44 protein-coding genes and 1 pseudogene are annotated in these 57,671 nt (G+C 42.7%); 26 read left to right on the top strand and 19 right to left on the bottom strand.

Annotated features, from left to right (window positions below):
• Nucleotides 1-415: 415 nt before the first annotated feature.
• Entirely contained in the window at nucleotides 416-1,222 is an 807-nt protein-coding gene (locus JOC27_RS09110; RefSeq protein WP_205006983.1) for a DUF3298 and DUF4163 domain-containing protein, read from the top strand.
• Between the two features lie 252 nt (nucleotides 1,223-1,474).
• On the opposite strand, the gene JOC27_RS13610 is transcribed toward JOC27_RS09110, so the two are convergent.
• Nucleotides 1,475-3,208 (bottom strand): GH25 family lysozyme, encoded by a 1,734-nt coding sequence (locus JOC27_RS13610; RefSeq protein WP_205006982.1) that lies wholly within the window; start codon nucleotides 3,206-3,208, stop codon nucleotides 1,475-1,477.
• Nucleotides 3,209-3,533: 325 nt separating this feature from the next.
• Between JOC27_RS13610 and JOC27_RS09100 the strand changes: the two genes are divergently transcribed.
• Nucleotides 3,534-4,685: a cation:proton antiporter gene (locus JOC27_RS09100; protein WP_205006981.1), complete on the top strand. Its 1,152-nt coding sequence runs from the start codon at nucleotides 3,534-3,536 to the stop codon at nucleotides 4,683-4,685.
• A gap of 26 nt (nucleotides 4,686-4,711) precedes the next feature.
• Nucleotides 4,712-5,995, top strand: a complete 1,284-nt coding sequence (locus JOC27_RS09095; RefSeq protein WP_205006980.1) for an SLC13 family permease — start codon at nucleotides 4,712-4,714, stop codon at nucleotides 5,993-5,995.
• A 60-nt stretch (nucleotides 5,996-6,055) separates the two neighbouring features.
• On the opposite strand, the gene JOC27_RS09090 is transcribed toward JOC27_RS09095, so the two are convergent.
• Nucleotides 6,056-7,519, bottom strand: a complete 1,464-nt coding sequence (locus tag JOC27_RS09090) for a glycoside hydrolase family 25 protein (RefSeq protein ID WP_338062795.1) — start codon at nucleotides 7,517-7,519, stop codon at nucleotides 6,056-6,058.
• A 370-nt stretch (nucleotides 7,520-7,889) separates the two neighbouring features.
• Between JOC27_RS09090 and guaA the strand changes: the two genes are divergently transcribed.
• From guaA to JOC27_RS09065, 5 genes are all read left to right on the top strand, one after another.
• Entirely contained in the window at nucleotides 7,890-9,431 is a 1,542-nt protein-coding gene (gene guaA / locus JOC27_RS09085) for a glutamine-hydrolyzing GMP synthase (protein WP_205006979.1), read from the top strand.
• A gap of 1,033 nt (nucleotides 9,432-10,464) precedes the next feature.
• Nucleotides 10,465-10,839 carry a DUF6414 family protein gene (locus JOC27_RS09080; protein WP_205006978.1) on the top strand — a complete coding sequence of 125 codons (375 nt, stop codon included), beginning with the start codon at nucleotides 10,465-10,467 and terminating at the stop codon, nucleotides 10,837-10,839.
• Nucleotides 10,839-11,144, top strand: coding sequence for a hypothetical protein (locus JOC27_RS09075; protein WP_205006977.1), 306 nt, complete (start codon nucleotides 10,839-10,841; stop codon nucleotides 11,142-11,144). Before JOC27_RS09080 ends, JOC27_RS09075 begins: the two co-directional genes overlap by 1 nt.
• Nucleotides 11,145-11,149: 5 nt before the next feature.
• Nucleotides 11,150-11,959: an AAA family ATPase gene (locus tag JOC27_RS09070; RefSeq protein ID WP_205006976.1), complete on the top strand. Its 810-nt coding sequence runs from the start codon at nucleotides 11,150-11,152 to the stop codon at nucleotides 11,957-11,959.
• Nucleotides 11,960-12,731: 772 nt separating this feature from the next.
• On the top strand, nucleotides 12,732-14,093 hold the full coding sequence (locus tag JOC27_RS09065) for a DNA cytosine methyltransferase (protein WP_205006975.1): 1,362 nt from the start codon (nucleotides 12,732-12,734) through the stop codon (nucleotides 14,091-14,093).
• Nucleotides 14,094-14,160: 67 nt separating this feature from the next.
• Here JOC27_RS09065 and JOC27_RS09060 read toward each other — a convergent pair whose 3' ends face one another.
• Entirely contained in the window at nucleotides 14,161-14,886 is a 726-nt protein-coding gene (locus JOC27_RS09060; protein WP_205006974.1) for a PmeII family type II restriction endonuclease, read from the bottom strand.
• Nucleotides 14,887-15,693: 807 nt separating this feature from the next.
• On the opposite strand from JOC27_RS09060, the gene JOC27_RS09055 reads away from it, so the two are divergent.
• Complete coding sequence (locus JOC27_RS09055) at nucleotides 15,694-16,875, top strand: spr1629 family repressor/antitoxin (RefSeq protein WP_205006973.1); 1,182 nt, start codon at nucleotides 15,694-15,696, stop codon at nucleotides 16,873-16,875.
• Nucleotides 16,876-17,197: 322 nt separating this feature from the next.
• Nucleotides 17,198-17,740 (top strand): hypothetical protein, encoded by a 543-nt coding sequence (locus JOC27_RS09050; RefSeq protein ID WP_205006972.1) that lies wholly within the window; start codon nucleotides 17,198-17,200, stop codon nucleotides 17,738-17,740.
• 412 nt (nucleotides 17,741-18,152) lie between these two features.
• On the opposite strand, the gene tlp is transcribed toward JOC27_RS09050, so the two are convergent.
• Nucleotides 18,153-18,380, bottom strand: coding sequence for a small acid-soluble spore protein Tlp (tlp, locus tag JOC27_RS09045; protein WP_205006971.1), 228 nt, complete (start codon nucleotides 18,378-18,380; stop codon nucleotides 18,153-18,155).
• A gap of 86 nt (nucleotides 18,381-18,466) precedes the next feature.
• Entirely contained in the window at nucleotides 18,467-18,910 is a 444-nt protein-coding gene (gene cynS, locus JOC27_RS09040; RefSeq protein ID WP_205006970.1) for a cyanase, read from the bottom strand.
• A gap of 741 nt (nucleotides 18,911-19,651) precedes the next feature.
• Between cynS and JOC27_RS09035 the strand changes: the two genes are divergently transcribed.
• Nucleotides 19,652-20,626, top strand: a complete 975-nt coding sequence (locus tag JOC27_RS09035; RefSeq protein ID WP_205006969.1) for an NAD(P)H-dependent flavin oxidoreductase — start codon at nucleotides 19,652-19,654, stop codon at nucleotides 20,624-20,626.
• A 204-nt stretch (nucleotides 20,627-20,830) separates the two neighbouring features.
• Here JOC27_RS09035 and JOC27_RS09030 read toward each other — a convergent pair whose 3' ends face one another.
• The gene (locus JOC27_RS09030; protein WP_205006968.1) at nucleotides 20,831-21,061 is read right to left on the bottom strand and encodes a hypothetical protein; all 231 of its coding nucleotides are present in this window, start codon (nucleotides 21,059-21,061) and stop codon (nucleotides 20,831-20,833) included.
• A 527-nt stretch (nucleotides 21,062-21,588) separates the two neighbouring features.
• On the opposite strand from JOC27_RS09030, the gene JOC27_RS09025 reads away from it, so the two are divergent.
• Together JOC27_RS09025 and JOC27_RS09020 are read left to right on the top strand one after the other, a co-directional pair.
• Nucleotides 21,589-22,464, top strand: a complete 876-nt coding sequence (locus JOC27_RS09025; protein WP_205006967.1) for a helix-turn-helix domain-containing protein — start codon at nucleotides 21,589-21,591, stop codon at nucleotides 22,462-22,464.
• A gap of 329 nt (nucleotides 22,465-22,793) precedes the next feature.
• Nucleotides 22,794-23,009: pseudogene (locus tag JOC27_RS09020) on the top strand (glutaredoxin family protein); the annotation flags it as partial.
• A 98-nt stretch (nucleotides 23,010-23,107) separates the two neighbouring features.
• Here the strand turns inward: JOC27_RS09020 and JOC27_RS09015 are convergent.
• Entirely contained in the window at nucleotides 23,108-23,959 is an 852-nt protein-coding gene (locus JOC27_RS09015; RefSeq protein WP_205006965.1) for a COG4705 family protein, read from the bottom strand.
• A 239-nt stretch (nucleotides 23,960-24,198) separates the two neighbouring features.
• Nucleotides 24,199-25,395, bottom strand: a complete 1,197-nt coding sequence (locus JOC27_RS09010) for a helix-turn-helix domain-containing protein (protein WP_205006964.1) — start codon at nucleotides 25,393-25,395, stop codon at nucleotides 24,199-24,201.
• 181 nt (nucleotides 25,396-25,576) lie between these two features.
• Between JOC27_RS09010 and JOC27_RS09005 the strand changes: the two genes are divergently transcribed.
• The 7 genes from JOC27_RS09005 (at nucleotide 25,577) to JOC27_RS08975 (ending at nucleotide 35,586) form a co-directional block, all read left to right on the top strand.
• Entirely contained in the window at nucleotides 25,577-28,033 is a 2,457-nt protein-coding gene (locus JOC27_RS09005; RefSeq protein WP_205006963.1) for a glycoside hydrolase family 3 N-terminal domain-containing protein, read from the top strand.
• A 6-nt stretch (nucleotides 28,034-28,039) separates the two neighbouring features.
• Nucleotides 28,040-29,557, top strand: coding sequence for an NAD-dependent epimerase/dehydratase family protein (locus JOC27_RS09000; RefSeq protein WP_239530215.1), 1,518 nt, complete (start codon nucleotides 28,040-28,042; stop codon nucleotides 29,555-29,557).
• 51 nt (nucleotides 29,558-29,608) lie between these two features.
• Nucleotides 29,609-31,054 (top strand): MFS transporter, encoded by a 1,446-nt coding sequence (locus tag JOC27_RS08995; RefSeq protein ID WP_205006961.1) that lies wholly within the window; start codon nucleotides 29,609-29,611, stop codon nucleotides 31,052-31,054.
• A 6-nt stretch (nucleotides 31,055-31,060) separates the two neighbouring features.
• On the top strand, nucleotides 31,061-32,443 hold the full coding sequence (locus JOC27_RS13440) for a family 78 glycoside hydrolase catalytic domain (RefSeq protein WP_338062794.1): 1,383 nt from the start codon (nucleotides 31,061-31,063) through the stop codon (nucleotides 32,441-32,443).
• Complete coding sequence (locus JOC27_RS08985; RefSeq protein WP_338062796.1) at nucleotides 32,344-33,609, top strand: alpha-L-rhamnosidase-related protein; 1,266 nt, start codon at nucleotides 32,344-32,346, stop codon at nucleotides 33,607-33,609. The genes JOC27_RS13440 and JOC27_RS08985 overlap by 100 nt, the downstream gene beginning before the upstream one ends.
• A 74-nt stretch (nucleotides 33,610-33,683) precedes the next feature.
• The gene (locus tag JOC27_RS08980) at nucleotides 33,684-34,697 is read left to right on the top strand and encodes an NAD-dependent epimerase/dehydratase family protein (RefSeq protein WP_205006959.1); all 1,014 of its coding nucleotides are present in this window, start codon (nucleotides 33,684-33,686) and stop codon (nucleotides 34,695-34,697) included.
• A 424-nt stretch (nucleotides 34,698-35,121) separates the two neighbouring features.
• Nucleotides 35,122-35,586 carry a phage tail protein gene (locus JOC27_RS08975; protein ID WP_205006991.1) on the top strand — a complete coding sequence of 155 codons (465 nt, stop codon included), beginning with the start codon at nucleotides 35,122-35,124 and terminating at the stop codon, nucleotides 35,584-35,586.
• A gap of 345 nt (nucleotides 35,587-35,931) precedes the next feature.
• On the opposite strand, the gene JOC27_RS08970 is transcribed toward JOC27_RS08975, so the two are convergent.
• On the bottom strand, nucleotides 35,932-38,514 hold the full coding sequence (locus tag JOC27_RS08970) for an EAL domain-containing protein (RefSeq protein ID WP_205006958.1): 2,583 nt from the start codon (nucleotides 38,512-38,514) through the stop codon (nucleotides 35,932-35,934).
• Nucleotides 38,515-39,166: 652 nt separating this feature from the next.
• Nucleotides 39,167-40,819 carry an AMP-binding protein gene (locus JOC27_RS08965; RefSeq protein WP_205006957.1) on the bottom strand — a complete coding sequence of 551 codons (1,653 nt, stop codon included), beginning with the start codon at nucleotides 40,817-40,819 and terminating at the stop codon, nucleotides 39,167-39,169.
• Nucleotides 40,820-40,949: 130 nt separating this feature from the next.
• Between JOC27_RS08965 and JOC27_RS08960 the strand changes: the two genes are divergently transcribed.
• Entirely contained in the window at nucleotides 40,950-41,207 is a 258-nt protein-coding gene (locus JOC27_RS08960; protein ID WP_205006956.1) for a hypothetical protein, read from the top strand.
• Between the two features lie 51 nt (nucleotides 41,208-41,258).
• Here the strand turns inward: JOC27_RS08960 and JOC27_RS08955 are convergent, their stop codons facing one another.
• From JOC27_RS08955 to JOC27_RS08920, 8 genes are all read right to left on the bottom strand, one after another.
• Nucleotides 41,259-42,254, bottom strand: coding sequence for a D-2-hydroxyacid dehydrogenase (locus JOC27_RS08955; RefSeq protein ID WP_205006955.1), 996 nt, complete (start codon nucleotides 42,252-42,254; stop codon nucleotides 41,259-41,261).
• Between the two features lie 338 nt (nucleotides 42,255-42,592).
• A complete protein-coding gene (gene adhE / locus JOC27_RS08950) occupies nucleotides 42,593-45,199 on the bottom strand; it encodes a bifunctional acetaldehyde-CoA/alcohol dehydrogenase (RefSeq protein WP_205006954.1) in 2,607 nt (868 codons plus the stop codon).
• A 397-nt stretch (nucleotides 45,200-45,596) separates the two neighbouring features.
• Nucleotides 45,597-46,784 (bottom strand): D-alanyl-lipoteichoic acid biosynthesis protein DltD, encoded by a 1,188-nt coding sequence (dltD, locus tag JOC27_RS08945; RefSeq protein ID WP_205006953.1) that lies wholly within the window; start codon nucleotides 46,782-46,784, stop codon nucleotides 45,597-45,599.
• On the bottom strand, nucleotides 46,781-47,032 hold the full coding sequence (dltC, locus tag JOC27_RS08940; protein ID WP_205006952.1) for a D-alanine--poly(phosphoribitol) ligase subunit DltC: 252 nt from the start codon (nucleotides 47,030-47,032) through the stop codon (nucleotides 46,781-46,783). The genes dltD and dltC overlap by 4 nt, the downstream gene beginning before the upstream one ends.
• A 116-nt stretch (nucleotides 47,033-47,148) precedes the next feature.
• On the bottom strand, nucleotides 47,149-48,318 hold the full coding sequence (gene dltB / locus JOC27_RS08935) for a D-alanyl-lipoteichoic acid biosynthesis protein DltB (RefSeq protein ID WP_205006951.1): 1,170 nt from the start codon (nucleotides 48,316-48,318) through the stop codon (nucleotides 47,149-47,151).
• Nucleotides 48,315-49,829: a D-alanine--poly(phosphoribitol) ligase subunit DltA gene (dltA, locus tag JOC27_RS08930; RefSeq protein ID WP_205006950.1), complete on the bottom strand. Its 1,515-nt coding sequence runs from the start codon at nucleotides 49,827-49,829 to the stop codon at nucleotides 48,315-48,317. The genes dltB and dltA overlap by 4 nt, the downstream gene beginning before the upstream one ends.
• A gap of 13 nt (nucleotides 49,830-49,842) precedes the next feature.
• The gene (locus tag JOC27_RS08925; RefSeq protein ID WP_205006949.1) at nucleotides 49,843-49,989 is read right to left on the bottom strand and encodes a teichoic acid D-Ala incorporation-associated protein DltX; all 147 of its coding nucleotides are present in this window, start codon (nucleotides 49,987-49,989) and stop codon (nucleotides 49,843-49,845) included.
• A 115-nt stretch (nucleotides 49,990-50,104) separates the two neighbouring features.
• The gene (locus JOC27_RS08920) at nucleotides 50,105-51,310 is read right to left on the bottom strand and encodes a serine hydrolase domain-containing protein (RefSeq protein ID WP_205006948.1); all 1,206 of its coding nucleotides are present in this window, start codon (nucleotides 51,308-51,310) and stop codon (nucleotides 50,105-50,107) included.
• Between the two features lie 306 nt (nucleotides 51,311-51,616).
• On the opposite strand from JOC27_RS08920, the gene JOC27_RS08915 reads away from it, so the two are divergent.
• From JOC27_RS08915 to JOC27_RS08895, 5 genes are all read left to right on the top strand, one after another.
• The gene (locus JOC27_RS08915; protein WP_205006947.1) at nucleotides 51,617-52,843 is read left to right on the top strand and encodes a hypothetical protein; all 1,227 of its coding nucleotides are present in this window, start codon (nucleotides 51,617-51,619) and stop codon (nucleotides 52,841-52,843) included.
• 43 nt (nucleotides 52,844-52,886) lie between these two features.
• Complete coding sequence (locus JOC27_RS08910; protein ID WP_205006946.1) at nucleotides 52,887-53,591, top strand: winged helix-turn-helix domain-containing protein; 705 nt, start codon at nucleotides 52,887-52,889, stop codon at nucleotides 53,589-53,591.
• Nucleotides 53,588-54,964, top strand: coding sequence for a sensor histidine kinase (locus JOC27_RS08905; RefSeq protein WP_205006945.1), 1,377 nt, complete (start codon nucleotides 53,588-53,590; stop codon nucleotides 54,962-54,964). The genes JOC27_RS08910 and JOC27_RS08905 overlap by 4 nt, the downstream gene beginning before the upstream one ends.
• 320 nt (nucleotides 54,965-55,284) lie before the next feature.
• Nucleotides 55,285-55,455, top strand: coding sequence for a hypothetical protein (locus tag JOC27_RS08900; RefSeq protein ID WP_205006944.1), 171 nt, complete (start codon nucleotides 55,285-55,287; stop codon nucleotides 55,453-55,455).
• Nucleotides 55,456-56,018: 563 nt separating this feature from the next.
• Nucleotides 56,019-57,320: an NCS2 family permease gene (locus tag JOC27_RS08895; protein WP_205006990.1), complete on the top strand. Its 1,302-nt coding sequence runs from the start codon at nucleotides 56,019-56,021 to the stop codon at nucleotides 57,318-57,320.
• A gap of 154 nt (nucleotides 57,321-57,474) precedes the next feature.
• Here the strand turns inward: JOC27_RS08895 and JOC27_RS08890 are convergent.
• Nucleotides 57,475-57,671, bottom strand: a 197-nt coding sequence (locus JOC27_RS08890) for a hypothetical protein (RefSeq protein WP_205006943.1), incomplete at its 5' end; no start/stop codon positions are given.

Raw genomic sequence — 57,671 nt, 5'->3', positions numbered from 1 at the left:
AACGCTATCCTTGATGCCTATGCCATAAGGCAATCCCCCCAATCGAGCGGTGTCTGAATGTCGAGCTATCGGCCTTGAGACACCCTTTTTATATGCGCTTGTTTCCTTCGGCAAGCAGTCGGAGCTTTCATTCAAAAATTCCTTCAGTAAAAGCAAAAAGTAGGCACCAATTCAGCAAAAATTAGCCAAAACCTAGGTTTTTCTTGAAGATAAGAAATAAGGTTTCATCGTTCAAAGAACTCGTCAAAGTCAAGTTTTCTAATGCGTTCACAATGGACAAGAATTCAGAGGAACTAAGTATAAGAAGAACTAAGGTTTTGCCATCGTTCAGAGAACGCATCAAAACCAAGTTTTTCTAATAATTCCTGCGCAAAAGGGGACACTAAGGGCAAATTGAAAAAAAGGGGTTTTGGCGATGCAACACGCAGGCAACCGATTATCCAAACTGGCCGTTTCTTTGCTGATGGTATTGTCTGTATTCTTTACCAGCACAGCGGCATTGGCTCAGCATCCGACTGAGCATTCATGTACGATGCCGGCGAAAATCAAAATCGTTAAATTAGCGGATCATATTTTTTATCCGGTGATTACCGGCGGTGTGGAGCAACCAAAGATTCAGGGGCAGATCAATCAGACCTTTTTGGATCACGCGAGAAAAGTACAGGAACTGGATAAGAAGTACAAGAAACAATACGAACGCGACCGTTTTATTAGCGCTGCAGGTCCTTATTACGCACAGACGCAGCCCACGATTCGTTATAATCAGCGCTGTCGGCTGAGTGTCTCCTTTGTGGATGAATCGTATACCGGCGGCGCGCACGGCATGCACCTGGAGACTGTGTATAATTACAATTTGCACAGCGGGAAACGCTTGAGCCTCAGCAACATTATCAAAAACAAGAAAGAGCGAGACAAGGTTAACAGCTACTTGAAAAAACAGATGACCCAACTGAAGCAGCAGGGACGCTACGATTTCTTTCTTGATTCTTTTAAAGGTGTAGACGTGAAAAATGGGCAGTTCTATTTTTATGATGAAGGAATTGTGATTGTTTTTCAGGAATACGAGGTTGCGCCTTATTCAAATGGGATCATTCATCTGAAAGTCCCATTCCGCGAATTCAAGACGCCGCATGCGCATCATCACCATGCAGGTTGCCATGAACCTGGATCAGGAGGCTGTGGTTCATCCACTGTGCCGCAGCACTCTCAACCCCGGGAATAAGGTATAACAGGATAAAAAAGATAAATGTAGAAAATCTGGCGTTATTAATCTTTTGTTAATAATTCTCGGCTATTCTATTCATATGGAAGCAGGAAGTAACTTCCCCCCTTTATGATTTAATCTTTGGCCCTTAAAAAGGGCTATTTTTTTTGCTTTTTCTGGCTTGCCTATTCGAAAAGGGCAATAGTCTGCGAAAGACTTCTATTGAAAAAGAGTAAAAAAAAACCTCCACGAGGGAGGAAAAAAAGTAGATCAAAAATTATTTGGATCAATATATGAAGCATCTTTGTCGGTTGCACCAGAGACGCCAGCAACAATTCCATTGCTAGTATACTGCCAGATATCAATATCATTATTATTTAATGATCCAGGTCCTTCATAGGAATCTTTTCCTCTATACCAAGATAACCATACAAGTATTTTTGAAAGTTCTACATTCTTATTTTTTGCGTAATCTTGAACATTTGTCTTTATAGTGCTCAAATTTAAATTATTTTTAAAATAACTTGGTCTAGAGTAAATGCCCAGTTTTGTATACCCATTATCAATCATTTGCTGAAGAAAATCGGTAACGTATGTAGCTATTTTACTATTACCACCATTTTCCTCAACATCTATGAAAACATAATTGGATTTACTGAATCCAGCATCGTTAAGATTTTTAGTAAACCAATTAGCTTCAGATCGCGCAGTTGATTCGTCAGTGGCCCAAAAATAGTGATAGGCTCCAACTTTTAAGGGATGTGGTGTTGCATTTAATGCACCTTGCAAGTTCGATTGTAAGAATTTGTCGCGAACAGTGGTACCTTCAGATGCTTTAATAATTACAAAACTGTAGTTTGCAGCTGAAATTGTATTGAAGGTACTTGAGTTAATTGCCCCTGATTCATTTTGATGATGTGAAATATCAAGCCCGTAACCTAAAATATTGGAGGTTGGTATATTGAATTTATTAATATCCGTTTCGAGATTATAAGACTGTATATAGCCCTCATCGCCATTTGATAGACGCACTCTAGACCAATTAACAGTACCGTTATTCATTTGAACAGCTTTTGTACCAATCACGGTCACTAAAGTTTTTTCACGTAAGGTTGCTTTAACAGACGAATTCGTATCGGCTGATGCATAAATATATCGATTATCGTATCCAATATAAGCAGGAAAATTCGATACTGGTGTATAATCAAGTACTTTCGCAGCCGTATATGCTGGTGCAGATGTTTTCACAGGCGCTGGCGCAGCTGCTTTCACCGGTGCTGGCGCAGCTGCGGCTTTTGGTGGTGTTCCATTTTTGAAGTAGCCGCCCCATGCATAACCCTTCGTGCCGTTGTAGTTGACTTTTAGATAGCCACTGCTTGATCCCGTTACGGTGACCGTGTTGTTCTTGTATAGATACTTGTGTAATGAACTCGGATGGCCGTATTTCTTTCCGGGACCCTTCCATAGATTAATAGATTTTTGGACAACGTACGCGCCGTATGATTTGACCGTGCTTTTCAGCCATTTGGCTTGCACGTAACCTTTGCGGCTACCGTATTGCACGTATCTGTAGCTACCTTTTGCGCCGATGACGGTCACCTTATAGTTCATATACAAGCTGCGGATCTTTCGATAATGGCTGCTTGCTTTGCTGCGCATAACGAGTGAGTAGGATTTCACATAGTTTGTGTATGAGCGGAAGCTGTAACTAGGCGTACTCTTCTTGATGTATTTGGCGTATATGTAACGAGTTTTCCCACCGTAGCTGATCTTTTTCCAGCTTCCCCGAGTTCCGATGACTGTGACTGTAGCGTTCCGATGTAATTTTGCAACGGTGTGAGCGCGTCCACTGGGGCTCGTATGTACTTTTGCTGTACTTACGGTGACACGCGCATGATAGCTAGATGCCGCCTGTGCGGCAGGCTGCCAAGGTCCGACAAGCATTCCTGTGATTAAGGTGAAAAATAACAGAAATACTGCCGAACGTTTTCCAAATCGTTTCACGATTTCTTCCCTCCAGTGATTAATTTTAAAAAATGCCTCCTTTCGCCACCATTTTCCATGTCAAAACGGATCTTTTGTCGCATGGAAGCGATTTTTGTCTCTATTTCTATTAATTATCGGGATTTATCCGCGAGATTTCAAGATTACTAGGTATGAAAAATAGAAAAATTTACAAAGTTTCTTGCAATTTTACAAATGCCTCAACTGCGAAAAAATTGACGGGCGGTGCAAACTCATTTAGTATAAAAGTTAGATGAATAAAGCGGATCAATTTGGAGGAGCCTGTCACCGACGGGCTCTTTTTGCATTTTTTAGGGGGGATTTAATGACGTTTATCCTGCAGCTCGCTCTAATCATAGCGGCCAGTAAGGTTGCTGGACAAATCAGTGTTTGGCTGAAGCAGCCAGCTGTACTTGGCGAATTGCTTGTTGGTGTAGTGCTCGGGCCTGCACTCCTTGGTTGGGTTTCCGATACAGAATTGATTCACATTTTCAGTGAAATTGGCGTTCTTTTACTCATGTTTCTGGCAGGCAACGAAACCCAATTGAAAGTATTGAAAGACAATAGCCGATCGGCCACCGCAGTCGCAGCGGGCGGGATTCTCTTCCCACTCATGTTTGGCGCACTTGCTGGCCTTGCAGCAGGATTGACGTGGAATACATCCTTATTTATTGGCATTGTTCTATCGGCCACATCAGTCAGCATTACGGTTCAGACACTGAAAGAAATGAATCAGCTTCAAGCGCGGGAGAGTACAGCGATTCTTGGTGCGGCTGTCCTTGACGATGTGCTCGTCGTTATCCTGCTGGCATTTGTCTTGAGTTTGTTCGGGCAAGCCTCACAAAGTATCTGGCTCGTTATGGGCGAAAAATTATTGTTCTTTTCTACAGCTATCATGCTTGCCTGGAAAGTCATCCCAACTATTCTTCGCTGGGCGGAACGTTTGCAGGTCACACAGCCGGTTGTCAGCATCGCGGTTGCTTTGGGGCTGCTATTCGCCTGGTATGCGGATTTTCTTGGCGTCGCGGGCATCATTGGCGCCTTTATTGCTGGTCTTTCGATCGGACAAAGCGAATTTCGCGACCGGATTGAACGGACAGTGGAGCCAATTGCCTACAGTATATTTGTTCCGGTATTCTTTACGGGCATCGGCTTAAAGGTTTCGTTTGACGGCCTTCAGGCCTATGGCGTGTTCATCGTTTTATTTACCGTTCTAGCGGTGCTGACCAAATGGTTCGGATCGGCATTTGGTGCCCGCGTGACCGGTTTCAATTGGCTTTCTTCATTTTGCATTGGCGCGGGAATGATTTCACGCGGCGAGGTGGCGTTAATTCTTGCGGCAACGGGCAGTCAGGCAAAATGGCTCACCGACGAGTTATACACAGCCTTGATTCTGATTATTATTTTGTCGACTTTGGCGGCACCGCCTGTGTTGAAATTGATGTTCCGGCACAAGGATAAAATGCCGGTCGGTTAAGGGGATTTAAAAAGGAGTAATGGATAGTGTCTAATCAAGCATGGATCGCAATTATTATATTTTTTATTAGTTATGGTTTCATCATCTCGGAAAAAATCCATCGCACAATTATTGCGATGCTTGGCGCCGCGGCGCTGCTGTTTTTGGGGGTTCTAGATCAAAAAACAGCGATACATTTTATTGACTTCAATACAATTGGGCTGTTAATTGGCATGATGATTCTCGTGTCGCTGCTGTCAAAAACCGGTGTCTTCCAGTTTCTGGCGATTTGGTCCGCGCAGAAAGTGAAAGGACGCCCGCTCGCGCTTCTAATCGCCTTGTCGCTGTTGACCGCGATCGGCTCCGCGTTTCTGGATAACGTCACGACCGTGCTTCTGATCGTTCCGATGACGTTCAGCATCGCGAAAAGGCTTGGCATTTTACCGACACCTTTTCTGATTTCCGAAGTTTTCATGTCGAATATTGGCGGCACCGCGACAATGATTGGCGATCCGCCGAACATTATGATCGGCAGCGCGGTACCAACACTCAGTTTCCTCGATTTTATCACCAATTTGGCGCCAGTGATTGGCATCGTTGCTGCAGCCACGCTGCTGTTTCTTAGCTTGATCTTCCGCCATGCACTGCACGCCACTGAGGAAGCGCGCGAGAAGTTGCAGCAACTTCATGCGGCGGATGAATTACGTGATAAAAAACTGATGATTCAATCGTTGGCTGTTTTAGGGCTGACGATAACGGCTTTCTTCTTTCATGGTACCCTACATGTGGAAACTGCCACGATTGCGCTGACGGGTGCTTTCTTTTTGCTGCTGCTGACTGGCGAGCAGCATTTGGCGCAAGCATTGGCGGCTGTTGAATGGCCAACACTGTTCTTTTTTATTGGCTTGTTCCTTCTTGTCGGCGGACTTGTTCAGACAGGTGTGATCCGCATGCTGGCGGCTGAGGCGGTCAGCTGGACAGGCGGACGTCCGCTACCGACGGCGTTGCTCGTGCTATGGTTCAGTGCCTTTGCCTCTGCCTTTGTCGACAATATTCCTTATGTGGCAACGATGATTCCACTTATCCAGGATATGGGTAAAATGGGCTTGGAAAACATGGAACCAATTTGGTGGAGTTTGTCTCTTGGCGCCTGTCTTGGCGGTAATGGTTTGCTGATCGGTGCCAGCGCGAATTTGGTCGTTGCGGGTCTTGCCGCGCAAAAGGGTCACCGGATAACTTTTTTCAGTTTTATGAAGATTGGCATGCCAGTGATGCTACTGTCGATCGTCATTTCTAGCATTTATATTGTACTGCGCTACTTTCTGCTCTAGTGAACGTGCGGTGCCCTTGCATAAAAAAAACGCCATAATCGGCGTTAAGAATGGCTAGAATTAAATAGAATAACCAATGTCTATGTCTAGGCTTCCAGAAGTGTCAAATCCGTCGATTGTTCCAGTACTTGTATATTGCCAGATATCGGCGTTGGTTCCAAGGGTCTCGTTGTATCGCGCCAGCCAAATTTTCGTTGCAGTTGGCCAGGTCGACGTGTGATTTTGCAAATAGCTTGTCCAGGACGAATAGTTGGAATAAACGCCTATTTTAGCTTGACCTGAGCTTGTTAATTCATTTAGAAAATAACTAATGGATGAAACAGCATTATTTTCCCACCAAGCGGTTGTAATGCCATTGCTTTTTGTAGCCTCCACGTCTTCAAAGGCATACCCATCAAAAGTATAACCGGTCTCTGCTTTTGTCTGGCTGAGAACAGAGGCGAAATGCGCAGCTTCTGCACGAGGAGTGGCGGAAGAAGTCGACGAATTGCCAATTACGTGATAGGCATGGACAGAAAGCCCGGCGTTTTTCGCGTATTTATAGTAAGTATAGAAGGTGGGATCTGTATAGGTTGTTCCTTCACTTGCTTTTAAAATAACAAAACTATAACCAGCGGATCGAAGACTGTTAAAGCTAGTTTGTGTCAAGGATTGATAATGGCTGACATCAACCCCCTTCGTTGTCGTCACCAGATCTTTGGATACAGTCGTTGGGGTACAGGAAGACGTCACAATCCATCCATTACGCGATGTGCCAATAACATGTACGTGATAGCGATTATTCGCAGTTTCCTTGACGTAAACCTTCTTAGTAACAGCTAATGTAGTCAGGGGTGTCGTGCCAGTTGCTGTACTAAAAAGCGGTGTGCTCGTATAAATCGTTTTCTTAATTAAGGTAGAGACGAGGTTATAATTCTTAATATAGCCGTATGTACCATCGACTTTAACGAGCGTGCGTTGATTGGAAGAACCAAATGCTTGGACTGACGTGCCGCTGTTCAGCGTCATTCTATGCGTGGATCCTGTTGAAGATGTATAAAGATACGATCCTGTCCATGTATACTTCGTTGACGGTGCCGTGAAATGATTGGCGGCGACGTAACCGGAATAGCTTGTGCCGATATAATGGACGAGGTACATGCCGTTTATCCGGCTAGAACTTTTCAGATAGACAGACTTACCGGCACGTAGTGAGGCAATATAGGCGCCTATCTTGGCCTGTTTATACACTTTCGAACCGAAAAAATCGGTCTTTTTGATCTTCGCAGTGGCTAGATTGTAGGCTTTGATATAACCTGTTTTCGTGCCCACCTTGACGTGATACCTGCTGTGCGATTTTCCGTAATTGATGACCTGAACGCCGCTATAAACCGTTGTGGAATAACTTGTACCCGTGGCAGTTTTGTAAAGCCTTGAAGGCATCCATGTGTATAATGAGGATGCCGCATGGGCCGGCTGAACCGTTCCATAGAAAGTGAAAAACATAAATCCGAGAATGATTGATGCAAGCAACTTCTTTTTCACTGCAGACCGTAAGCCTCCTTTTCAATGTTTAATAGATTCCAATTTTTTCTACCCTCCTTTCTTATAAAAAAATATTATAAAGATCGATTGTTAAAATTTGCTATAAAAATAATGACAGACGCATTAAAATTGGATGTCTTTTACAAGTGGTACGAAATAATCCAGCGGGTTCTTTGTGTAGCGATGATCCTTTTTTTGACTTGCCCTTGTGCGGGTGGATTGATAAAATGAAAACATAGTGCCTGTTTTCTTTTGTCGAAAACAAAGATGATTTGTCGTCCGATGTTTCAAAAGGGCGGCATCTCGAAGAATTTGCTGAAACAGTTAAATGATCTGAGTGATATTAAATAGAACGGGGTGCTTCAAAGGAATGGGACAGCCGAATAATTTGATTATCGTGATGGACTTTGGCGGTCAGTACAATCAGCTGATTGCTCGCCGAATCCGCGACTTGGGCGTCTACAGTGAACTGATGCCGAATACACTGACGGCGGCGCAGATTAAGGAGAAACAGCCAAAGGGTATTATTTTTTCCGGCGGACCGAATAGTGTCTATGGCGAGGGTGCGCCAAAATGCGACCCGGATATCTTTGAACTGGGTATTCCGGTTCTCGGCATTTGCTACGGCATGCAATTGATGAGCGTTCATTTCGGTGCGGATGTGGCACGCGCGTCGCATCGCGAGTACGGTAAAGCGGATATTTCCGCTGACACCACAAGCACGCTTTTCGCCGGCCTGCCGGCGGAACAGAACGTATGGATGAGCCATGGCGATTTGGTCAAGACACCGCCAGCCGGTTTCAAGGTTGAAGCGCGCAGTGAATCCTGCCCGGTCGCAGCGATGAGTGATGCTGCCAAGAAATTATACGGCGTTCAGTTCCATCCAGAAGTGCGTCATACGAAATACGGCATTGAATTATTAAGCAATTTTATTTTCAAAATCTGCGGCGCTGAAAAGAGCTGGTCGATGGAACACTTCATCGACGAACAGGTCGAGAAAATCCGCGCTCAAGTCGGCAACGGCCAAGTGCTCTGCGCGCTAAGCGGCGGCGTTGATTCTTCCGTAGCGGCTGCGCTCGTGCATAAAGCGATCGGCGATCAGCTGACTTGCGTGTTCGTCAATCACGGGCTGCTGCGCAAAGGCGAAGCCGAAGGCGTTGTTGAAACGTTCAAGAACCGCTTCCATATGAACTTCGTTTACGTCGATGCGTCGAAACGCTTCCTCGATAAACTGGAAGGCATCAGTGATCCAGAACGCAAACGCAAAATTATTGGCAATGAATTTATCTATCTTTTCGAAGAAGAAGCACAGAAATTAAGCGATATCGATTGGCTCGTTCAAGGCACGCTTTATACGGACGTGGTCGAAAGCGGCGCCGGCGGTTCCTCGCAGACGATTAAATCGCACCATAACGTCGGCGGCCTGCCAGAAGACATGACCTTCAAACTGATCGAACCGCTCAACACGCTGTTCAAAGACGAAGTCCGCAAGCTCGGCAGCGAACTTGGTTTGGCTGACGACATCGTTTGGCGCCAGCCGTTCCCAGGTCCGGGTCTCGGTATCCGCGTGCTCGGCGCGATCGACGAAGAAAAACTTGCAATCGTCCGCGAATCCGACGCGATTCTCCGTGAAGAAGTCAAAAACGCCGGACTCGAACGCGACATCTGGCAATACTTCACCGTGCTGCCGAATATCCAGAGCGTCGGCGTCATGGGCGACGGCCGAACATACGATCACTGCATCGCGATCCGCGCCGTCACCTCAATCGACGGCATGACCTCCGATTGGGCGCGGATTCCGTGGGATGTACTCGAAAAAATCTCGACACGCATCGTCAACGAAGTCGAACACGTCAACCGCATCGTCTATGACATCACCTCAAAGCCACCGGCAACGATTGAGTGGGAATAATGGAAAATTACACATGCAAAGTCGTTGATAATACAACGTATTAACGGTTATTGTTAATTTTCAAAGTAAAGCCCGCAACGATTAAGACTCTCTTCAATTCAAACGAATGAAGGGAGTTTTTCTTATGCAGTTGAAAGAGTTACGCAGGAATACCTGCTTGATCTTAATTAAACATTGTTTGAATGCAGTAAAGGGAGTGATTGATAGCCTGATTCTATTGCCTCCCCTCTTGCATCCAGTGCTGTAGGATACGGTTGATGTGGATTCTTTTGACCTTTTTAAAATTACGTGATTTGGAACTTCTTTTTCAGAGCATCGGAGAAACGCTAACTGTAACATCATGATTATACAGTGTCCCTTTCGAACGGCCTTTCACTACTGGGAAGACCTTCTACAACGTTGACACAAACTTATTTTGATGGTGCTATTCGATTGTGTAATAAGGATACAGAACTTATTTCTATCAAAATGGCCGATGTGAACACAACAGATATTGGATTCATGGCAAAGGCTCAAAGAACGAACAATTTACATTTGTCCCATTCTAAAGCACGAGTTACTCAAATATCAGGTCTGAAGAGCTGAACTTTCCAAACACGAAGATGATCTTGAAATTGAAGACTATCTCTACCTAAATCAGTCAGCACGCCAGTTAAGTTATTTACGTATCAATAAGATTTTGAATGAGCATGTAGCTAATTCTGGTGCCCGAAACGAGATTTTGAAACATTCCTCACACGTGCCGTCACTGCTTTGTCCAGAAGCAATTGTGCAAAAGTAATGATTTATATAGTATCTCTCGATTAATGGGGCACTGGGACACATTACTTCAGCATATTTACGAGTCTTACAAGATGATGAAACGTTCGGAAGAGTATTAAGACACATCCTCACTTATGATACTAGGTCAGTGAACTAAATAGTATGGAATCGTTATGGAACACACGTTCGATTTGTAGTATAATTTCAGTTAACTTTTACGAGGGGGAATGATCATAATTCGATTGAATATATTCAAGCTGTTTCACCATATATGGTAATGAGCGATGGAGATGTTGATGTTGGTAATAATATGAAAATAAAGTTTAATAAGATATATGACGCTTTACGGCTTGGAAAGGGATACTATGAATTGATTGGTGTGAATGAAGATGATGTAGAGGTGATATTCCGCTTTAATAATGCAGCCTTTTTGCATAACTACAGTATCGCTGATCTATTTGATATGAACTTGACCTTATATGGTATGGAATCCGGTAGGAAGAATCCAGAGCAATTGGACTTTGAGTATTACATGGACAGCTTGAGTTCTGAGCAAGTTGCCGCTTCAATTAATGAACCGTCGGAAAAGACTAAACAATTAGTTATGTTTGATATCGTACTCGCGGGAGTAGAGTCTAGAGTCTAATGGAAAAAATTAAAATTATCTTTGGTCCTTCCAGTTTCTTTACGTCTCGGATTAAGGACAACAAAATGTTGTTGGCAGAGTACGTCACCTTCTACGACCAAGTGCTTCACAATGTTGTAGAAAAGGCGGAGAAAGCTGATTTCGAGAAAAAGCTAAGAGGAAAAACGCTTGTAGGTGCAGCTAATTCTTTCTCGCAACTGACAGCTGGAGCGGTTCAGACCTTTTATGAATTAATGAGTATGCCCATTGAATCGCTAATGCCATTTACTTACAGAATCCCCCGCAGACAATTATTCAGCAGATGAAAGAAATGTACGCTGATGAAGTTGAGATAATTTCCTATTCTTATCCAGACCTGACACTGGATGTGTTGAATAAGTTTCATCGGGAATATGATCGAGAAGTATTGGGACAACATAGCGCTGAGAGAAGAATACTTGAATCTTTGTACCAGTATCATCATTCCCCTAACCATTCTAAGCCGTTAGTTTTAATGTTTTACGGACCTTCTGGTGTTGGAAAAACAGAAACAGCAAAATTCCTTAGTCGTCTTCTTGATGGCAAATTGATGCGCCAGCAGTTATCTATGTTTCAGAATCAGACCGCATATGATTATCTATTTGGTTCTTCGACCAGTCAGCGAAGTTTTGCTAGAGATATTAGTAATCGTGAAAGCAATGTTGTCCTGTTGGATGAATTTGATAAGGTTAATCCATTATTGTACAGTGCCTTCTATCAGATATTCGACGAAGGCATATACTGTGATACTAACTACGAGGTAAAGACAGAGAATATGATTATCATCTGTACCTCAAACTTTGAATCGGAATTGGAAATAAGAAGAATTATGGGGAATGCCATGTATTATAGGTTCGATTCCTTCATTAGATTCAACAAACTGTCACAAGAAGCCATGCAGAAAGTAGCATCAGGGGTTTTGAATGTAATTTGGTCGCAATTAACTAAGGCTGAAAAACATACCGTGGGTCGAAAAAGAGACCTGAAGGAGGTCTTTGTTGAGAACATCAAGCTGTACAAGAATTATCGTCATGCAGAACGACTAATGAATCAATATGTGTATTCACGCCTTGTCTCAAAACGAATCTTTCATGAAAAGTAAAATAGTTAATCTTGTTCAATGCGTGGTCGTTTCGATCGTTGAATTTATACATCAATCGTCACGCCCGTTGCCTGCAATTCGTCGAGTAGTTAAAGGGCTTCTATTGAAGTACAGCGGGGCTGGATTAAGAAGTGATTGAATCAAAGTAGGGTTTGCTAAACTAATAGATATTTTTTTAGTGAATCTATAGCTTATGCCATGGAGAATTTAAGGAAAACGAATGTATGTTCCTGAACAAATAACAAAAGTGCAGAGAAACCTGGGGCGTCTCTCAAGGTTTATCACCGTATAGATACGAATTAGGAAAAAACGGCGTTTGCTTTCTTAAATACCGGGGCATAGTGTTCTTCAACCTTCTACCAAGGAATGATTTGGGCGAGCCATACCCAACAATTGTCTTTATCCAAAATTCCACCAAAAGGAAGTAAGAAGTCTTCTGACAATGTAAGCTGATGCTCCTGATATTTATGCGATTTATTCGCCTCATGTGCAAGGCTTTTTTCAGAAAATGCCAGGAGATAGAGAGTTTCTTTTTACATATTAATTCGACAAAAGCGTTCAAAGATCATGGTGTATCACATTATTTTTATATTCAACAAGGCATAGTTAGAGGGAAAAGATATCTATTTTGAATTAGATTGTAATATTTCCCCATAAAGCCCATTGCTGGATTTATTCAGAGGGGCTTGTTAGTAAAATATCCATTGACTAAAAAAGCTAAAGTCATTTATAATTGGGTTGTTAAAAATATTTTAAACAAAAAGGTGGTTTTATGCTTATCAATAAAACTGCTGTAAAGACAGCCATGAAGAAGAAAAATATCTCTACTCAAACAGAATTAGCTGAAAGACTTAGAATGAATAAAAGTCAATTATCACAAATGCTTTCTGAAGGTTTTAGCCCTATTAAAACAAATGTATTAAAGTTAATGAAGGAATTGGATATATCATATAAAGAAATCATTATCGAAGAAACAGGTGATGGAATGCCTACTTTTTCTAACGCATTTATAGTGGCTGAACCTACAGAACAGTTGGATCTATTTGAGACAAACACTATCAATCGTTTTGATTATCGTCTAGATGAGTATGAAGATGTTAGAAATACAGTACCTCAACATACATATACTTTAGTTGAGACATTTGCAGGTGCAGGGGGATTGTCTCTAGGATTAGAACAAGCTGGATTGGATTCAATAGCTGATATTGAGCTAGATCATCAGGCTTGTGAGACTTTACGCCATAATCGCCCTACTTGGAATGTTATGGAAGAAGATATTAATGAAATTGCTAGACTGGGGATTCGTAATCATAAACAGTTTAATTTTGATGGTGAACTTGACGTATTATCGGGTGGATACCCTTGTCAAAGTTTTAGTTATGCTGGCTTGAGACACGGATTGGATGATACTAGGGGTACACTTTTTTATCCATACTCCCAATTGTTAAACCAACTGCAACCTAAGGTCTTTATTGCAGAGAATGTAAAAGGATTAGTAAACCATGATAATGGTAGAACTTTAGAAACTATGATACAAGTATTTGAAGAAGCAGGTTATCATGTTGTTTGGAATATTTTAAACGCTTGGAATTATAGTGTCGCACAAAAGAGAGAACGAATAGTAATAATAGGCATTCGAAACGATCTATATCAGAAACAAAAAAAATCTTTCAAATTTCCCAAATCGCATGTCTATAAGCCTGTCTTAAATGATATTCTACGTAATGTCCCTAAAAGTTTAGGTGCTACTTATCCTCAAAGTAAAGTTAAGATTCTTGATTTAGTACCTCCTGGTGGCTGTTGGGTTGATTTACCTGATGAAATCGCTAAAAAATATATGGGAGCTTCTTATAACTCAGGTGGGGGTCGGCGAGGAATGGCGAGAAGATTATCTTGGAATGAACCGTCACTTACACTAACTACTTCACCAGCTCAAAAGCAAACTGAACGCTGCCACCCAGAAAAAACTAGGCCCTTTACAATTAGAGAGTATGCTAGAATACAAAGTTTTCCAGATAGCTGGCAGTTTGTTGGTAGCATGGGAAATCAATATAAACAGATTGGGAACGCCGTTCCTGTGAATTTAGCAAAAGCAATTGGTCAATCAGTTATCAACTATTTAAATCAATTTTAATAAAAAATAAGTATCAATTAGATATATGCCTTTACCATTAAGGGATTTTCTACTTGATACTATTTTTTTAAGATCTTTTTATCCCATTAATTGATTTTAGTTCTTCTGCAAGATCTTTTATTGTTTTATCCAACAAATCAGTACTATCAAATTCATTGGCAATTTCACCTATTCCATCAGTTAATTCTTTATAAAAATTTTCATCTCCTGTTAGGTGATGCCAAAAATCTTTGCCAACTAAAACTGTGTAATCTTCTGCAATGGTCTTGTAGAATGCACTTAAATCACTATTTTCTCCGTAAAAAACGCCTACAACACAATCCATATTAGCTATTGGAATCCCATTAGTTCTTCCTAAATTTATTGCGCTCTTAAAGTGGTTTTGAATAGTTGTCACATCATCATAGTTTATTGTTTGCGGACCAGCTTTGATCTGACAATATTTTCTTCTACCGTCTATTTTATCAATAAATTCAATGTCCATTCCACTAGTGGTTGAACCATATCCTTCTAGTGTTGTATTAATAAATTTTTGAAGATTAGAACCAAATGATGTTGTTATTGATGTTCCTAAAACTCTTGGATAAATAAGTGCTTTTGCAATACTTTCTGGATCATCATTTCCAGTTAAGTAGTTAGCTAAATACTTATTTAAAAAGGGATTTATATTGAAATTATTAATATTTTTTAGTTTTGTCGTGTTTTTAACATGGTTTTTTGCAATTGTTTCTTTGAAAAATATTTTCGCCTTTTTGATAATATCTTCATTGCTCGTTCCAATTTCTTTTGGCACTGCATTCGCCCCGTTTTTCTTGTCGCTATATTTTTAATATACCTTTTTATTTGCCTTAAGTACAGCTCTCAAATATTTTCCATCTTCTTACGATTTCTATATATATGCTTTGGTTTATTCAAACTATATTTTTGGTTCTTGATATTATGATAAAAAACTGAGCCCGGATACATATGAAACATTTGATAAAAGTGTTCTAGACGTGATTAGGAATCCAGTTAAAAAGGAGATTGCTGAACAGCTGATTCTGAAGATACAAGAGTATACCGATAGTATTTCGGATGTCAAAAAAAATATAGAGTCAAAATTTCCTCAAATTAATGGATGATGTAAAAATTTACCTTATGAGAGATATATTAATTGTCCAAAACGTAATCGCCAAAAACTTTAGTATTTTGTTTCTCAATAGGTGGAATGTTCTTTTTCAAACGCTGATGTGTTCGGTATGCTTGTTGATGGTGATGCTCAGGTTTTGGAAGTCGTTGGTGGCCTTGAGGTAGGTAGTTTTGACCGGAGAGTGCTTTATACGTTTATTAAACGGAACAGATTGGGAGTGAAAAAGCAAACTCTAATTGGAGAGAGAATGTCTCTTTACAACGTTAATTATGATTTAAAATGAATAAAAGTTGCCAAAAATTGAATGCTTTTCTGCAAATTCCTGCTTCACTAAAACAGCTAAATATATGTGAAGAAAGAAAGTTCAGGTTTAAACCGCGTGTTAGTGAAGAGCAGTCCTTCGGTTATGAAGTGGCAAAAAAAGAGAAAGAAGACAACCACGGTGCGCAATAATAGAAGAGGTGATGAGCGATGTTTTCCTGTGAGAAACTAACAGAATTACGCGAACTAAATGGTCTCTCCCGAAAAGAACTTGCAGCTCAGCTCAACGTTTCAGAACAAGCAGTTTGGCAGTATGAAAATGAGTCAACGATTCCGAGGATCGAAGTCTTGAACAAAGTGCGAGAACTCTTCTCTGTAGACACAAAGTTCTTATTCTCAAAGACATTCCTGAATCAAACTGCATCTGAAGAAAGAGTTGCTTATCGGTCGAAGGATCGTGAATCACGGAAAAAAACAAAGCTTGAGTTAACCTATATAAGCTATATTGATTACTACATCAGCTTTTTCGAAAAATTTTTAATTACGCCTGATTCTGCGATCGCTGTACTCCGAAACAAGGCTACGGAAATGTTGCGATCCGATCCGGATCAGTCGATGGATCAAAGTATTACTCAGACGGCCAATCTGGCAAGAAAATTTCTCAAGCTCCAAAATAATAAAGATTTGATGTATACGCTTGAAATGAGTGGTATCTACATCGCTGAAAAGAATCTTGGCCCAGAAATTGATGCCTATAGTACAATCACAGACGATGGTCGCCCATTCATCATCTTAGGGAATATCAAAAAATCAGCAGTTCGCAGAAACTTTGATCTGGCACATGAGCTTGGTCACATTCTGCTTCACACTGCCATTGATATGGAAACGCTGACCAAACAAGAGCACAAGCAAATTGAGCAGCAAGCTAATCAATTTGCCTCTGTCTTTCTACTGCCTGAGGAGGACTTTAAGCGAGATTTCGCTGAATTGCCAAGACATTCTAATCCTGACTATTACATTGAGATGAAACGCAAGTATATGGTTTCGCTTGTCGCATTGGCGTACCGTGCTTATCAATTAGGCTTAATGACTTATCAGGAGAATCGCTATTTCTTTGGGCAATTGCACAAAAAGGGCTATCAAATACTTGAACCACTAGACGATCAAATGCCACCCATTCGTCCGGGCCGGGTAAAGTCCTTACTGCAGCTAATTTTCGATAAGCAAATTTGTTCTATTTCTGACTTAGAATCTAAATTTCATATCCATCCCTTGTTTCTTACGAATCTGTTTGGCTTAGACAAAGATTTCTTTGACCACTATATGCAACAGAAGAAAGAATACTTTGATTCTGCACAAGTCATTCCCATCAGGATAAATGAACGGGAATAAAAGGAAAATACAATTTGAAGAGAGAATGCCTATCTAATAACATTTGTTGTGATGTAAAATGGATAAAAAATGCTTAAAATTAAATGGTTTTATGCTAAAATCCCTGCTAGAAATGATAATCTGGCGGGGATTTTCTCTATTGATAAGCACCAATTTTATATGATCAAACACTTTTTATCATACATTGTTGTATGACCCACTTTATTTTATAAATTTCAGTTTTAAAGTCCTGTTTTGATGGAATGGACGACTACACAAGAACTTTAACCCAGAATACATATGATTAGGGTAGTTAATTAAAAGTAACGAAGGAGGGAGAAAAATGTTTCCTGGAATTGGATTACCTGGATCAGGCTTTGGCTTTTCTCCAGGTTTAGGTTTAGGTGGACCCGGATCAGGCCTTGGCTTTTCTCCAGGTTTAGGTTTAGGTGGACCCGGCTCAGGCTTTGGCTATTCTCCAGGACTAGGTTTAGGTGGACCCGGCTCAGGCTTTGGCTTCGCTCCAGGACTAGGTTTAGGTGGACACGGCTCAGGCTTTGGCTTTTCTCCAGGTCTCGGCTTAGGCGGGCCAGGATCAGGCTTTGGCTTTTCTCCAGGTCTCGGCTTAGGCGGGCCAGGCTCAGGCTTTGGCTTTTCTCCAGGTCTCGGCTTAGGCGGACCTGGATCGGGTTTTGGTTTTGCCCCCGGCCTAGGTCTAGGCGGACCTGGATCGGGTTTTGGTTTTGCCCCCGGCCTAGGTTTAGGCGGACCTGGATCAGGCTTTGGCTTTTTTCCTGGTCTCGGTTTAGGCGGACCTGGCTTTTCACATTCATGTCATCCACGTCCAAAACATCCACCGAGACCGCCTTATCCAACGCTATATTAACTCTCTAATGTTAGAAGACATCGAGTGTTGCATAAAATTCAACGCGTTTTATTTAGTGAAGTGAGCCATTCCGTGATGTAACCAATATCACCGTCCAAACTCTTTTTAACTCTGTGAAAATCTTTTGACTCATTCAAAGTTCCGCTAAATCAACGTGCTGTTCACTAGATCCGTTTGATTTGGAGATAAAAGTTGCTAAAAATTAAATGGCTTTCTCCCAAATCCCTCCCAGACTCGATGATCTTGTGGGGGTATTTTTTTTACGTCTGGTGATTGGTGATGATCTTATGTTTAAACTTAAAATATAAACTTAAATGACGCATCGTATTTTTTAGGAGAGAATATGAAACCATACAGTATGTAAGGGCAAGAAAAAAGGTGTCAATCGGCAAAGCCAGTTGACACCTTTTCATTATCTTGTTTTGCTGAAGGCAGCTTCGTCTTTGATTTCATCACGCAAACCTTCGATACTTTGCTCACGTCGCTGATTTTTTTCTTTAATCTGCTGCTTTTCTTCTTCGCTCATTTCATTACCATGTGCTTTGATAAAATCATTGGCTTCATCCATGTTTTGCAGAGTATGACCAATGTTTTTCGCAATTTTTTCCATGTTGTCTGAACGGTCATCAGGTTTTGCCATTGTGTATCCCTCCTCGTTATTCGCTTCTTATTATGCGACCAGGAGGGAGAGATATACCTTAAAAATTCGAGCACAAAAAGAGCGCATTAAAACGTTTTATATTTGAGAAATTTACCGTTTAGCGTAATGATTACACGATCGCCGTGAGGATCCTCCTTTTTACCCAAATCCATTTTAAAATCAATAGCACTCATGATTCCATCGCCAAATTTTTCATGGATCAGTGCTTTAATCGTATCGCCGTATACAAGGACGAGTTCGTAAAGGCGGTAAATAGTTGGGTCTGTCGGTGGCAAGGAAAAATTTGCACCACGGAATGGGATTGATTTCAGCTCACGTTCAACTTCCTCTGGTAATTGGAGTAATTCAGTGACCGCTTTTGCCTGATCGGGACTTAGCGTCTGCTGTCCATAAATAGCGGCTGTGCAGAATACCTCTGAACAGCCTGCCGCCTCTGCGATTTGGGAAAAAGTAAGATTTTTCTTTTCTTTTGCTTCAAGTATTAACTCTGTTGCTGAAGAATAAGCCATATTCGCAATGCCTCCCAGATCATGCTTTATAAGAGGTGTTCGAAAAGTCCGGGGAAAAGATACAAAGGACCTTCTTGCAATGTCCAGGATGGGCTAGTACAGGTGTTGCAACAGGATGTTGCATTATTAGCCTGTAAAACCTATCCTCTGTCCTCCTTTTCGAACATTCTCCATAATTAAGGGTACCACTTTGTATAAAAACTGCTGGTTTTTTGTTATAGAGTCTGACATGAAATTTCTTTATTATTAGTGTTTACAGTCTGGTCAATGCGATCGACTATCTTGATCCGTTACACGCTTTATTTTCATCATATGGAAGGCGACAAAATCGATCGGTATTAATCAATGGATGAACCCAAAAATGGAATTGATCCGCTGATGCACACATGATTATGCCGCGTGTTAAAAGATAAGCAGGTGCAGATATATAGCTACGATGAAGGCGCTGAGAGCCACCCTTAATCAATGGTTTTTTGCATAAAAATGCTATAAAATTTTGTTTGAAGAAGGCAAGGCAGCGGAAAAATTTGAAATAAAGGAACCAATGCGCAAAAATGCAGCGCAGGTGCTCTGGCGCCTTGCGGGAAAAGCGAGCTAAGTGAGCCCCCGCAGATTCTAGCCTGTCTGAGGAGGTTCACGGATCGCCTGCGGCAAGCGAGCGATCGAAGTGCATTATTACAAAAGAGACTTGACTAAGCCTAGCTTTTCTCATGAACATTGCTAAAAGGAGCAGGCGATACGATGAAAACACGCGTAACAGAGATCTTTGGAATTAAATATCCAATTGTGCAAGGGGGACTTGCTTATCTTGCTTATGCCGAGCTTGCAGCTGCAGTCTCGAATGCAGGGGGACTCGGACAAATTACGGCAGCAACGCTCGGTTCACCTGAAAAACTTCGCGAAGAAATTCGTAAAGTTCGTACGCTCACCGATAAGCCATTTGCCGTAAACTTTGCTATTGCAAGGCACGATGGGCAATATCAGGAATTGCTCGAAGTCGTTATTGAAGAAAAGGTTTCTGCAATTTCGATTACAGGCGGTAATCCCCAACCTGTTTTTGAACGGATAAAAGGAAAAAAGATTCGAACGCTTGTCCTCGTAGCTGGCACGAGACAGGCACAGAAAGCGGAACAACTCGGTGCGGACGCGGTTATGGTGGTCGGACAGGAAGGCGGCGGGCATATAGGACGCGACGATATTGGCACAATGGTTCTGACGCCGCGTGTGGTTGATTCCGTATCGATTCCAGTCTTGGCAAGTGGTGGCATTGGCGATGGACGCGGGTTATTGGCGGCCTTCGCTCTAGGCGCAGAGGGAATTGAGATGGGGACTCGCTTTATTGCGACGCAAGAGTGCATTCATGCAAACAAGAGCTATAAGCAGGCAATCCTTAATTCCAATGAGACGGATACTGTCATTATTAAGCGAACATTAGGCGCGCCAGGACGCGTCCTGAAAAGTGCATTTACTCTGGATATTATCGAACGCGAAAAGCAAGGCGCAACCTATGAAGACCTGAAAGATATAATTAGCGGAAAAGCTAATTGCAGGTATATCTATGACGGTAATGAAGCAGAAGGTTTCGGCTGGGTGGGACAGGTAATCGGTCTTATCGACACGATTCCTACGGTTCAGGAGTTATTTGATGAAATGATTTTTACAGCAGAAAAAGGATTGAGCCGAATAGATAATATTATCGGGGCGCGACCCCAGTAAAAGTTATCTGAAGTCTCTTATTAAATGCATCTTTTAATGTCCTATGGACTAATAAGTATAAACATGAGTTTACGGTTATACCCATGAGCGAAAAGCGTATTCGTATGCATCACTTCATGATTTGATAAAAAGACAAGGTGCACGCCACTATTCTGGTTAGGCGCGTGCACCTTGTCTTTAAGATGTTAGTCTGTTCAGTCAAAATCACTGGTAGCTTCTCGAACGCGTATTCCTGAGTTCCATCTCGTATTCATCTACAAGATAGGCGATGCATTCTCTTTTTTGTTGCACGATATAATCCTTAAGCAATTCTGAAAAACCGATCATATCGACTGATCGACGATAGATGCTGTAATCACATATTTTGTTTATTGTCTTCATTGAAATCGACGGCGTTATTTGCTTAATCAGCTTTAACTTTTCTTCCCGATCCATTTTGGATACTTTATCTACTTTCTGACATTTGTTACAGTCAATAGTCATCTCACAGTTGTCAGAATACCTTGAAATAATACATCTGTTCTCTGGAAGAAGTGCCTTGACTGTGGCCATGAACAGCTTACTGTAATAAGAGACACACACCTTTTCGCCAGGCACTAGCCCATTCCACATTTTATTCATATAAGTGGAGTCACTTCCTTTTCTGTTGTTCTATGGCTATATCAGAGCAAATAAAGCTATCCTACTATTTCACCGGGAATACCAGACGATCGCTTATCATATAGCTATGATGCTGTTGAAACTTATCTAATTATTTCTGATTTGGCACTTCATGAATAAAAAAACTGAAATAATTTAATCGAAAGAAACAGGAGCGATTACTCCGCCTACAATCCAAATATCTTCAGGAGAAAACATTCCAATCCCTCCTTTCACTTTAATATACATAAATTGTAGTATGTATCGCCATTGATATAATATAATATGAATATATTCATATTATATTTTTGAGGTAAAGAATATTGACTGACCATCTTGGTTCTATCCTAAAAAAAATACGCCAATCAAAAAAGTACACACAAAAGTATATATCGAGTAATCAGTTCTCACAATCTTCTTATTCAAAAATCGAATCCGGTGAAGTAACGCCAACAATCAACAATTTTTTTCATATATTAAAACGGTTGGACGTTTCTTATGATGAAGTATTACGCATTAAAGCTATATATGATTTAGACCCAAAGCAACATATTCTTAATAATTTTTCTGTTATTTCATCAAACGTGGAACTTGGAAAAATTACAGAACTTAAGAATGAGTGCATCCACTTTCTAGAAGCCAATACAGATGTTGTTGTTCAAGATATTTTGTGGATTTGTGAGTCTCTTGTTTTTGTCCATGAAGGAAAATATAAAGAAGCATGCATTTACGCGGAGAAGGTATGGAAGAGGCTTTCTAAGATGGACAGTTGGTATTTGATTGAACTTAAGTTGATAAATAATATTTTATTCTTCTTTCCCCCAGAAACGCAAATATCGATTACACAAATAGCATTAAAAAAATTGGCTGATACTTATGAAAACCTTAAAGAATATACAGTTCTCAAAATCGCCTATCTTTTAAATATTACTCTTTTATTAATGCATCAAAATAGATACAATGATGCATTAACTTATGCTGAGAAGGCGATGAGGGAGAGTGTAAATATAAAAAAAGTGGATCTTATATCCATATCAATGGTAAGAAAAGGTATTATTCTCTATCACTTAAAAAATGTCACGCAGGGATTATCACTTATTTCAAATGCGATTAATATAAATAGGATTTTAGGAAATGTTCAATTGGAAAAAGAAATCAACGAAGAATTGCATAATTTTAAAATCGTAGGCGTCAAATAATGGATATCTGCTTATGACGAAGCAGTCATGCGACAATGCTTCTATCAATCGATTTGGAGGATTTGCCAATCCGCTTTGGAGACGAAAACGGTGCCTTATTCGATTGTCTTTTTCAACAGATCAATGGGTATGCGTTCTGAATAAAACGCAAACAAATGAATCGACACCATACCCCTATGGGTATATAATATAAGCATAGTAAAGGGCACAGCCTGAGGAGTGATGCGCCAGATCTGGGGGTTCGGCAGATTCAAGAATCGCAGCTGAGAAGCTTAGAGTGTTTCACTTTTCCCGGAGGCTTACACTATTTTAAAAGGAGATCATTTGTAATGAACGATATTACCGTGTATACAACGTCGACTTGTCCCTACTGCCTAATGGTCAAAGGTTTTTTGAACAAACAGGGATTGCCATATAATGAAGTCAATGTGCAGCTTGATCAGAACGCTGCACGACGTTTGGTCGAAACTACGGGGCAAATGGGTGTGCCGCAAACCAATGTCAATGGCCAGTGGGTCATTGGCTATGATCCAACGCGAATCATGATGAATGTCATGCATAATTGCAGCCAAACAAAGAGCATTGGGGGGAATCCTCTCCAATGCTCTTTGTTTTTTTTAGAATATAGATAGACACGAGACGCTCAATTGTGAACTTTCTCGTTTTCGGTACGTATGCTTTTTTTGAAATCAAGCAGTTCTTCCTGCTGCGGTGTTATCAGATTGCGGCGGACATTCTTCTGGTTCATCTGCAGATAACCGACCATACCAATGATCAAAAACGTTAAAACCAGGCTGACGCTTCCTTCACCAAACCCTACGCCACCGACATTGTGGGCCTTCGACAGCCAATCTGAAAAAGAAGCACCAACGGGCCTTGTCATCACATAAGCGAACCAAAAGGTCAGTACAGCGTAATTGCGCGTTATGATAAATAGCAATGCTGGCAGCAGAAGCATGATCGAAAAGAGGATGCCTGATAAGAAGTAGCCAAGCTGAAAAGTTGCCGCTGACAAATCGCCCCAAGCGGTCCCAAGCGCAAACGTCGTGAGTACCGTTGCCCAGTAAAAAAATTCGCGTCGTGCTGTGAAAATGCTATGAATCGACAGCGTGTTTTCCACTCGATACCAGAGGTAAAAAATAAAGCAGAGCGCGGCAGCGAAAAACAGTGTGGAAACGAGATAGGGAATCCCGAGCACCACATGGATGACGTCAGCCGCCATTGTGCCGAAAATGCTGACCATTACAACCACTAGCCAGTAAATAGAGGCGATATAGCGCCTGACCGCAAATTGAATCAAGAGAGAAAAGAGGAGACCAAGTCCGCCGAGAGCAACCGCAACAATCGGATTGATTTGTTTGACAAGATAGTCAGAAAAAACTTCGCCCATTCCAGTAGTCACTACTTTTGTGATCCAAAAGAGCAAGGTGATTTCGGGTACTTTGCTGAATAGATAGCTGGTATTGAATTTTAATTCTGTTGAAAATAAGCGCATCGCGAATCTCCTGTTTTTAAAGAGTTGTGAACTAAAGCGGCAGCTTTTTTACATGAATCGAATCTATTATAAGAGATTAATGAAAAGGCAGCATGAGGATGCGATGAAAACTTGATGAGAAAAAATTCATATAACTCGCTTGCCCCTGGCAATAGAGATCGGTCTGATTCAGCGAAGGTTAGCAAGAAAAACGGTGAACGCTTTGATGCGTTCACCGTTTATGCGAATCAAGATTACTCTCAAAACTCCTTTATATGATTTGTATTTTTTCGATACTTTGCCGGTGATTGACCCGTATACTGTTTAAAAACCGTTTGGAAATGACTTTGGCTCGAAAAACGCAGATAGTTACTTATTGTGCTAATAGCTTTGTCTGTATAGGTTAACAATTGCTTGGCTTCTTCCATTTTGCATTTTGTAATGAAATTTTGAAGCGTAATACCATTTGTTTTTTTAAATAAAGTCGAAAGGTGACTGCGGCTATAGCCAAACTTTTCCGCCAAGAGCGTGACAGATAAGGGCTGATTGACATTCCTTTCTATATATCGGATCAATGGCAGAAACTCAGACCCCATATGGACAAGTTTCAATTTTCTAACACGATTGGTGAGATCAAAAAGTACTTCTTGGATGAGATGTTGAATCGGCCCCAAGGAATGGAACTGTTCAATTTGCTGAATAAATCGGTCGGAGATCTGAAAAGCACTTTCTGTGTCGACGCCTCCACGTATTGCTGCACGCGTGATCAGCGTTATTGAAACAATTGCTGTATTCTTCGCTTGTCTCAACGAATCTTGAGCCATTTTTCCTTCATGTGTTTGGAAGGGTTCTTCAATAAATTCTAAAATTTTTTCCAAATCACCATGTTCAACATAGCCACAGAGTCGATTCTCAACATTATAAGAATTGTTGTAGCGAAGGTTTTCGCGATTCTCATATGTTGTCAAAATCGCTTGATCTTCTCTTAGAACTTTATCTCTCGATTTTAGGATTGTTTCGGTACTGATTTCTTTTTGATTAATAAAGAAATGAATCGTTTTCAGGATATTAAGAAATCGATTTAAAGATATAACGGGAAGGTTGCTGATAAATTGTGAAAATTCTTCGCGTTCCTTTTGTTCTACGACAACATAACTTTTAATCAATTCTCTGAAATGATCTTGCTGGATGTTCATCTGAAAAGCGGGTCCTACAATGATCCGCAGAGTGGACGTGCTAGATATCTCAATAGAGCCGAAATAGGCAAAAAAGTCCGAAGCAAGATAGTCGATTTCTCGCCGACTATTTGTCAAATAGTCAATAAATTGTTTTGGTGGAAGAAAATGATCATGCTCATCATCTGAGAAGGCTTTAACAAATGTATTTCGATCGTAAAGATAGATTGGTATACCAGTCGCTTGGTAAATATGTGCCAAAATCACATAAATATTTTGCATCGTCGCTCCCCTTTGCATTGTACAACAGATTGTTTACAAACAAGTAGTAATCGTCTCTTCAAGGGAAAATGGTTTAATCAACTATAACACGTGACAAAAGTAAAAAAAAGAAAACAAATATGAAATATAAATGATTACGCTTACTTTATACTATAAATGTTTAGAAAGGAGTCTATGAACGATGAACATAAAGAACATAGTGAACCAGTTGACACTTGAAGAAAAAGCAGCATTAGTCAGCGGAGTAGACTTTTGGGAAACGAATGCCATACCAAGACTGGATATTGCATCAATATATATGACCGATGGACCTTGTGGTTTGAGAAAGCAAGGAGAAAATAGAGATCACCTTGGACTGAACAAAAGTGAACCCACTACTTCATTTCCAACTGGAGCGACATTTGGATCCAGTTGGAATCCGGAGAACATGAAAAAAATGGGGGAGGCCGTAGCAAAAGAGTGCCGTTTTTTTGGCGTAAACATGATTTTAGGTCCTGCAATAAATATAAAGCGGAATCCGAGGTGCGGTCGAAATTTTGAATATTTATCAGAAGACCCTCTGATTTCCGGAGAAATGGGCAAAGCATTTATTTTAGCCGTACAAAAAGCAGGTATTGGCGCATCAGTCAAACATTTTGCGGTTAATAACAATGAAGACTTTCGTTTCATGGGAGATTCTGTTGTAGATGAGCGTGCATTAAGAGAAATATATCTAAAAGCTTTTGAGAAAGTGGTTAAGGAAAGCCATCCGAAAACAGTGATGAGTGCCTATAACAAGGTAAATGGTGCTTTCTGTTCTGAAAACCATTATCTATTGACAGATATTCTTCGAGAAGAGTGGGGGTTTAAAGGCGCGGTCATTAGCGATTGGGGGGGAGTGTCCGATCGAATCGCCAGCCTCAAAGCGGGGATGGATTTGGAAATGCCTGGTGATTGCGCTTATTTTCGTAAACAAATTATTGATGGAATACAAAATGGAAAAATAAACGAGTCTACTTTGAATCAATCGGTATCGCGTATTTTGACACTCATCGATGAAACAAAAATAGTCGGACACGATTTAGCTTTCGATGCAGAAGAACATAATCGTATCTCGGAAGAAATCGCAGTCGATGGCGCGGTTCTTCTAAAAAATGAAGGCGCTTTACCACTGGATCGGGGTGAATCCTTTTTAATTGTTGGCGACTTGTTCAAAAAAATGCGCTATCAAGGTGCAGGCAGCTCTTTGATTAATCCAACGAAACTCACGACACCAGAAATGGCTTTTCGTTCCCGACATATTGCTTATGAATTCGTTCAAGGCTATAGAGAATCTGACGCGACAGCTCAAGAAGATTTAGAGGTAGAAGTGTTAAAAAAGGCGAAAAACAATCAGACTGTTCTCTTTTTTGGTGGGCAAACGGATTACGTTGAAAGTGAGGGGTATGATCGACCCAATATTTCGTTGCCAGCTAACCAGCGTTCGCTAATCGAACGTTTAATCAGAGCCGGAAAAAAGATTGTTTTTGTCATGTATGGGGGTTCCCCGGTTGAACTTCCATTCGAAAAAGATTTAGCTGCCATTTTAAATATGTATTTACCGGGTCAGGCAGGTGGAGAAGCAACCGTTCAATTGCTATTTGGTGAAAAAACCCCCTCAGGCAAATTGGCAGAAACTTGGGTTAAAAGCTATGATTCAGTACCTTTTGGTGCGGAATATGCGCGGTCAAAGGAGGAATATTACAAAGAATCAATTTTTGTTGGCTATCGCTATTATGATTCGGTTTCATCGGATAAGATTCTCTATCCTTTTGGCTATGGTCTGAGTTACACAACTTTTTCTTATCAGAATCCACAAGTAACACGCGAAGGACCGTCTATCCTCGTGAGTTGTGATATTCAAAACACCGGGAATTACGAGGGTGCTGAAATTGTCCAAATTTATATTAGCAATCCGGTATCAACTGTCTATAAACCTGCTAAAGAATTAAGAGGATTCCAGAAAGTGTATCTGTCAAAAGGGGAATCAAAACGGATTAATATCCGAATGCCAATACGAGACGTCGCTTATTATAATGTTGCCATCGGTGATTGGGTTGTTGAGAACGGCCAATATATAGTCTCTATCGCTGCGTCCAGCAAAGAAGTTCGACACAAGTTGCTGTTAGAAATTAATGATCAAGAGGAAGTTATCAGCCCTTATGCACCAACTAAATTGCAACATTATTTTAAACCAGACAGGCTCACGGGTGTCACGAATGAAGAATTTGATGCCTTGATTGATCGAAAACAACATACGGTGAAAAAGAATAAGGACGTTTTTACGATGGACTCGAAATTGGAGGACCTTCGCTCTTCGTTCATTGGGCGATTCTTTTATTCGATGGTTGTTGGGGTGGGAAAAAAACAATACGAGAAAGCATTAAAAATGCCTGAAGGTCCTGAAAAAGACATGCTTCGTAAAAACGGAATGTTCATCATGAAAATGATGCCCAACAATAGCCTACGTTCTATTTCTGTTAGCAGCTCAGGCAAATTCGCTTATAACCTTGCTCAAGGGCTCGTAGATCTATTAAACCATAAGTATATTTCAGGGGCTAAAAAAATGATCAACAAGATAGAAGTCCCTGATCTACCAAAAAACCAAAAAAAGGAATGAAATGTGATGAAGAAAAAAGTATTTATTACGGGTGCATCAGGTGGAATGGGGCAACAAAGTCTAAAACAAATGATTAAAGATAGAAATCTTTACGATATAACGATTCTTTCATTTGACTCACCAAAAGACAGAGCGGCTCTACAACCCTATACGGCCTACAAAGAAGTAACAATTTATTATGGCGACCTTTTAGATTATGAGCTCGTTAAAAAATGTGTAAAAAATGCTGATTTAATTCTTCATATTGCAGCATTTGTTTCGCCAGCAGCAGACTATTATCCGAAAAAAGCCATGGAAATTAACTATGGTTCAGCTCGTAATATTGTTCATGCAATTTTTGAACTCGGTCAGGAGGAGCGAACAAAGTTAGTTAACATCGGAACGATCGCTGAGACAGGGGATCGTATGCCGCCCATTCATTGGGGAAGAGTAGGCGACCCTATTAAAACAAGCATGTACGATTACTATGCTGTTTCCAAAGTGGCAGCGGAGCGATTAGTTATTGAATCAGGATTGAAGTACTGGGTAAGTCTTCGCCAAACGGGTATTATGGGGCCGGCTATGAGTAAGATTGTCGATGCCATTATGTTTCATAATTGTCTCGATAATGTATTGGAATATGTCTCTGATCGTGATTCGGGAAGATTAATGGGAAACCTGTGCCAGTACGAATTCACCGGAAAATTACCCGGCGGTTTTTGGAATCACATTTATAATATTGGCGGTGGAGAATCCTGTCGCGTAAGTACTTACGAAATGTATCAGGTTTTGTATGGAGCAATTGGGTTTAAAAATCTTGATCATGCGATTAATCCCAAGTGGTATGCCACAAGAAACTTCCATGGGCAATATTATTTGGATTCAGACAAACTGGATGACTATCTTCATTTTCGACACGATGGAATGGACTACTTTTATAAATGTTATTTAGAAAATCTAGGTGGTCAAGCTACTCTTGCAAAAATACTATGCAAACTTCCAGGCGGACAAAAATTAATGGGAACGATTATGAAGAAGATGTTCTTGAAGCAGGCCAGAAGCGCGCATGGAACCGTCCATTTTATTGAAGATAATGTAGCCGATCATATTGATGCTTACTGGGGAAGTAAGGAAAAATGGGAAAAAATCCCTAAGAAGCTAAGTGATTTCGAGCATTTTACGGATTGGAATAAAAAAGTCGTGCTCGATCATGGCTATGATGAAACCAAAGCGCCTGAATGGTTATCTATTAACGATGTCAAAGGAGCGGCAAAATTTAGAGGCGGTGAATGTCTGTCAACTAGTCTAGAAACAGGGAATTGGCAGCAAAAGCTTGAATTCAGATGCGCTTTTGGTCATACATTTGAAGCAAGTCCCAAATTAGTGTTGGAGGGCGGCCATTGGTGCCCCGAATGTGAACGAGAAAGCTGGAATTATTCTGAACGTGCAAAAGTGGATTCTTTTTTTGCGCAAGTTTGGAATCCGCTACATGATGCAAACGAGACACGCGTTTATAAGAAAGTTGTATCAGAACGAGATGTATAAAGTTCAGACGGATAGCCTTTCGGGTTGTCGGGTCAAAGGGAGACGACGGGGATGACTAAACTAGCAAAATTCTTCGGGCATCCATTATTAGACACTAAGGTAAGCAAAGAGGATGTGCAAAAAAGAGAGCAATACTTTGGTTATTTAATTGGTCCGGTTGGGGCGCTCCTTTTAAATGGGGTTCTTGCCACCTATTTAAATGTCTATTATACAGATGTGTTAAAAATGACAAGCGTCTGGGGTGGATTGTTTTTAGTTGCTTTTCCCATGGCTTCAAAAATTATTGACGTTATTGTCAATGTTTCGATGGGTTATATCATTGATCGTACAAAAACACGCCAAGGGAAAGCTAGACCCTGGCTATTTATTTCCGCTCCATTGTTAGCGCTATCAGGAATTTTGTTAGTGGTTGTTCCCCAGAGCAATCCTACGATTCAGATCATTTGGGTGATGCTGTCCTATAACTTATATTATGCTTTTGCCTATACGATTTTTAATATGAGTCACAATTTAATGGCTCCGCTCTCAACGCGTGATTCAACGGTTCGCAGTAAATTATCTGTTTTCAATCAAATTACGACAGTGATGGTAACGGGGATTCTCGTAGCGTTTATATTTCCGATGCTGGTTATGCCCGCTGTTGGTCTAGACAAAAGATTGTGGATTACATTAATTGCAATTATCTCAATTTTCGCATTGCCATTAACTTTATTAGAGTATTACTTCACAAAAGAACGCGTGACTAAAGAAGCACAAGAAAATGATAAGAAAGAAGTTCCCTATAAAACGCAATTGAAGGCTGTGTTCTCTGATAAATATATGGTCGCTGCATTAGCTTTCTTTTTAATATTTACAATCGGAACGCTAGTGAAGAACATGAGTTTGGTTTATTTCAGTAATTATGTATTGGGAACTTACAATGATGGAACCACTCAGATGCTAATTTCTATGATTGGCGGTATTCCCATGGGAATCGGTGTTTTTGCGGTTTGGCCGGTTGCCAAACGATTGGGCAAACGCAATACCCTGATTTTAGGTTCAATCATCTTTGTGATCGGTGGCGTGATTTGTTGGCTCTTTCCACGTAATATGCCGTTTTTTTTGGCGGGTCAATTTATTAAAAATATTGGCGGGTTGCCAGCAAGCTACATTTTTATGGCTCTTTTTGCAGATGTATTGGATCATATTGAGTGGAAGGTAAATTTCCGTTGTGACGGTGTGGCCATGTCTCTTTACAACATCATTGCAGTTACAATGGGTGGATTCTGTATCGGTATTTTTAATGCACTTCTCGCGGCATCAGGCTACGTTGCCCCATACTACAATAAAATTGGGAAGCTAATTGCTGTCCAAAACACATCTGTCCAAAATGCTATAACGTTTGGATTTGTTGGAATCGAAACGATTACAGGTGTGCTCATGATTCTTTTATTACTTGCCATAAACGTAGAAAAAGACAGGGTAACCAATCAACAAGAAATTACAGAAGGGCGGTAAAATAATATGTTCAAAATAGATAGATTGGTCGTCGACGGATTAGAAAAAGGCTGCATCACAGATACACCGCCAACAATTTCATTTAGTTTGGACTCGGATAAGCCAGGTGAAGAATTTTCACACGGGAACATTAAAATAAATGATTGGGAACTGGAAACGGTCGATCAAATTAATAATAAATATCAAGGCCCATTACGCCCGTATAGCAACTATTCGGTTAAAGTAATTGCCTATTCAAAATCAGACGAGGTTGCTGAAAAAGTAACTGCGTTCCAAACCGGAAGGCTAGACACTCCTTGGGTCGGCAAATGGATTACGGATCTATCCTATGATTTTCCTAAAAAAGTTTCACCAAAGCCAATGAATTTTATCAAAAACTTTGAAATCACTCAAAAAGTTAAACGTGCTTGGGTGAACTGTACGGCGTTAGGGGTCTATGAAGTTAATTTGAATGGGAAAAAAGTTGGCAACGATTATTTTGCGCCAGGTTTTACTTCTTATTTAAATCAAATTCAATATCAAACCTATGATCTTACCGATCAATTGGAAAAGAATAATTTAATTCATTTCGTCGTTGCTGGCGGATGGGCAGTCGGGTCATTCAATTATATCCGGAAAAATAAAATTAGTGCAGATAGACAAGCATTGCTTGCTGAAATTCATATTGAATACCAAGATGGGACATCACAGATGATTGCTTCAGACGGAACTTGGAAAGTTAGTCTAGACGGGAATTATCAAATGGCCGAATGGTACGATGGGGAGACTTTTGACGCGCGAATCCATTTGGACAGAATCCATTGGCAAAACGCAGCCATCACTCGGCCCCGTAAAGATCCGAAGCTTTTAGCACAGTATGGCTTACCTATTCGCAGACAAGAAACAATGACACCGAAAAAAATAGAGTTATCGCCGAGTGGTGAATGGATCTTTGATTTCGGACAAAATTTTGCTGGGGTTATTTCCGCTCATATTAAAGGGAAAGACGGCCAGAAAATTGTTTTTCGGCATGCCGAAGTTCTCGTAGATCAGGAGCTATTTGTAAAATCACTCAGAACGGCCAAGGCAACTGCAACTTATATTTGTAAAGAAGGGGAGCAGGTCTATTCACCTAAATTGACGTATATGGGATTTCGCTACGTTGGCGTTTCTGGAATTGAAATGAAGGACATTGAGTTAGAAGCATTTGTGTTGCACTCAGACTTTAGAGAAATTGGTACCTTTGAATGTTCCAATAAATTATTGAATCAACTGCAAAATAATATTCGTTGGGGGGAAAGTCCAATTTCATTGACGTACCAACGGATTGCCCGCAACGTGATGAAAGACAGGGTTGGACGGGTGATATTGCCTTATTTGCATCGACTGCTTGCTACAATTTTGATATGAGTCGCTTCTTTGATAAATGGCTATTGGATATGCGATCGGAGCAAGGGCGAGGTGGGGGTTATCCAATGGTTATCCCCAAAGCCGGTGACAATTGGCCCTCAATGGCCAATTCTTGCTGGGGAGATAGCAGCATTCTCGTTCCATGGGCAGACTATCTTGCTCGAGGGAGAATAGAAGTCCTTGGCAATCAATATGACTCCATGAAACGATTTATGAAAGCTGCCAAGTGGTGGTCGTCTTTCTTAGCAATTTCGCCTACTGACCGATATATTTGGCGATTCCCATTTCATTTTGGGGATTGGGCGGCTCCAGAAGGAAATGTGCGGGATTGGCTAAAAAAGGGCAAGTGGGTTGGGACGGCTTATTTTGCAAATTCTTGTCAAATTATGAGTCAGATCGCAAAAATATTAGGGCACAAAGATGATCAGATTTATTATCAGAATTTGCGAGAAAAAATTATTCATGCGTATCGTAAAGTCTTTACAGACGGAGAAGGGACGCTCAAACAAGAATTTCAAACCGGGTATGTATTGCCTCTGCACTTTAACATGACTAGTGGACGCGAGACGAATCAAATGACGGATCACTTAGTTCAGTTAATTGAAGAAAACGGGAATCATTTAACAACAGGATTTACGGGTACGCCGTATATTTTATTCGCACTTTCAGACCATGGAAAATTAGAAGAAGCTTATCGTTTGCTTTTACAAGATACCTGTCCGTCGTGGCTTTATGAAGTAAAAGCCGGTGGCACAACAATTTGGGAGCGTTGGGATGCTTTGAGACCGGATGGAACAGTCAATATCGGCGATCTTTCCGGTGCAAAATCGGACGAAGAATCCGGTGGCGGTATGGTTTCCTTTAATCATTATGCCAATGGCGCAGTCGGTGATTGGCTCTATAAACGATTGTTAGGGTTAGAACCCCTTTCGGGAGGGTACAAAACATTCAAAGTAGCGCCTAAGATTGGTGGCAATATCACTTGGGCGAAAGGAAGTACGATTACGCCATATGGGCCGATCCACGTATACTGGGAAATAAAAAATGGAATGTTTCATATCAAGGTTGATGTCCCTGTATCGACAAGTTGTCAATTAATTCTACCCAATCGGAAGTCAATGACTCTAATGAGTGGAAAACATGACATTCAAGAACACACTTTTTAAATAGGGACAAGAAGTTTCACAAGGCACTGAACATGTTCAGATGAAAATCTGAGTTGAAAGGATATGAATGCTGCATGAAGCTATTTATGATTGGCGGAACCGGGCTGTTAGGCAGTGAAGCAGCCAAAGAATTGATCAGCAGAGGACATGAAGTGACCTCAATCGCATTACCTCCATTACCGAGTGGAGCGGTACTACCTCCAAAAATGAAAATAGAATTTGGCAATTATCTCGAGATGACCGACGAGGAGATTGAAGCGCATTTCGCCGGTTGTGAAGGGTTTATCTTCGCTGCAGGCGTGGACGAACGCGTGGAAGGACCCGCGCCTATCTATGCGCTTTTCAAAAAATACAACATTGATCCGGTAAAGCGGTTGCTGCGATTGGCGAAAAAAGCGGGTATCAAGCATTCTGTGATCCTTGGTTCCTATTTTGCTTACTTTAATAGGATTTGGCCTGAAAAAGAATTGACAAAGTGGCATCCCTATATTCGGAGTCGGAAAGATCAGGAGGATGTTGCTCTGTCTTTTGCAGACGAAGGATTTGATGTGGCCGTTCTGGAACTGCCCTATATCTTTGGCACGCAGCCTGGACGCAAACCTGTTTGGATGTTTCTTGTGGAAAGTATTCGAAATATGAAGTGGTTGACCTTATATCCAAGAGGGGGAACGGCAATGGTGACCGTCCGTCAGGTAGGACAGGCAATTGCCGGTGCTATCGAGAGAAATAGGGGGGGACACTGCTATCCGATCGGCTACGACAACATGAAGTGGAAAGAACTGTTGAATATCGCTCATAAGTACCTGGGATGCCCGAATAAAAAGGTTGTGACGATTCCTGATTGGCTGTACGCACTGGGTGGAAAAAAATTAATGAAAGAACAGAAAGCAAAAAATATTGAGGGTGGTCTCAATATGGTCAAATTTACTGAGCTGCAATGTTCCGAACTTTTCATCGATAAATCATTGGGCTGTGAAATTCTTGGCGTGCAGCAGGACAATATCGACAGGGCAATTGGCGATTCTATTGAGCTTTGCATTGATATTATCGATCACAAGGTGCAAGCGCTAGGCATGAAAGGGGAGTAAATGTAAAGGAGCAAAGCATACGATTGACTAAGGCCACAGGTGGTATGGTTCGGAGTGGGAATAAACTTTAATCCAAAAGCTCGACAATTCTTTTAAAAAAGGATTGTCAAGCTTTTTTCACGAGAATAAAAGAACCCTTTTTCTGTATAAAGCTAAGGCCATAAATTTTGGTACGAAAGCGCGAGAAGGCTGCGGGAAAAGTAAGCCCGCCGCAGCAAGCGAGCAGCCAAAGCACAATGTTATGCGAAGTCTTTCTGATCGGAACACATAAAGCGCAACATTTTTGCTATAATTTAGGGGTATCATGATATTATCAAGTGAAAAAATTAGCCTTTAAAGGCAACGGTTGAAACAATCAGGAAAACCCAGTTTGGGGGCTATGTTTCTGTTGTCAGAAGATCAAGTGATAAATGGAGCGATGAAAATGGCTTATACAGTTGATTTTAAAAATGTGTCCACGATTGGCCTCGCGTCTTCACCTGTAGCAGAATCACTTGCCGGTTTACGTGCGAATGAAGCCCGCTACTTTATGAACAAATATAAGCATGAATTTACGGTTATACCAGCGAGTGAAAGCCAGGAGACCCTTGATTATGTGAATCGAATTTTAAAAGAAGAACGGTCAATTGAGTTTGCAGCGAAACCTTTAGAGACGTCACGTTTTCAAGTGGAAAATATCAAATTTGCCTACGTCTTTTATGAAGACGGTCTATCGGTGAACGTCATGTATACGATTGATGACTCGAAGAAGCGGGCTGTTGGGTTTAAACTTTCTGAGGGAATGGACGTGCCGAAGGAATTAGAAGGAAAGTTTAAGTTTGCGAGGCAGAAGTCTAAACTGGCTGGAACTATCCGTGGATCGTACTTTGTCATAAAAGGTGAATACTAAAGAAGGCAAGCGCTGAATGAAGGAATCCAGTTTGGAAAACGGGCTTTCAAAATTAACGGGATTACTTAAATTAAGGATAAGCAAAAGCGTAATAAAGCATTTGACACAATATCGAATTTTATAATAAAACGCAAGATACGCGAACGATATTTTTCAAAATATGACAAATTAAAAAGAATCGACCGTAGCGGCCGGTTCTTTTTTTAGAAAGTATAAAGTTTTTCGCACAAAAATGCAGCGCGCAATCGAAGCGCAATAGTTGAAAAAGGAATTGGCTAAGCCAAGTCCTTTTATATGAATGAGTGGAAGGCGTTCTGGGCCTTCCGTTAAGCAAGCGAATGTAGTTCATTCGAGCAAGTTATTCGGATTTTGCTGTTTTTCAGAAAAAAATTGATGGACGCTAAGCGTAGTGAAGCTGCAATCGGGTGCGATGACCTTTTGTTTGGCTAGGATTGAAAGTTTATTTAATAACTGAGCAAGAACGGACCGTTCCGTCTCATTGATGATAAATTCAAATCCGTATTGAAAAATAGCTGATTTTAATTCTTTCATCCAAACGACGGAACCGTGAAACGTAACAATTTCCCCGAGAATCTTTGTATCAATTTCTAAAACCATCTTTCGGTCAATGCCAAAATGCAGATCAGATAAAAAGCGTAAACCGCCTAAACCAATGTTTTCAATCAGAATACCATTTTTGCCAAGTTGCACATTATTTCCGTGAAATTGAATCAGCGTAATTAATCCGATCAAAGGGGAATCGAGATCAATTCTGAAATATTTTCTGCGGTTTTCACGCGGAGTCGATGTTCCCGTATTTTCGGGCGTAGGGAGATCAAATTTCCCTTTTTTCAAAAGTTCAGCAAACGCATCGGCGGGAACCGGCTTAGAGAATAAATAACCTTGGACAGTGTTGCATTTGTAACTTTTTAAAATTTCCAGCTGTTCTAACGTTTCCACGCCTTCAGCGACCACGTTCATGCCCAGATATTGAGCGAGTTCAATGATTGATTTGGTAATGAAATTAGAATTCTCATCTGCTGTATGGCTCAAATCGTCGATGAATGATTTATCGATTTTTAAGGTGTTGATTTTGCCTTTAAAACTCATGAGATAGGAAAGGGAGGAGTACCCCTTGCCGAAGTCATCCAGATTGATTTTAATTCCTTTCTTCCTAAGGCCATCTAAAACAGCAATTACAGCCGTATTATTTTCCAGAAGTGTCGATTCAACAATTTCAACCTCTAAATAGCCCGGATCGAGACGGTTTTTCACAAGGAGATCAGTAATATCCGTTATCATCTCCGTTTCTAAGAAACGCTTTGCGGAAATATTGATTGATATCGGAATCGCGGGAAGTCCTGCTTCTTGCCAAGCTTTGTTTTGATTGCAGACCGTTTGGCAAATCCATTGATCTATTTGCGACATGATACCTAATTCTTCGGCCAAGGGGATGAATTCATCAGGGAATACGTTACCCCATTTGGGATGATGCCAGCGAATCAATGCTTCAGCGCCTGTAATTTGATGCGTCGCCGCACAAACTTTTGGTTGATAATAGATTTCAAATTGATTCAAGGTAAGGGGGCTACGAAGATCGGAGGACAATTTGAACGTTTTATAGCTTTCGATATCCATTGTCGGCGTATGCACTTGATACTTGTTCTGTCCCAATTCTTTGGCTTTGTAGAGCGCGGTATCCGCATGTTTGACTAATGTCTCAGCATCTTCCCCGTCATTCGGAAAGATACTGATACCGATACACATGGTAATGAAGAACTTATAATCTTCAATGAAAAACGGTGTGTCAGATAGTTGGTGGATTTTTTTCGCGTATTCGATCACCTGTTCTGTATTGACGATATCCGGAAGGAGAAGAAGAAATGAGTCTGCGCTGATTCGCGCTAGAATCGTAGAAGCATCGAACAGTTCTCTTAACTTCTTTGAAAATTGGATCAGAAGTTTATCACCAATCGGATGGCCTAACGCATCGTTGATATATTTAAAACGATCAATATTGACAAACATCACGGCGAAGCGGCGCTGCAATGTCTGACCAATCACGACTTCTTGTTGTAGTTTCTCTTCGAAATGCCTTCTGTTCGAGAGTCCGGTTAATTGATCATGGTAGGCAAGATACTTCGTGTGCTCTTCCGCTTTTTTACGCTCGGTAATATCTTGAATCGATCCGACGATTGTCTCTTTATGCTGATAGTTAATTTTTTTTACATGGGCGATAACCTCTATTTCCGTCTGATTGGTCTTTATTATTCTAAAGGAAAGATAAACACCTTTATCGCCAATTTCCAAATGATTCAGAATGTCTATCCGATCCCTGTCCTCTTGGCGCACGTAATCCCAAAGATTTAAGCCGGCTGTATTCATTTTTATCCCTAAAAGTTGATATAATTTGGGATTCCCATAGATCATTTTGCCGTTCTGGATAATAAAAATGCCAAGAAAGGCTTCATTCACCAGACTTTCGAATAAAAGTTCAGAATCCTTCAAGGCATGTTTCAAGAGTACATTTTTTGTTATGTTTTCCGCAATTGAAAAAATTCCAATCACTTGGTTTTCAGACCAAGCTGGAATGAGCGTGAGATGAAATTTTAATGCGCGCCCGTCTTTATGTAAAAAGGTTGTTTTTAGATATTGTCTGTCACCGGACAGAGCCTTCGTTAACGCTTCTCTATAACCAGGAACATTTTTTGAACGCAAAAATTTTTCAACCGTACTAAGTACAATTTCTCCGGTGTCATAGCCCAGTGTCTCTGAAAATCGATCGTTCGACTTCACAATCACGCCGCGCACGTCCATATAGAAAATAATATCCGGGTTATGATCAAATAGTGATTGATAAAACAAATCCGGAGATAGTGTATTGCTGTTGTATCTAATATCCGCTGAGTCTTTTCGCGTGCCTGCCATTCTGCTGCACCTCTGCTTTGGGTTGGGGTAAATGAACAGTCATTCTCGTATTTTATATAATAGAATAATAGTTTGCTTTTGAAAATATGAAACAGGGATAAATGCACTTTAGTTTATTATATATCGGTCGATAGCATTAGCTTTTTAACAATTGATGAATAGTGAAAAAGATACTATTGACCTATAAGGAGCTGCTCTACAAATACCTGATGATTGATAATGTCAGAGTGGAAACAATCCGGCACCGTTTGGCGGATACCACAGAGAAAAAGACTAATTTTGCGCGGAAAAATGTGGTACAGACGCTCTGGCGCCTGGGAAAAGCCGTTTAGAGTAGCTATTTGTTTTGCTGTTTCGAATGGAAGAAATCACTATGATTTTGTGGATAATTTGATCAATGATCACACATCGATCACACATCTTGGTAGATTTTGATGAAAAATAGCGATCTCATCGGTTTATTTAGTCTTGGATGAATCAGAGAAGCAGCAACGTACCCTGAATTGAAAGGGTACGTTGCTGCTTCGGGGGACATTCCTCTTTCCATAGCAAAAAAAGCCTATGACACATAGTGTTTGTTTGCTAGTGAGATAGCTGCATCATGAAAAATGGGCAAAATCATCTAGCAATAATGAAATAATCAATAAAGCAATTAAGCTAAATTTGTACCGTATCGTATGATTTTCTTCGTTGTTGTTTTTTCAAATTCCTTTTCAAGAATTTCGAACACCTTAATATGTTTATAACTAGGCATTTTGTTATTCACTTCATCGACGATCGATTTGACAATGGCATCGATTTCTTCCTTGGTAGGCAGATGACCGATTATTTCCGTGATTTGTTTAAAATTAGGAAAGATTTTAGCTTTGACACAGGTTTCTCCGTGGCGGTAGTTTCCTGAAAGAATAAGGGCCTCGCTAATGAATGTCTTTTCCAAAAGCCGTGCTTCTAATTCCTCCGGATAAATATTTTTGCCATTAGCTGTTATAATGACATTCTTCATACGGCCCTTGATATACAATGCGCCGTCCTTGTCCATACATCCCAAATCACCGGTACGAAAAAAACCGTTACGGAAAGCGTTGGCTGTGGCTACGGGATCGTTGTAATAGCCAGACATGATGTTATCGCCTTTTGCAAGGATTTCGCCGACACCAAACTCGTTGGGATTATCAATGATCAATTCAACGCCGGGAATAGCCACACCGGTTGATCTAGCATTGAAATAGAAATCGTTGTTTGCTGCCAGCAGAGGGGCGCATTCGGTGAGTCCATAGCCCTGTAAAACGCGAAAGCCGAGTGCCTGGAAATCCGCGACGACAGTAGGTGATAGATCGGCCGCGCCGACAATGAATGTGTACATTTTACCCCCAAGCGCTTTTTTTACCTTTTTGCGAATAACTAGACGCAGAAGGATCGGCAAATTCCGAAAAGACTCTGAAATGGAAGCTTTTTTGAATTTTGATTGATATTTTTCAGGACAGCCTTTTGTGATCGTCGCTTGAATGCGTTTGTCTAAAAGTTCAAGTAAAGCGGGAACAACTACAAGAATGGTGGGACTGTATTCCTGAATATTATGGCGAATGGCGTTCAGACTGTCTGCATAAGCGATACAGGCGCCACGTGACAGGATAAGCAAACAGTTCAACGTACATTCGTACGTGTGGTGAAGGGGCAATATTGAAAGCGTTTTATCATGAGACGTGATTTTAACAATCCTTGAGGTTGAAAAGATATTCGAGCAGATGTTCTTTTGAGAAAGACAGACACCCTTGGAATTTCCGGTTGTACCTGAAGTGAAAATAAGAATGCTCATTTCATTCTCATTAATCGAAAGCGTGTCAATTCGACTATCGTCCGCAGGCATTGTCGGTATGTTTTCTTGCAAAGGCAAGAGTAATAGATCGCTCTTAATAAACGGCTTCAGGTGTTCGAGTATTTCTGAGTCCGCACAGACCGCTGAGCAGTCGGCAGAAGAAATGAAATCACGCATATCTTCAGGTGAAAGTTCATGGTCAATGGCTACAACAACGCCGACGGTGGCAGCACACAGATAATGCAGCCCCCATCTGTAGCTGTTTTTGCCAATGACTGCGATTCGCTTTCCAAATAGGTGAAGATTGAGAAAATGTGTGCTTAATGCCCTGTATTCATCCTTGAGTTGAGAATAAGTGATATTTTGATAATTTCCGTTTCCTATTTTTATCTGAAAGGCAGGCCTTTTTGCGTATTTTTGTGCACTGCTGTATAACAATTCCCGAAAATTTAGATAATTAGTGGCCTTATTCAGTCTTTTTGTAATCATTTTCTTGTACCCCTGATTTTTCGCAGTTTACCAATGGTTGCGTTTGCTCGGACAGATACCATGCGGCATGAGATTGTTATACCATCATATGGTTGAATGATCAACAATCAAATAATTTAAAGTCGGTCAGATGATTGAATACAGAGCGTTAATGGAGCGAGATGCGGCAGACTATCGGGCACACTCAGGTTGGAAGCACTTCAGGCGAATCCGGAAGCGTTTGCCTCAGAATATGCCATTGAGGCGGCACAGTCCATTGCTGATTTCGAAAACAGACTATCGCGGGAGCACACGAATACGGTTGGCGCCTTTGAACAGGGATGTCTGGTCGGACGATCATTACGTCGACGAATATCTGATAGCCAAGATGATTGTTGCATCGACTTGATAAAAAGAAAAGGAAGCCACCTGAAAACGAGCGGCTTCCTTTTCTTAAAAATTAATGATGGTCGACGCGATTCACGCTTGTTCCGGTCTGAAGAATTTCAACGACACTATCAAGGCAGACATCGACCATATTCTTGACGGCGGTTTTGGTGTAAAAGCCGATGTGCGGCGTCAGTAAAACATTGTCCATCGCCATCAGTTTCGTGATTTGCGGCTCGTTGAAGGGTTTGCCGCTCAAATCCTGATTATTAAACCACTCGCTTTCGAAGGCATCCAGAGCAGCACCGGCAATCTGCCCGTTTTCCAGGGCGGCGATTAAATCATCCGTGTTCACAAGCGCGCCGCGGGCAACGTTGATCAGGTAGGCATCCTTTTTCATCAATTTTAGATTGTCTTTATCAATCATATGGCGGGTCGCAGCCATCAACGGCGTGTGCAGCGATACAACATCGGCTTCTTTTAGAACGTCTTCAATGGTTTCCTGGTACTCAAGGATATTGCCAAGTTGCGGATTCGGATAGACATCGAAACCAATGACGCGCGCCCCCAGTCCGCGGAACAGTTCAGCCGCTGTGGCGCCGATTCGGCCGGTTCCGATAATGCCGATCGTCAAGGATCGGATTTCGCGTGAGATCAGGCCATTCCAGCGAAAATCCTGGTTGGCAAATCGTTTGTTAAATTGTGGCAGATGACGCGTGAGCTGCAGTGTCTGAGCAACAGCCAACTCAGCGATCGCATAGGGCGAGTAGGCAGGCACGTTGGTGATAATCAGATGATTTTTTGCCGCTTGTACAAGGTCAATGACATCGAATCCAGCGGTTCGTGTCGAAATCTGACGGATACCGAATTCGTGCAATTTCTGATAAACGACCGGATCACTGATCCGTTCTGTCTGCTGAATCGAGATGCCGTCAAAACCTTTCGCTTCATCAACAGTCGCAGCAGTCAGCAGATTGGGCGAGACCACAACCTCGATTCCGTTTGTTTCGGACCATTTATGAATTTCAGGAAGTTCATCTTCAAAGGCATGATAGGCAAGTAGTCGCATGGCAGGTCATCCTCCAAGGTGTTAAATTTGTAGTCTTGATTTTAGTTTAATGGATCAAAATCGCTCTTGTAAACGTATCCGGAATAACGCTAGTCAGCGTTAAAGCACAACAGAATGAATTGGTTCCATATTTTTGCCACGCAAGGAAACGGAGCACGCTCCCAATATATCCTGCCCGAAAAAAGCCGCACAGCAGTCATGAACGGGTATGATCGATCTTTCTCAGCGGGCGCGTGAAACCCGCTGCCCAGTGCGGACAAGCGGGTTCAGGAAGGATTCTATCTAAAAAATTCGGTTGAAACGTTTTGAAAAGCGACTTTTTATAAAAAGATTGTCGATCAAATTCCTTTAAAGGCTTGACGATAAATTTCAGCAAGTTCGCTGACAAGCGGCATTTTCGGATTAGCAGTGGTACATTGGTCCTCAAAAGCTTTATTGGCCAGTTTATCGACTGCTTTGTCGAAAGCTTCCTTACTGACGCCGTTCGCTTCGATACTCAGCGGGATCGCTAATTCCATTTCCAGTTTCTTGATCGCCTGCACGAGATTTTCGACGCCTTCTTCTGTCGTTTTGCCAGGCACACCGATGATTCGGGCAAGTTCTGCATAGCGCGCGTCAGCGATAAAATGACTGTATTTCGGGAAAGCGGCAAATTTGGTTGGTTTTAGTCCATTGAAACGAATCACATGTGGCATTAGCAAAGCGCAGCAGCGGCCATGGGCCAGGTGAAATTCATTGCCGAGCTTGTGCGCCAGACTGTGGTTGATACCGAGAAAGGCATTGGAAAAAGCCATGCCGGCAATTGTCGCGGCGTTATGCATTTTTTCTTTAGCGAGCCGGTCACCTGGATCACGATAGGAACGTGGCAGGTATTCAAAGACGAGTTGAATCGCTTTGATGCAGAGACCGTCTGTAAAATCATTGGCCATATTCGACACATAGGCTTCAATCGCATGGGTCAACACATCGAGCCCTGAATCGGCGAGCACACGTTTCGGAACGGTCATAACGAACTCGGGATCAATGATCGCAACATTTGGTGTGAGCGCGTAGTCGGCGAGCGGGTACTTCATGTCATTTTCCTTGTCGGTAATAACGGCGAACGAGGTCACCTCTGAACCGGTCCCGGAGGTTGTCGGAATCGCGACGAATTTTGCCTTTTTGCCGAGCTCAGGGAACTTGAAGACGCGTTTGCGGATATCCAGAAACTTCTGTTTGCTACCGAAGAAATCGGTTTCCGGACTTTCATAGAAAAGCCACATCCCTTTTGCAGCGTCCATCGCTGAGCCGCCGCCGAGCGCGATGATCACATCAGGCGCGAATTGACGCATCCGTTCTGTACCCTTCATGACTGTTGCTACCGAAGGATCCGGCTCAACATCTGAGAATACTTCATAGCGGACGAGATTCGGACGCTGCTCCAGAAAATGAATCACGCGGTCGACATAACCGAATTGAACCATGCCGGGATCGGTGACAATAAACGCGCGGGAGATTGCTGGCATCTGCGCTAAGTATTTGGTCGCGTTTTTCTCGAAATAAATTTTCGGCGGAACCTTAAACCACTGCATATTATTGCGGCGGTTGGCCATCGTTTTAATGTTGATCAGGTTGGCGGTGCCGACGTTTGTCGATACAGAATTGCCGCCGTAACTGCCGCAACCAAGCGTCAGGGAAGGGATGAAATGATTGTAGATATCACCAATACCGCCGAGTGAAGACGGCGCGTTAACGATGATCCGGCCGACTTTCATACGACGCGCGAATGCGTCCCGCACGGCCGTGTCATTGGAATGAATGACAGCGGAATGTCCGCTACCGCCGAAGGCGATCATTTCTTCACAGCGCTTGAAGCCTTCTTCTGTTGTATCAGCTTTGTAGCAGGCAAGGACCGGACTCAGTTTCTCGCGGGATAGCGGCGATTCTGGGCCGACTGTTTTCAGTTCAGCGATTAGAATCTTGGTATCCTGAGGGACGGTGATACCAGCAAGCGATGCGATAAAAGAAGCGGGTTTGCCGACGATCTGCGGATTGACGGCACATTTTCGCGGATCGATCACTAGTTTTTCAATGGCTTCTTTTTCCTTTGGATTGAGAAAATAGCAATTATTATCAAGCAGCTCTTTTTTCACGGCTGCGTAGATATCTTTGTCGATGATGACGGCTTGCTCTGAAGCGCAGATCATCCCGTTATCAAAGGTTTTCGACAGCATCAAATCGTTTGCGGCCTGTTTGATATCGGCAGTCTTCTCAATATAACAAGGGACATTGCCGGGTCCAACGCCGATTGCCGGCTTTCCGGAGCTATAGGCAGCTTTGACCATGCCAGAACCGCCGGTCGCAAGGATTAAGGCAACGCCGGGATGGTGCATCAACGCCTGGGTGGCAGCAAGTGACGGCCTCTCGATCCATTGAATGCAGTGCTCTGGTGCTCCGGCTTTAACCGCGGCATCGCGCAGTGTTTTCGCGGCGGCGGCACTCGATTTCTGGGCGGACGGATGGAAGGCGAAGATAATCGGATTCTTTGTTTTGACCGCAATCAATGCCTTGAACATCGTCGTCGACGTCGGATTGGTGACCGGTGTCACACCGGCGATCACGCCGATAGGCTCGGCAAGCTGAACGGTCTCGGCGTACGGATCTTCAGTGAGGACGCCGACCGTTTTATTTTTCTTGATACTGTTATAGATGTATTCGGTTGCGAAAATATTTTTGATCATCTTATCTTCATAAACGCCGCGCTTTGTTTCATCGACAGCCATTTTTGCAAGGTTCATATGCTGGTCAAGGCCGGCAAGCGCCATTTGATGAACGATTTCATCAATCTGTTTCTGATCGAGTGGGGCAAAATCTTGCACAGCTTCCTGAGCATGGGCAACCAGATCGTCGATCTCGTTCCTCACGGGTGTTTCGTGATTCTCCAATGAATGTTCTTCAATTGCCATGATTTATGACCTCCCTAAAAACTCTTGATAAGAATAGTTATTTATATGTGAAATAATTCACATATATACTGTAATGCTAAACCTCGTTTTTGTGCAAACAATTTTATGCGCCCGTCACAAGATAGTAAAAAAGTTTTGAACAATGAATGAAAGCGTTGTCATAATTAGGGATAGTAGGTACGGCGCCGACAGAGTAGGCCGTGTTATCAGCAGAGTAGCATGTTCAATCAGCTGAGTTAGGCGGAACATCAACCAAAGTAGAGGCTCATGGATCGCCCGCGGCAAGCCGAGTAGCCGAAGCGCAACTTTTGGATACGCCAAGTTTTTCGTAAAATAGCTAAAAAAAAAAATGCCTCGAGGACAGATGGGCCTTTGAGGCAGCTGGAGAAGGAGTCATTTAGTTTTTTTTGTAGAATTGCTCGATCGCTTGATCGATATAGACCCAGCCCATCGGACTAATGTGCATTGTGTCTTGAATGAAATACGGTTTACTGTCGAAGCGTGAGAAATCGGCAAGTTGGAAACCGTTGCTTTTGACTTCATGGGCGATATTGCGATAGGCGACGTCGCGTCGTGCTTTCGAAACGCCAGCGTAATCGTACCATTTGCCGTTGAACGGCACGGACACGAAAAGCGCTTTGACATGTTTCGCCTTCAGCAGGTCAAGTAGTAATTGCAAGTCGCCGTATTCTGGCGATTGATTATAACTTTCCGTATGCCGATAGCCCTTAAAGGAAGCAATTTTTCCGCGAAGATGCTGATTGTAAAGAGACGTGAGAATATGAAAGCGATTAGTATCGGTTGCGCTGGCTGTGCTCTTTTTGGCATCGGCCTTCAATTGCGCCCAGCTCTTGTCTGCTAGTGCTGGATCAGGTTTCTGGCGTTGACTTTTCTTATAGCCCGGTTTAATTCGATAAGCTGACAGATAATCGTGCAGCGTCAGCACTTTATAAGTTAGATAGCCCTGCGCGGTTGCCAGTGCCAACGTAGGTTTGGAAACAGAACCTGGATATGCAGCATTACGAAGCAGGGTCGCAAGATTATGATCGCTACGGATAAAACTGAATTGCAGCAGGCGGCGCGCGATCTTTTCTCGCAATTTAGGATTCACTGTGTGATGGAACATCAGATAATACGTTTGCTCCTTGGAAAAGTTCGGATCAAAATGAACTTTTTGTAATCCTTGCTTTGTGAACCATTCCGGTGAAAGAATAATAACAATTTTTTTCTTGTTGAGCGCCTTGCCCGTTGTTGCCAGATTGAGCGTGTGAACCAGCGAGTACATGCCGCCGCGCCCGATTAGAAAAGGCGTAAAGCCTTCCGGGTGGACCTTAAAATAATTGGTCGGATGGTATCGGTTGAGACGCAAGAGTTCCGACGATCCATAAATGGGCAGATAGCTTTTGTCTTCGAGCATTTTCTGCTGCAAGAGCATGCCTTGAAAAATATGAGGATCAAGGCTGGACGCGGCTTTCTTGACTGTTCCCGAAGGAATGAGCGCGCGCTCGATGGAAAGAGGCATTAATACAATCGAGAGCACAATCAGAACGGCAAGAATCATCGGTCCAAATCGGAAAGTCTTCACTGCCGATCAGCCAGCTTCTGGACAATCATATTTGGCGTGGCCCATTCTTCACGGTTGAATTCTGAAATCGGTACTTCAATGCCCAATTGTTCTTCGATTGCGACAACAAGGGAGATTGTGCCGAATGAATCGAGCAGGCCTTCATCAAAGATGCGAACGTCTGGATTTTCCTTCACTTCATCCGATTCACAAGCTTCTGCAAGAATTGAATAAACTTTGTCTTTAAAATCTGCTGTTATTTCTTTCATTTCTAAGACCCCCATTTTTTATTTTTGCTAGTAAAGAATGTATATGATCGGTGCGTAAGTTGGAAGCGAGCAGCCGAAGCACCTTGGCAAAGCCAAGTTTTTCTCGATTTTGCCGTTTACCAAAGAAAATTGAGTCGACCTGAGAAAATCAGGAAGCTGAAACAGATGACGTGGAACGTCACAAGAATCGCAAGCGCGTTGACCCATTTATTGTCTTTCGGAATCAAGTGATGCTTCTTGTTGAATCGCTCCCAGCGATCACAGGTGATAAAAGCAATCGCGTGGTAGATTCCGTAAATAATATATTGCAAGAGAAATCCGTGCCAGAAGCCCATCACCAGGAAATTAATCGTAATACCTATATCACCGATCAAATAGCGATCTTTCAGCCATTTCTTTTTGACCGCTGTATAAACGAAACGCATATAAATGAAATCTCGGAACCAGAACGACAACGACATATGCCAGCGATTCCAGAAATCTTTCATATTGCGGCTGAGAAACGGTAGATTGAAGTTTTCTGGACTTTTAATACCGAGCAGATAGCTGACACCGATTGCGAACTGGCTGTAACCGGCAAAGTCGAAAAAGAGATACATACTGTAGCCGTACATATACAGCCAGATACTTTGAACCGAATTGGAAGCGAGCAGCGGTGAACCGAGCCAGTATTTGTAGACCAGATAACCGATAATATATTTGTAAAGAAAGCCGATAAAAATTTTATTCAAACCTTGATAAAGCAGTGTTCTGTATTCTGCGCCGCTCGGTACGTGTTCTTCGTCTTTTTCAAAACGTTTATAGCGGTCAATCGGCCCCGATGAAATCGTCGGGAAGAAGGCAATAAAACGAAAAACGCGCCATAGTGTGACCGTCTTGATTGCTCCATCCCGAATATTCATCAGCATTTCGATCGAACGAAAAGACACGTAGGAGATGCCGAGAAAACCAAGAAAACTAAGTGCTGACACGTCCATTGACAGCTTCACAAGAAACAGTGGCAGCACAGAAAGTGCAATCATCAGATAAAAGATCGGTGCCGAATTATGCTTCTGCCGAATCGCCAGGTAACCGCGAATCAACGTAAGCTGCCAGACGAGAAAAACAAGCAAGGAAACCAATTGCAAGGGTTTCGAACCGAATATCAAAACAAGCATGAGACACGCAAGGAAATTATTATAAGCCTGCCAACGTCTGCCTCGGAGGCCGATCAGGATAACGGGTAGAAGCAGAACGCCGATTAAAACAAAAAAGCGGAAAGACGCGTAAGGAATGAATGACGTCATTGAGCGGCCTCAGCAAGCAGCGCTTTCCGATCGACTTTTCCGTTCGCGGTCATTGGAAATGTCGGCTGATAGATAAATTTACGCGGGATCATGTAGCCCGGCAATGTCTCAGCAATTTCCTTGCGTATTGCGTTTGTCAACTTGTAACTGGCATCAAACGGCGCGTCTTCAGGCACAACCATTGCAATCAAATGATCGTAACGATCTCCTTTCTTAACGGGAAGAACGAGTGCCTGTTTTACGAGGCTGCATGTTGACAGCACATGCTCAATTTCTTCTAATTCCATCCGAAAGCCATGCAATTTGATCTGATGATCCATACGGCCAAAGTAGTAAAGTAAACCATTCTTCAACAGGCCAACGTCTTTCGTGTGATAGGCTGGCAGCCCATCAACGATCGTGAAAGCTTCAGCCGTTTTCTCCGGTTGACCAAGGTAGCCTTTACCGACGCTCGCCCCGCAGATCACGATCTCGCCTTTCTGACCTTCCACCATCTCGGTACCATCCGAATCGAGAATCAGGATCCGTCCCTCTGGTTTGCACGCGCCGACCGGAAAAGCCTGATCCGACTGCAGCATCTTTTCAGTGATTTCGATCGAAGTGACAGCTACGGTTGTTTCAGTCGGTCCATAAGTATTAATGATTCGCGCTTTCGGGAAACGATCGCGCAACTTACGGGCAATCGTTACAGGCAATGTTTCGCCGCAGAACAGGAATGTATGCAGCTCCGGAAGCATCGTATCCGTGAACGACGGATCCATCAGACACATTTCCGCAAAGGAAGGCGTCGAGGTCCAGACAGTGATGCCAGAGGCAGCAAAAGAGGCGAATAATTCCTTTGGAAAACTGATCATTTCTTTGTCCACAGCCCAGAGTGTGCTTCCTGTCACAAGCGATGGATAGAGATCCATAACAGAGAGGTCAAATGAAAATGGCGCCTGATTGAGGAACACATCCTCTGATGTGAATCCGAAATCGCCAGTCATCCAGCGAACGAAACTTTCAAGCGATCGGCGCGGAATCTGCACGCCTTTCGGACGACCGGTACTACCGGACGTGTAAATGATATAAAACGTATCTTCCGCGCCAACCTGCGCATCCGCTTCTGGCTGCTGCCCCTGATAAACGCTCTGAATATGCTTTAATTGTTCGGAAGCGATAGCCTGCAAGTTAAGCGCAGGCAACGATTCTGGGCTACTCGTGAAAATCAGCCGAGATTGCGCGCTTTCTGCAATCAATGAGATGCGTTCCGATGGCACGGACTGATCGACAGGAATATACGCATGGCCCGATTTCACGCAAGCGAGAAAGAGGACCGGCATTTCTGTGCCCATATGCCCATGCACCATAATTGGCGTGCGATCATCGGGAAAAGTTTCTTCAATCCAGCGGGCAACCGCATTGGAGCGTTCGTCAAGCTGCTGATACGTCAGCTGCTCCGCGCGATGCTGAAAACAAACATGATCCGGGGTCTGTTCGGCCCATTTCTTGATTTCATTTAAAATATTCATTGAAAGCACCCCCTTAAAAGTCACTGTAAATAAATGTGCCGGTATGTGCAGCAGCAAAACCGTAAATGACAATTAAACTGAAAAGAATAACGGTGTAAAATAAGGTATGTGTCAGCCAAATGACGAGCGGTTTATGGTACCAATGTGTGACTGGATTCATAATGATTCAGCTCCCTTTTTTATGGCTAAGAATGTATAAGACTTTACGCGAATATGCGGCAAGCGAGCAGCCGAAGCGCATTTGTAGAAAAGGACATGGTTAAGCAAGGTTTTTCTTAGTTAGAAAGAATCGCGAAAATTTTACGGTTCAGAACAGCCAATTGCACTTGCGAACTCTTGACATTCGAAAGCAGAATGAGATAATTCTGACCATCTTTGGAAAATGCATTGCTGCCGTTCCAGCCACCGAGAACGCCGTGACTAGAGTTGGTACCGGCGCCCCATCCATGCCGGTTCAGATACCAGCCCATGGAATATGAAGTTCCGTGGAAACGACTTGTTAATAATTCATGAAGACTTGACGATGACATCAGACGTCCCGTTGCCAAAGCATGGTCGAAAAGGTAGAGATCCCATGACGTCGCGTACACATCGCCGCAGCCAAGCAACTGCGAGAACGAAGGTGCAAAAGCTTCAAAGGTCACTTTTCCATGACGTAAATAAGGAATTGAACGATTGGCCGATTGTTCACCGGTGATACCGAACCCGCTGTTCTTCATGCCAGCGACCGAATAGATCGATTGCTGTATATAAGCGTGCAAGTTTTCGTGATAATGTGTTTCGCAAATTTTATCTAATATAGCGCCAAGCAAGGCGTAATTCGTATCTTGATAGCTCCAGACTGTTCCGGGTTTGCTTCGAAGTTTCGGATTTAAACGGGCAATTTTCGCGACTAACTGATCGCGGGTCAAGGGTTGCATCGACTCGCTGTCCCCGCCCAGACCGGAGACATGGTCAAGCAGATCAATCATTTGCAGCCGGTTTCCATTTGGAAAATTGGGATAGAACTGAGATACGGGTGTTCTAAAGTCAATCCATCCATGCTGGCGCAGCTGCATGAAGGCTGCCGCGGTAACGGCTTTTGTCATCGAACCGATATAATAGCGGGTCAGCACCGTATTCGGCTTTCGCGTACGCAAGTCGCTGAGCCCGTACCCCTTATCAAGGACGATTTGTCCGTGGCTGACGACAACAGCGGTACCGGAAAAACCTGTCTGATTTAAGATGCGGTCAATCGCCTTCTCTTTTTTAAGAAATTTTCCTACCGCTTTTTTTCTTGCTGGCGCCTCTTTTCGCGCCATCTGTTGCTGCTTTGAAGGATGCGCTACAGCGGTCTTTGCACTTGAATGTGCGGAGACGTTGGCAGTGCCCGATGCAGCGATGAATGGCCAGATGGAATACCCGACCCATCCAAGCCCGAGCAGCAGCAAGAAGCTGAATAAAGCAGGTATCCACGCGGGCCGCTTGCCGTGTTTTTTCATGAAATCGTTCCCTCCATCTTGATGAACCGGCCAAGAGATAAACAGGAGATTATTTAAGCAGCTGTTTATTCTGCGAATCATTCATCACCAAATAATTAGTCTCCGGACTGCTAAAATTGTCTTAAATGACAAGATCGTAACCTTTTTGTTACCGATTCTTTTCAGGTAAAAATAGATAATAAAGAAGAGGAATAACATTGAGACAAATTTTTTGAAAAGCGATTGTTTCGCGTAACTCCCGCATGCGGCGATTGAAACACGAATCATTCAATGGTTGTAAGATAAATGAAGATGGGAGAGAGCTTGATGAATCGATCGCGTATGGGACGGATGCTGCTTGCCGTCGTGCTGCTCGTGCTTCTTTCGGGCTGCGCGCTGTTAAAGCAGCCTTCTGCGTTAATTCAACAGCCCGACCTGACGAAAGACAATCAGCAATTGCTGCGCGAAATTTCCGGGCTGATTCCCGAAGGAGCACATTTGGTGACACCAGCCGCTTCGACACTGAAAGGAAAGATTATGCGGCTCACGCTGCAAAAGGGGACAGCCGGGCAGAGCGCTTTTTTTTATGAGACATCTAATGGCACGCTCTACCTTTCGATAATGAATAGCCAGGGTGGGCATTGGCATCGGATCTATAATCAGCCGATTACCGCCGGAAAAGTGGTCAAGATCGCTTGGCTAGATTCGGGACCGAATCATGAATCGCAGCTTGTGATGACCGTTGAACATTTTCCAGAGAATTTGCTGTATGTGTATTCCATGAAACAAGGAAAAGTGGTCAAGCTTATCGAAACATCTTTCAATGGATGGATTTATGGCTATTTTGACAATCGTTTCAAGATACATCTGGCTTTGATTCAGACGAATCCGTACACGCGTCGCTCGCGATTTATCGATTATGCACTGGGGGGTCTACCGTCTCCAGCGCTAGACAGACGTCAGCCAGTCGCTACTTTTAAGCAGGTTCAAGGACTGATTGCATCTTCAAAGATGATGCTGGCAGTTCCTGAAATTGGCCAATTGAACGACTTGCCAGACGCTGACGCAGATGTCAATCAGATGCGCAACCAACTGCGTGCGTCAAATCGGGCGCTTGTCCGCCACCATCCATTTTCCTTGCAGCGCTTATCTTCTGCGCTGCACGCGGCGGCCTTAATTCCCGGAACAGCTCGATTCGGAGGAACGAACACCGATCAAAGTTCGATTCCCTTTTACTCGCTCAATCCACAGCGGCCAACGGAACGCTATTACAATGTATCGCATCATTTTTTTGTCGATTTTCCGATCAATACGGCGGGCAGCCTCGTTCTTGCGAATGAGACAGCGACACATATCACGTTTAATAAACAGAACACAGGAAAATCTTATTTATCGATATACTGGATTCCAAAGCAACAATGGACGCGTGGCGCGTATACCGGCTGGATTCGAATTGGCGCATCCGCGCATCAAGTTTTCGCGATTCCGGCGGCCTATAAAGACAATGCTTCGGTGATTAAATTTGGTGTTTATTCAGCTGATCAAGATGAATAGAAACAAGCAAATTGGTTTATGAAGGGGACAGGAGGAGCTCGAGGTGGCAAAGGATAAGATTCTTGTTTTAGAAGATGAATTGTCGATTCGAAGTTTTATTGTTCTTAATTTAAAATACGCAGACTTTGAAGTTTATGAGGCAGGCCGCGGCGAGGAAGCGCTCCAGCTTTTAAAAGAACATCCGGATATACGCATCGCCTTGTTGGATGTGATGCTTGAGGGGCTTAGCGGTTTTGAAGTGTGCAAAAAAATAAGAGAGAGTGGGATGAAAACCGGAATCATCATTTTGACAGCAAGGGTTCAGGAATCTGATAAAATACATGGATTGACCATCGGCGCCGACGATTATATGACCAAACCATTCAGCCCGGCGGAAATGGTTGCCCGCGTCCAATCCCTGCTTCGCCGGCTAAACAACAATGATTCGTCGGAACAGCCTGAGGCTCTTGTCACCGGAATCTTCAAGTTGACTGTAGAAGATGAACTTTTTTATAAAAATGATGAACCGATTGATCTAACGCCTACGGAATTTGAATTGATTCGAACGTTAATGAACAATGAAAACCAGCTGCTGTCGCGCAATCAGCTAATTGATGCTGTTTGGGGCGAAAATTTCGTTGGCGATCCAAAAATCATTGATGTCAATATCCGTCGCCTTCGGCAGAAGATCGAAGATGATCCGGCGCAACCGAAGTACATCAAAACGCATTGGGGAAGAGGCTATATCTGGAGTGGACTGGGCGAATGACACGACGCGTCGTTTTTTATTTCATGTTGGTAATAACACTGACCCTCTCGCTGAGCGAGGCAGTGCTGATGACCGCGGTTCATCGCTATTTCTATGACGGGATTAAAGAAACACTGCTTGAGCATGCGCAGGCTTCCAATGCCATTTATCAGAAATTCAATAAGCATGTGATCATTAATCGGTGGGGCAATCCGATGAACGAAGTGCTGGATAGCTTCGGAGTGAAGCATGCCGATCTGCAAGTTCTGGACCTCGATGGCAATATGGTGGCCGCATCAACAGGGTTGATTAGCCATGCGCAAACACCGTTGAATCATCGGCTTTTGGAGGGGCGCTCTTTCTCGAATGTGGAACGGAACACCGGTACTCAGGAAAAGGTGATGGCTGTTTATTATCCGATTCAGATTGATGGCAAACCGTATATTCTTCGCTATATTTCTTCACTAAAGCCGGTTGATCAAGAATTATTTGTGATTTACGGCGGGTCGCTTGCCTGCGCGTTAATCATTGCTTTAGTTGTATTCTTCGTCAGCTTGCGTTTTGCAGAATCGATTGTCATGCCGCTGAAACACATCATTCAGGTCTCATCAAATATGGCGACGGGAAATTTCAAGCGGCGGATGAGAGAGGATTACAAAGCGGAACTTGGCATACTGGCACGGACCTTGAATCAAATGGCCGATGAAATACAGAAGACGGAGAAGCTGAAAAATGAATTTATTTCCTCGATTTCGCATGAACTTTTGACACCGCTGACCGGAATCAAAGGTTGGAGCGAAACGATGTTGCTGAATCCGAAAATAACGAAGGAAGATCTCGACGCGGGCCTCAATGTGATCAATCAGGAAACGGAGCGGTTGAAAATACTGGTCAGTGATTTGCTCGATTTCTCGAAAATTCAACAGAATAAAATGACACTGAGACAAGAGGTCATGCGCCTAGATGAAGCGATTCGCGCGTCAGCCGCTTCGCTTCAACCGAAAGCGGAAGAAAAACCCTGCAAATTAAATCTGAAAATCAATGGGCATGGTGTCATTCTTGGTGATCGGATGCGCATCCAACAAGTGCTGATTAATTTGATTGATAATGCGATAAAATTCGCTGATCCAGATACGGAAATCACGATCAGCCTGTGGGAAGAGCAGGACGAAGCCTGCCTGAATGTTCAAGACTGGGGAGAGACCGTCTCCAGCGAAGAAATTCGACATCTGACGGATGCTTTTTATCAGACGAAAGCGAACGGCCAAGGTTCTGGCCTTGGCCTGGCGATTTCAAAAAATATTATTGAGCAGCATGGGGGGCAGCTCGCTTTTTCAAGTGATGCGCGCCAAGGAACAATCGCTGCTGTTCGACTGCCGCTTTTTATCGATTGAGTCCCCATGTACAAATTCCTCGCGGACAAAGCAAGCTGAGCTTTTTAGATTTCGCAACAAATGCCTTATCGGGCGTGCGCAACGGTTGAATGACAGTCAAATGCTCGATGGATTGAGTCAATGTCCGAAATCTGCTGTTCCGTGTCTGAAAAAGCTGATCCAGTGTCCGAATAAGGCAACTCATCGTTGAAAAAAATAATTCGAAATCGCTCAAAGCCTTGCCGCACACTCTAAATCGGACCGGATCCGCTCAAAAAAGCTGGAAAAGCGCCCGAACCGAGCCCGAAACCGCTCGAAAAGTAGGGGAAACAGTCGAAGTTATGCCCGCGTTCGAACCGAGTCTTGAACCGCTCGAAAAGTGGGGGAAACCAATCGAAATCATGGCCGCGTTCGAACCGCTCGAAAAGTGGGGGAAACCAATCGAAGTCAGCCCCGCGCGCGAACTGAGTCTTGAACCACTCGAAAAGTGGGGGAAAGCGCTCAGAGCATAGCCCCCGTGCTCGAACCGAGTTTTGAACCGCTCGAAAAGTGGGGAAAGCGCTCAGAACTTAGCCCCGTGCTCGAACCGCTCGAAATCCCACCAAAATCAAGCAAAGTCACACCAAATCTGCGAAAAGTTAGGCAGTCAGCAAAAGTTAGACCGAATCATCCAAAAGTTAGGCCGAATTTCAGGAGTCGCACCAAATTGAGCAAAAGTCGCACCAAAGTCTAGCCGCGATCTCCAAATCGGAAAAAAGAACTTGGCAAGCCAAGTTCTTCTAATAGTAGAAAAAAGGATAAATTTGATGAGAAAACGCTCTTATTTACGAACGATACGTTGAGATGAATAGCGATCGTTCGTATTTTCGTTGACTGATTCTCTCTAGGGCTGATATAATGGACAAGTACAAAAATCAATTGAAATTTGCCGCTCAGACTGGCCATTTATTTTGAACTGTATTTCATTATTCTCTATACGTTTCGGCTAGTTGAATGAAGAGGCTCCTGTTGTGGAATCCTTTCATTTGGGCGGCAAGTAATTTTGAAGAGGAGGATTTTTGTGAACGAAAATTGGTTGTCCCGTTATTTTCAGTTCTCTGAGTTAAAGACAACTCTTGGCCGCGAATCGTTGGCTGGATTGACGACATTCATTTCGATGGCTTACATACTTTTTGTCAATCCTGCGGTTCTCGGTGCATCTGGAATGGATAAAGGTGCTGTATTCACAGCGACGGCGATTGCAAGTGCGCTAGGCTGTCTCATTATGGGGATTGTCGCTAAATACCCGATTGCGATCGCTCCTGGCCTTGGCGTAAATGCCTTCTTCGCTTACACTGTTGTGCTTGGCATGAAGATTCCTTGGCAGACGGCTTTGGCAGGTGTGTTTATTGCCGCTGTTGTTTTCTTCATTATTACGATCTTCAAACTGCGCGAAATGATTATCGACGCTATTCCGCAGAGCTTGAAACTGGCGATGGCAGCCGGCATTGGTTTGTTCATCGCGTTCATCGGTCTTCATGAAGGCGGCCTGATCGTCGCAAACAAAGATACGATGGTTGCTTTCGGAGCATTGAATGTAGGTACGACTTGGCTGACAATTTTCGGTTTGATTGTTACGATTATCTTGATGGTTCGCAAAGTTCCAGGCGCGATTTTCATCGGCATGGTGCTGACTTCCGTTCTTGGTATGATTACCGGATTGATTCAGCTGCCGTCCGCGATTGTTTCGACGGCGCCAAGTCTGGCACCGACTTTCGGTGTAGCTCTGTCCCATCTCAGTGACATCAACACGGTGCAGCTCGCTGTTGTCGTCCTGACATTCCTGCTTGTGACTTTCTTTGATACAGCCGGTACACTGATTGGACTCGCTCAGCAGGCTGGTTTCATTAAAGACAATAAAATGCCGCGTGTCGGTCGCGCACTGCTTGCTGATTCAACATCGATGCTTGTCGGTTCGTTGATTGGTACATCACCGACTTCTGCTTATATTGAATCATCAACAGGTATCGCTGTCGGCGGCCGTTCAGGATTTACCGCTGTTGTTACCGGTATTCTCTTCCTGTTCGGCATGCTGTTCTCGCCGCTTCTGGCTGTTGTGACTTCTCAAGTTACGGCGCCAGCCCTGATTATCGTTGGTGTGTTGATGGCATCTGCATTGAAAGAAATTCCGTGGGATGAATTTGAAATTGCAGTTCCAGCATTCCTGACGGTTCTTGGCATGCCGCTGACTTACAGCATTTCGGATGGTATCGCGCTCGGCTTTATTGTTTATCCGATCACGATGCTCGTCGCTGGCAAAGGCAAGAAAGTTCACCCGATTGTTTATATCTTATTCGTTGTTTTCCTTGTTTTCTTCTGGGTACTCAATTATAAATAAGAGCCTCTTTTATAAAAGTTGAATTAAAAAGGGATCGAAGCTTTTAGCTTCGGTCCTTTTTTTTGCGCAAAATCAAGGAAAATTGCACCGAATTTTGAGAGTTGCACCAAATCGAGCAAAAGTTGCACCGAATTCCGAAAAAGTCGCTCCTAAATCAAGGAAAGTTGCACCGAATTTCGAGAGTTGCACCAAATCGAGCAAAAGTCGCACCGAATTTCGAAAAAGTCGCTCCTAAATCAAGGAAAGTTGCACCGAATTTAGTTGAGCCAGTATAATTGTGTAAAAAGGGTAGTTGATGTGGAGCAGTTTGTGGGATGAGAAAGGCGTTTTTCTGTGAGGGGGGCCGGCCCC

It is taken from the genome of Sporolactobacillus spathodeae (genome assembly GCF_016908935.1).
In the GTDB taxonomy this organism is placed as follows: Bacteria; Bacillota; Bacilli; order Bacillales; family Sporolactobacillaceae; genus Sporolactobacillus; species Sporolactobacillus spathodeae.
Note: the sequence above shows the minus strand (reverse complement) of the source record. Positions and strands in the feature narration are given on the sequence as shown.

Bases quoted from the DNA above. Each gene is read 5' to 3' on its own strand.
- JOC27_RS08925 (WP_205006949.1), bottom strand. From the start codon at position 49,989: ATGAATCCAGTCACACATTGGTACCATAAACCGCTCGTCATTTGGCTG.
- JOC27_RS09055 (WP_205006973.1), top strand. From the start codon at position 15,694: ATGTTTTCCTGTGAGAAACTAACAGAATTACGCGAACTAAATGGTCTC.
- JOC27_RS08980 (WP_205006959.1), top strand. From the start codon at position 33,684: ATGAAGCTATTTATGATTGGCGGAACCGGGCTGTTAGGCAGTGAAGCA.
- dltB (WP_205006951.1), bottom strand. From the start codon at position 48,318: ATGACGTCATTCATTCCTTACGCGTCTTTCCGCTTTTTTGTTTTAATC.
- JOC27_RS09005 (WP_205006963.1), top strand. From the start codon at position 25,577: ATGAACATAAAGAACATAGTGAACCAGTTGACACTTGAAGAAAAAGCA.
- JOC27_RS09010 (WP_205006964.1), bottom strand. From the start codon at position 25,395: ATGCAAAATATTTATGTGATTTTGGCACATATTTACCAAGCGACTGGT.
- JOC27_RS09000 (WP_239530215.1), top strand. From the start codon at position 28,040: ATGAAGAAAAAAGTATTTATTACGGGTGCATCAGGTGGAATGGGGCAA.
- JOC27_RS08960 (WP_205006956.1), top strand. From the start codon at position 40,950: ATGATTGAATACAGAGCGTTAATGGAGCGAGATGCGGCAGACTATCGG.
- JOC27_RS08915 (WP_205006947.1), top strand. From the start codon at position 51,617: ATGAATCGATCGCGTATGGGACGGATGCTGCTTGCCGTCGTGCTGCTC.
- JOC27_RS13440 (WP_338062794.1), top strand. From the start codon at position 31,061: ATGTTCAAAATAGATAGATTGGTCGTCGACGGATTAGAAAAAGGCTGC.
- JOC27_RS08920 (WP_205006948.1), bottom strand. From the start codon at position 51,310: ATGAAAAAACACGGCAAGCGGCCCGCGTGGATACCTGCTTTATTCAGC.
- JOC27_RS09015 (WP_205006965.1), bottom strand. From the start codon at position 23,959: ATGCGCTTATTTTCAACAGAATTAAAATTCAATACCAGCTATCTATTC.
- JOC27_RS09110 (WP_205006983.1), top strand. From the start codon at position 416: ATGCAACACGCAGGCAACCGATTATCCAAACTGGCCGTTTCTTTGCTG.
- guaA (WP_205006979.1), top strand. From the start codon at position 7,890: ATGGGACAGCCGAATAATTTGATTATCGTGATGGACTTTGGCGGTCAG.
- JOC27_RS08975 (WP_205006991.1), top strand. From the start codon at position 35,122: ATGGCTTATACAGTTGATTTTAAAAATGTGTCCACGATTGGCCTCGCG.
- JOC27_RS08955 (WP_205006955.1), bottom strand. From the start codon at position 42,254: ATGCGACTACTTGCCTATCATGCCTTTGAAGATGAACTTCCTGAAATT.
- cynS (WP_205006970.1), bottom strand. From the start codon at position 18,910: ATGGCTTATTCTTCAGCAACAGAGTTAATACTTGAAGCAAAAGAAAAG.
- dltC (WP_205006952.1), bottom strand. From the start codon at position 47,032: ATGAAAGAAATAACAGCAGATTTTAAAGACAAAGTTTATTCAATTCTT.
- tlp (WP_205006971.1), bottom strand. From the start codon at position 18,380: ATGGCAAAACCTGATGACCGTTCAGACAACATGGAAAAAATTGCGAAA.
- JOC27_RS08905 (WP_205006945.1), top strand. From the start codon at position 53,588: ATGACACGACGCGTCGTTTTTTATTTCATGTTGGTAATAACACTGACC.
- JOC27_RS09070 (WP_205006976.1), top strand. From the start codon at position 11,150: ATGTACGCTGATGAAGTTGAGATAATTTCCTATTCTTATCCAGACCTG.
- JOC27_RS08965 (WP_205006957.1), bottom strand. From the start codon at position 40,819: ATGATTACAAAAAGACTGAATAAGGCCACTAATTATCTAAATTTTCGG.
- JOC27_RS09100 (WP_205006981.1), top strand. From the start codon at position 3,534: ATGACGTTTATCCTGCAGCTCGCTCTAATCATAGCGGCCAGTAAGGTT.
- JOC27_RS09080 (WP_205006978.1), top strand. From the start codon at position 10,465: ATGGTAATGAGCGATGGAGATGTTGATGTTGGTAATAATATGAAAATA.
- JOC27_RS09050 (WP_205006972.1), top strand. From the start codon at position 17,198: ATGTTTCCTGGAATTGGATTACCTGGATCAGGCTTTGGCTTTTCTCCA.
- JOC27_RS09075 (WP_205006977.1), top strand. From the start codon at position 10,839: ATGGAAAAAATTAAAATTATCTTTGGTCCTTCCAGTTTCTTTACGTCT.
- JOC27_RS09035 (WP_205006969.1), top strand. From the start codon at position 19,652: ATGAAAACACGCGTAACAGAGATCTTTGGAATTAAATATCCAATTGTG.
- JOC27_RS08995 (WP_205006961.1), top strand. From the start codon at position 29,609: ATGACTAAACTAGCAAAATTCTTCGGGCATCCATTATTAGACACTAAG.
- JOC27_RS08970 (WP_205006958.1), bottom strand. From the start codon at position 38,514: ATGGCAGGCACGCGAAAAGACTCAGCGGATATTAGATACAACAGCAAT.
- JOC27_RS09030 (WP_205006968.1), bottom strand. From the start codon at position 21,061: ATGGATCGGGAAGAAAAGTTAAAGCTGATTAAGCAAATAACGCCGTCG.
- JOC27_RS08900 (WP_205006944.1), top strand. From the start codon at position 55,285: ATGCCCGCGTTCGAACCGAGTCTTGAACCGCTCGAAAAGTGGGGGAAA.
- dltA (WP_205006950.1), bottom strand. From the start codon at position 49,829: ATGAATATTTTAAATGAAATCAAGAAATGGGCCGAACAGACCCCGGAT.
- JOC27_RS09065 (WP_205006975.1), top strand. From the start codon at position 12,732: ATGCTTATCAATAAAACTGCTGTAAAGACAGCCATGAAGAAGAAAAAT.
- adhE (WP_205006954.1), bottom strand. From the start codon at position 45,199: ATGGCAATTGAAGAACATTCATTGGAGAATCACGAAACACCCGTGAGG.